This is a genomic window from Streptomyces flavovariabilis (assembly GCF_000725785.1).
GTDB lineage: Bacteria > Actinomycetota > Actinomycetes > Streptomycetales > Streptomycetaceae > Streptomyces > Streptomyces hawaiiensis.
Window position 1 is genome coordinate 343,810 of the sequence record NZ_JNXD01000006.1, and the last position, 57,671, is coordinate 401,480.

45 protein-coding genes and 11 pseudogenes (2 of these 56 only partly in view) are annotated in these 57,671 nt (G+C 69.7%); 27 read left to right on the plus strand and 29 right to left on the minus strand.

The window, feature by feature from the left end; all coding sequences use genetic code 11:
* Positions 1–573, plus strand: partial view of a helix-turn-helix domain-containing protein gene (locus IO24_RS0113720; RefSeq protein WP_045297237.1) — the 3' portion only. Its footprint begins 315 nt before the window's first position; the window shows 573 of its 888 coding nt (coding positions 316–888); the start codon falls outside the window, past its left edge; the stop codon is at positions 571–573.
* Positions 574–604: 31 nt separating this feature from the next.
* Here IO24_RS0113720 and IO24_RS0113725 read toward each other — a convergent pair whose 3' ends face one another.
* From IO24_RS0113725 to IO24_RS46335, 7 genes and pseudogenes are all read right to left on the minus strand, one after another.
* Positions 605–1,060, minus strand: a complete 456-nt coding sequence (locus tag IO24_RS0113725; protein ID WP_031135461.1) for a molybdenum cofactor biosynthesis protein MoaE — start codon at positions 1,058–1,060, stop codon at positions 605–607.
* A 4-nt stretch (positions 1,061–1,064) separates the two neighbouring features.
* Positions 1,065–2,053: pseudogene (gene moaA / locus IO24_RS40630) on the minus strand (GTP 3',8-cyclase MoaA).
* Between the two features lie 74 nt (positions 2,054–2,127).
* Positions 2,128–3,282: an XdhC family protein gene (locus tag IO24_RS0113735; RefSeq protein WP_031135462.1), complete on the minus strand. Its 1,155-nt coding sequence runs from the start codon at positions 3,280–3,282 to the stop codon at positions 2,128–2,130.
* A 136-nt stretch (positions 3,283–3,418) separates the two neighbouring features.
* Complete coding sequence (locus tag IO24_RS0113740) at positions 3,419–5,632, minus strand: xanthine dehydrogenase family protein molybdopterin-binding subunit (RefSeq protein WP_031135464.1); 2,214 nt, start codon at positions 5,630–5,632, stop codon at positions 3,419–3,421.
* Entirely contained in the window at positions 5,629–6,609 is a 981-nt protein-coding gene (locus IO24_RS0113745; RefSeq protein WP_031135466.1) for an FAD binding domain-containing protein, read from the minus strand. Before IO24_RS0113745 ends, IO24_RS0113740 begins: the two co-directional genes overlap by 4 nt.
* A gap of 13 nt (positions 6,610–6,622) precedes the next feature.
* Positions 6,623–7,276: a (2Fe-2S)-binding protein gene (locus IO24_RS0113750; RefSeq protein WP_031135468.1), complete on the minus strand. Its 654-nt coding sequence runs from the start codon at positions 7,274–7,276 to the stop codon at positions 6,623–6,625.
* Positions 7,277–7,423: 147 nt separating this feature from the next.
* Positions 7,424–7,920, minus strand: a pseudogene (locus tag IO24_RS46335) (flavodoxin).
* A 604-nt stretch (positions 7,921–8,524) separates the two neighbouring features.
* Here IO24_RS46335 and IO24_RS0113760 point away from each other — a divergent pair.
* Both IO24_RS0113760 and IO24_RS0113765 read left to right on the plus strand, forming a co-directional pair.
* Positions 8,525–9,019, plus strand: a complete 495-nt coding sequence (locus IO24_RS0113760) for a MarR family winged helix-turn-helix transcriptional regulator (RefSeq protein ID WP_031135470.1) — start codon at positions 8,525–8,527, stop codon at positions 9,017–9,019.
* Positions 9,020–9,197: 178 nt separating this feature from the next.
* Positions 9,198–10,337 carry an ABC transporter substrate-binding protein gene (locus IO24_RS0113765; protein ID WP_031135472.1) on the plus strand — a complete coding sequence of 380 codons (1,140 nt, stop codon included), beginning with the start codon at positions 9,198–9,200 and terminating at the stop codon, positions 10,335–10,337.
* A gap of 104 nt (positions 10,338–10,441) precedes the next feature.
* Here the strand turns inward: IO24_RS0113765 and IO24_RS46340 are convergent.
* The 8 genes and pseudogenes from IO24_RS46340 to IO24_RS0113800 all read right to left on the minus strand — a co-directional run.
* Positions 10,442–10,672, minus strand: a pseudogene (locus IO24_RS46340) (S-(hydroxymethyl)mycothiol dehydrogenase); the annotation flags it as partial.
* Positions 10,673–10,685: 13 nt separating this feature from the next.
* Entirely contained in the window at positions 10,686–11,573 is an 888-nt protein-coding gene (locus tag IO24_RS0113770; RefSeq protein WP_031135473.1) for a 3-hydroxybutyryl-CoA dehydrogenase, read from the minus strand.
* A pseudogene (locus IO24_RS40640) lies at positions 11,570–12,758 on the minus strand (acyl-CoA dehydrogenase family protein). The gene IO24_RS0113770 and the pseudogene IO24_RS40640 overlap by 4 nt, the downstream one beginning before the upstream one ends.
* Positions 12,759–12,886: 128 nt before the next feature.
* Complete coding sequence (locus IO24_RS0113780) at positions 12,887–14,005, minus strand: alcohol dehydrogenase catalytic domain-containing protein (protein WP_031135475.1); 1,119 nt, start codon at positions 14,003–14,005, stop codon at positions 12,887–12,889.
* A gap of 84 nt (positions 14,006–14,089) precedes the next feature.
* Positions 14,090–15,544 carry a class I adenylate-forming enzyme family protein gene (locus tag IO24_RS40645; RefSeq protein ID WP_037667829.1) on the minus strand — a complete coding sequence of 485 codons (1,455 nt, stop codon included), beginning with the start codon at positions 15,542–15,544 and terminating at the stop codon, positions 14,090–14,092.
* Positions 15,541–16,782: an NAD(P)/FAD-dependent oxidoreductase gene (locus tag IO24_RS0113790; RefSeq protein ID WP_031135479.1), complete on the minus strand. Its 1,242-nt coding sequence runs from the start codon at positions 16,780–16,782 to the stop codon at positions 15,541–15,543. The genes IO24_RS40645 and IO24_RS0113790 overlap by 4 nt, the downstream gene beginning before the upstream one ends.
* Positions 16,779–17,102: a 2Fe-2S iron-sulfur cluster-binding protein gene (locus tag IO24_RS0113795; RefSeq protein ID WP_031135482.1), complete on the minus strand. Its 324-nt coding sequence runs from the start codon at positions 17,100–17,102 to the stop codon at positions 16,779–16,781. Before IO24_RS0113795 ends, IO24_RS0113790 begins: the two co-directional genes overlap by 4 nt.
* Before the next feature lie 23 nt (positions 17,103–17,125).
* On the minus strand, positions 17,126–17,782 hold the full coding sequence (locus tag IO24_RS0113800; protein ID WP_051905900.1) for a cytochrome P450: 657 nt from the start codon (positions 17,780–17,782) through the stop codon (positions 17,126–17,128).
* A gap of 39 nt (positions 17,783–17,821) precedes the next feature.
* Here IO24_RS0113800 and IO24_RS0113805 point away from each other — a divergent pair, with 39 nt between their 5' ends.
* Complete coding sequence (locus IO24_RS0113805; protein WP_078965989.1) at positions 17,822–18,067, plus strand: hypothetical protein; 246 nt, start codon at positions 17,822–17,824, stop codon at positions 18,065–18,067.
* Complete coding sequence (locus IO24_RS40650) at positions 18,064–18,996, plus strand: DEAD/DEAH box helicase (RefSeq protein WP_234335385.1); 933 nt, start codon at positions 18,064–18,066, stop codon at positions 18,994–18,996. The genes IO24_RS0113805 and IO24_RS40650 overlap by 4 nt, the downstream gene beginning before the upstream one ends.
* 1,514 nt (positions 18,997–20,510) lie before the next feature.
* Here IO24_RS40650 and IO24_RS46345 read toward each other — a convergent pair.
* The 8 genes and pseudogenes from IO24_RS46345 to IO24_RS0113850 form a co-directional block, all read right to left on the minus strand.
* The gene (locus IO24_RS46345) at positions 20,511–20,720 is read right to left on the minus strand and encodes a polysaccharide deacetylase family protein (protein ID WP_051905901.1); all 210 of its coding nucleotides are present in this window, start codon (positions 20,718–20,720) and stop codon (positions 20,511–20,513) included.
* 27 nt (positions 20,721–20,747) lie between these two features.
* Positions 20,748–21,032: pseudogene (locus IO24_RS47575) on the minus strand (polysaccharide deacetylase family protein); the annotation flags it as partial.
* Between the two features lie 116 nt (positions 21,033–21,148).
* Positions 21,149–22,639 carry a glycoside hydrolase family 43 protein gene (locus IO24_RS0113825; protein ID WP_045297056.1) on the minus strand — a complete coding sequence of 497 codons (1,491 nt, stop codon included), beginning with the start codon at positions 22,637–22,639 and terminating at the stop codon, positions 21,149–21,151.
* A 14-nt stretch (positions 22,640–22,653) separates the two neighbouring features.
* Entirely contained in the window at positions 22,654–23,463 is an 810-nt protein-coding gene (locus IO24_RS0113830; protein ID WP_063768070.1) for a cupin domain-containing protein, read from the minus strand.
* Positions 23,460–24,383: a DUF6807 domain-containing protein gene (locus tag IO24_RS0113835; protein WP_199808886.1), complete on the minus strand. Its 924-nt coding sequence runs from the start codon at positions 24,381–24,383 to the stop codon at positions 23,460–23,462. The genes IO24_RS0113830 and IO24_RS0113835 overlap by 4 nt, the downstream gene beginning before the upstream one ends.
* On the minus strand, positions 24,376–25,503 hold the full coding sequence (locus IO24_RS0113840) for a Gfo/Idh/MocA family protein (protein WP_031135498.1): 1,128 nt from the start codon (positions 25,501–25,503) through the stop codon (positions 24,376–24,378). Before IO24_RS0113840 ends, IO24_RS0113835 begins: the two co-directional genes overlap by 8 nt.
* A 276-nt stretch (positions 25,504–25,779) precedes the next feature.
* Positions 25,780–27,495 carry a substrate-binding domain-containing protein gene (locus IO24_RS42915; RefSeq protein ID WP_078899507.1) on the minus strand — a complete coding sequence of 572 codons (1,716 nt, stop codon included), beginning with the start codon at positions 27,493–27,495 and terminating at the stop codon, positions 25,780–25,782.
* A gap of 87 nt (positions 27,496–27,582) precedes the next feature.
* A complete protein-coding gene (locus IO24_RS0113850; RefSeq protein WP_078899506.1) occupies positions 27,583–29,583 on the minus strand; it encodes an RICIN domain-containing protein in 2,001 nt (666 codons plus the stop codon).
* A 484-nt stretch (positions 29,584–30,067) separates the two neighbouring features.
* On the opposite strand from IO24_RS0113850, the gene IO24_RS0113855 reads away from it, so the two are divergent.
* The 12 genes and pseudogenes from IO24_RS0113855 to IO24_RS0113910 all read left to right on the plus strand — a co-directional run bounded on the left by IO24_RS0113855 (position 30,068) and on the right by IO24_RS0113910 (position 44,409).
* Positions 30,068–31,867, plus strand: a complete 1,800-nt coding sequence (locus IO24_RS0113855) for an RICIN domain-containing protein (RefSeq protein WP_031135505.1) — start codon at positions 30,068–30,070, stop codon at positions 31,865–31,867.
* Positions 31,868–32,140: 273 nt separating this feature from the next.
* On the plus strand, positions 32,141–33,169 hold the full coding sequence (locus IO24_RS0113860; protein WP_031135506.1) for a LacI family DNA-binding transcriptional regulator: 1,029 nt from the start codon (positions 32,141–32,143) through the stop codon (positions 33,167–33,169).
* Positions 33,170–33,722: 553 nt separating this feature from the next.
* Positions 33,723–35,036, plus strand: a complete 1,314-nt coding sequence (locus IO24_RS0113865; protein ID WP_045297054.1) for an ABC transporter substrate-binding protein — start codon at positions 33,723–33,725, stop codon at positions 35,034–35,036.
* 55 nt (positions 35,037–35,091) lie between these two features.
* Entirely contained in the window at positions 35,092–37,152 is a 2,061-nt protein-coding gene (locus IO24_RS0113870) for a beta-galactosidase (protein WP_051905908.1), read from the plus strand.
* A 119-nt stretch (positions 37,153–37,271) separates the two neighbouring features.
* On the plus strand, positions 37,272–38,096 hold the full coding sequence (locus tag IO24_RS0113875; protein WP_244310213.1) for a carbohydrate ABC transporter permease: 825 nt from the start codon (positions 37,272–37,274) through the stop codon (positions 38,094–38,096).
* A gap of 70 nt (positions 38,097–38,166) precedes the next feature.
* Positions 38,167–38,994, plus strand: coding sequence for a carbohydrate ABC transporter permease (locus tag IO24_RS0113880; RefSeq protein ID WP_234335358.1), 828 nt, complete (start codon positions 38,167–38,169; stop codon positions 38,992–38,994).
* Positions 38,995–39,144: 150 nt separating this feature from the next.
* Positions 39,145–39,282 (plus strand): hypothetical protein, encoded by a 138-nt coding sequence (locus IO24_RS46350; RefSeq protein WP_244310214.1) that lies wholly within the window; start codon positions 39,145–39,147, stop codon positions 39,280–39,282.
* A complete protein-coding gene (locus tag IO24_RS42920; protein ID WP_052686598.1) occupies positions 39,279–39,560 on the plus strand; it encodes an alpha-amylase family protein in 282 nt (93 codons plus the stop codon). Before IO24_RS46350 ends, IO24_RS42920 begins: the two co-directional genes overlap by 4 nt.
* A 247-nt stretch (positions 39,561–39,807) precedes the next feature.
* A pseudogene (locus IO24_RS42925) lies at positions 39,808–40,921 on the plus strand (alpha-N-arabinofuranosidase); the annotation flags it as partial.
* A gap of 341 nt (positions 40,922–41,262) precedes the next feature.
* Positions 41,263–42,501: pseudogene (locus tag IO24_RS0113895) on the plus strand (RICIN domain-containing protein); the annotation flags it as partial.
* A gap of 235 nt (positions 42,502–42,736) precedes the next feature.
* Complete coding sequence (locus IO24_RS46355; protein ID WP_031135519.1) at positions 42,737–43,474, plus strand: glycoside hydrolase family 97 N-terminal domain-containing protein; 738 nt, start codon at positions 42,737–42,739, stop codon at positions 43,472–43,474.
* A 422-nt stretch (positions 43,475–43,896) separates the two neighbouring features.
* The gene (locus IO24_RS0113910; RefSeq protein ID WP_031135521.1) at positions 43,897–44,409 is read left to right on the plus strand and encodes a carboxylesterase family protein; all 513 of its coding nucleotides are present in this window, start codon (positions 43,897–43,899) and stop codon (positions 44,407–44,409) included.
* Between the two features lie 37 nt (positions 44,410–44,446).
* Here the strand turns inward: IO24_RS0113910 and IO24_RS45955 are convergent.
* A pseudogene (locus IO24_RS45955) lies at positions 44,447–44,563 on the minus strand (transposase); the annotation flags it as partial.
* A gap of 74 nt (positions 44,564–44,637) precedes the next feature.
* Here IO24_RS45955 and IO24_RS0113915 point away from each other — a divergent pair.
* Both IO24_RS0113915 and IO24_RS0113920 read left to right on the plus strand, forming a co-directional pair.
* On the plus strand, positions 44,638–44,823 hold the full coding sequence (locus tag IO24_RS0113915; RefSeq protein ID WP_031135523.1) for a hypothetical protein: 186 nt from the start codon (positions 44,638–44,640) through the stop codon (positions 44,821–44,823).
* Between the two features lie 178 nt (positions 44,824–45,001).
* Entirely contained in the window at positions 45,002–45,484 is a 483-nt protein-coding gene (locus IO24_RS0113920; protein ID WP_031135525.1) for an amidohydrolase family protein, read from the plus strand.
* An 88-nt stretch (positions 45,485–45,572) separates the two neighbouring features.
* Here IO24_RS0113920 and IO24_RS42060 read toward each other — a convergent pair whose 3' ends face one another.
* From IO24_RS42060 to IO24_RS47150, 3 genes are read right to left on the minus strand one after another with little or no spacing between them, the layout of a single operon-like run.
* On the minus strand, positions 45,573–46,031 hold the full coding sequence (locus IO24_RS42060; protein ID WP_051905907.1) for a hypothetical protein: 459 nt from the start codon (positions 46,029–46,031) through the stop codon (positions 45,573–45,575).
* A 2-nt stretch (positions 46,032–46,033) separates the two neighbouring features.
* Positions 46,034–47,632: an acyl-CoA synthetase gene (locus tag IO24_RS0113930; protein WP_078899503.1), complete on the minus strand. Its 1,599-nt coding sequence runs from the start codon at positions 47,630–47,632 to the stop codon at positions 46,034–46,036.
* 50 nt (positions 47,633–47,682) lie between these two features.
* Positions 47,683–47,808 carry a hypothetical protein gene (locus tag IO24_RS47150; protein WP_267886829.1) on the minus strand — a complete coding sequence of 42 codons (126 nt, stop codon included), beginning with the start codon at positions 47,806–47,808 and terminating at the stop codon, positions 47,683–47,685.
* Positions 47,809–48,031: 223 nt separating this feature from the next.
* Here IO24_RS47150 and panD point away from each other — a divergent pair, with 223 nt between their 5' ends.
* A complete protein-coding gene (gene panD, locus IO24_RS0113940) occupies positions 48,032–48,451 on the plus strand; it encodes an aspartate 1-decarboxylase (protein ID WP_031135530.1) in 420 nt (139 codons plus the stop codon).
* A 24-nt stretch (positions 48,452–48,475) separates the two neighbouring features.
* Positions 48,476–48,820, plus strand: coding sequence for a GNAT family N-acetyltransferase (locus IO24_RS0113945; protein WP_031135532.1), 345 nt, complete (start codon positions 48,476–48,478; stop codon positions 48,818–48,820).
* A gap of 490 nt (positions 48,821–49,310) precedes the next feature.
* Here IO24_RS0113945 and gndA read toward each other — a convergent pair whose 3' ends face one another.
* On the minus strand, positions 49,311–50,750 hold the full coding sequence (gene gndA / locus IO24_RS0113955; protein WP_031135534.1) for an NADP-dependent phosphogluconate dehydrogenase: 1,440 nt from the start codon (positions 50,748–50,750) through the stop codon (positions 49,311–49,313).
* Positions 50,751–51,200: 450 nt separating this feature from the next.
* On the opposite strand from gndA, the pseudogene IO24_RS47580 reads away from it, so the two are divergent.
* Positions 51,201–51,392 (plus strand): annotated as a pseudogene (locus IO24_RS47580) (transglycosylase family protein); the annotation flags it as partial.
* Positions 51,393–51,539: 147 nt separating this feature from the next.
* Positions 51,540–52,325 (plus strand): annotated as a pseudogene (locus IO24_RS47845) (M23 family metallopeptidase); the annotation flags it as partial.
* Positions 52,326–52,938: 613 nt separating this feature from the next.
* On the opposite strand, the pseudogene IO24_RS46365 reads toward IO24_RS47845, so the two are convergent.
* A pseudogene (locus IO24_RS46365) lies at positions 52,939–54,009 on the minus strand (DMT family transporter); the annotation flags it as partial.
* A gap of 210 nt (positions 54,010–54,219) precedes the next feature.
* On the opposite strand from IO24_RS46365, the gene IO24_RS0113970 reads away from it, so the two are divergent.
* From IO24_RS0113970 to IO24_RS0113985, 4 genes are all read left to right on the plus strand, one after another.
* On the plus strand, positions 54,220–54,975 hold the full coding sequence (locus IO24_RS0113970; RefSeq protein WP_031135539.1) for a (2Fe-2S)-binding protein: 756 nt from the start codon (positions 54,220–54,222) through the stop codon (positions 54,973–54,975).
* A 39-nt stretch (positions 54,976–55,014) separates the two neighbouring features.
* A complete protein-coding gene (gene glgA / locus IO24_RS0113975; protein ID WP_031135541.1) occupies positions 55,015–56,166 on the plus strand; it encodes a glycogen synthase in 1,152 nt (383 codons plus the stop codon).
* A gap of 51 nt (positions 56,167–56,217) precedes the next feature.
* Positions 56,218–57,438 (plus strand): glucose-1-phosphate adenylyltransferase, encoded by a 1,221-nt coding sequence (gene glgC / locus IO24_RS0113980; RefSeq protein ID WP_031135543.1) that lies wholly within the window; start codon positions 56,218–56,220, stop codon positions 57,436–57,438.
* A gap of 100 nt (positions 57,439–57,538) precedes the next feature.
* A protein-coding gene (locus IO24_RS0113985; protein WP_031135545.1) for a glycoside hydrolase family 2 crosses the window boundary here: on the plus strand, positions 57,539–57,671 show its beginning. Its footprint extends 2,486 nt past the window's final position; the window shows 133 of its 2,619 coding nt (coding positions 1–133); it begins with the start codon at positions 57,539–57,541; its stop codon lies beyond the right edge, outside the window.

Here is a 57,671-nt window from a genome sequence, read left to right on the forward strand (position 1 = left end):
GAGCGGCAGAGCACGACGCGGGCCGCGCCCCCGCCGCAGCGACTGCGGCTCAGCGTTCAGCACCTGCTCGACACGCTCGGCGTGCCCGCCTACGTCGTCAGTCGGCGTATGGACATCCTGGGGTGGAACCGGCTCGCCGCCGCCCTCTTCGGGGACTGGGCCCAACTGCCGCCCGAGGAGCGCAACGTGGCCCGGCTGGCCTTCCTCTCGCCCGAGGCGCGCGACCGCTTCGCCGACCCCGAGCGCGTGGCGCTGAGTGTGGCCGGCGCTCTGCGCATGAACGCCGGCAAGAGCCCCGCGGATGCGCACCTCTCTTCCCTGATCCAGGAGTTGTCGCAGAAGAGCGAGGAGTTCCGCCGGCTGTGGGCACGGCACGAGGTGAGCTGCGGGACCGTCGGCGAGTCCGTGCGATTGCGGCACCCGCTGGTGGGAGAGTTCGACCTCGTCCACGAACCCATGGCGCTGCCCGGGGGCGCCCCGATGCGGCTGGTCACTTACCATGCCGAGCCGGGCTCCCGCTCGGAGGAGGCTCTGCGGATGCTGGCCAGTTGGGAGATGGAGCCGCTGCGCTGAGACGTGGAGCCGGCCGCAGCCGATGACGGGGCTACGCACCGACCCATTCATCTGTTCCGTCCGAGAACTTCTGGTGCTTCCAGATGGGTACTTCGTGCTTGAGGCCGTCGATCAGTTCCCTGCAGGCTTCGAAGGCATCTCCCCGATGCGGACACGCGACGGCGACCACGACCGCCGTGTCTCCCACCGCGAGTTCACCGACCCGGTGCACCGCGGCGAGGGCACGCACCGGGTGGTTCGCCACGACCTTCTCCGCGATCCACCGCATCTCGGCCTCGGCCGTCGGGTGACACGCATGCCCCAGTCCGTCCACGTCCGCGCCCGCGTCATGGTTCCGCACCGTGCCGACGAACAGCGCGATCCCGCCCGCCGCCTCGTCGCCGACCGCCTGGAACACCTCGTCCAGGCGGAGCGGTGTCCGTCGTATCGCGACCAGCCTGATCGGCTGCGGGTGCGCCTGCTCACCCGGGTGCTCGTGGGCTGCCACCGCGTCAACCCCCGATGGCCGACATCGGCCTCTCCGGCCGTACGAACGAGGGATCGTCCAGGCCCGAACCGGCCTTCTTGCCCCACATCGCGGCACGCCAGACCCGGGCGATCTCCGCGTCGGGAGCGCCTGAGCGGAGCGCGGCGCGCAGGTCGGTCTCCTCGCGGGCGAACAGGCAGGTGCGTATCCGGCCGTCGGCGGTGAGGCGGGTGCGGTCGCATGCCGCGCAGAAGGGGCGTGTGACCGAGGCGATCACGCCGACGCGGTGCGGGCCGCCGTTCACGAGCCGGCGCTCGGCCGGAGCGGAGCCGCGCTCCTCGTCGCCCTCGGGGGTGAGGTCGAAGCGGGTGCGCAGGGAGGCCAGTATGTCGCCGGCGGTGATCAGGCCCTCGCGCTTCCAGCCGTGCTGGGCGTCCAGGGGCATCTGCTCTATGAAGCGGAGCTCATAGTGGTGCCGTACGGACCAGGCGAGGAGGTCGGGGGCCTCGTCCTCGTTGAGCCCGGGTATCAGGACGGAGTTGACCTTGACGGGGTTCAGTCCCGCCGCGTGGGCGGCTGCGATGCCGTCGAGGACGTCCTGATGGCGGTCCCGGCGGGTGAGGGTCTTGAAGACGTCGGGGCGCAGGGTGTCCAGGGAGACGTTGACGCGGTCCAGGCCCGCGGCCTTCAGGGCCGTCGCGTGCGCCGCAGGCCGATACCGTTGGTGGAGAGGGACATCCGAGGCCGCGGGTCGAGGGCGGCGACCCGCTCGACGATGCCGACCAGGCCCGGGCGCAGCAGCGGCCCGCCACCGGTGAAACGGACCTCCGTGACGCCGAGGACACGGACCGCGATGCCGACGAGGCGGACGATCTCGTCATCGGTGAGCAGGTCGGGCCTGGCCAGCCACTGCAGGCCCTCCTCCGGCATGCAGTACGTGCAGCGCAGATTGCAGCGGTCGGTCAGTGAGACCCTCAGGTCGGTGGCTACCCGGCCGTAGGTGTCGAGGAGCACGTGGGGCCTCTCCTCAACGCGTGATCGGATCCTGGTGGCTCGTCAGCGAGCGCGCGACGACTCGGCGCGGGCCGTCATGCGGCCAGGAGCGCGGCTGGTGACGATGCTTGGGCCACACGGACGGAACCATGTATGGGACCGGGTACGCGCGACAGGGGCAGGCCGGTGCCGTTGTTGGTGTGGGCGATGATCTCGGCGGTGATGGAGATCGCTGTCTCTTCGGGTGTGTGGGCGCCGAGGTCGAGTCCGATCGGTGAGTGCAGGCGCGCGAGGTGCTCATCGGGCACGCCGGCCTCCCGCAGCCGGTCCAGGCGGTGTTCGTGGGTGCGGCGGGAGCCCATCGCGCCGATGTAACCGACCGGGAGGCCGAGGGCCAGACGCAGCAGGGGGATGTCGAACTTGGCGTCGTGGGTGAGGACGCAGATCGCGGTACGGGCGTCGACTTCCGTGGCCTCCAGGTAGCGGTGGGGCCAGTCGACGACGACCTCGTCGGCGTGCGGGAAGCGGGCGGCGGTGGCGAACACAGGGCGGGCGTCGCAGACGGTGACGTGGTAGCCGAGGAACCGTCCGGCCTGGCTGAGGGCGGCGGCGAAGTCGACGGCACCGAAAATCAGCATGCGGGGCGGGGCCGCGTGGGTGTGGACCAGGAGCGTCAGCCTGTCGGGGCAGGTCTCGGCGTCCCCGCCCACCTCGACGCGGGCGGTCCGGCCCGCGCGCAGCAGCGCGCGGACCTGGGTGGCCACGGCCCGGTCCTGCTGTCGGCTGCCGAGTGTCCCGTCGTACGCGCTGCCGTCCGCGAGAACGGACAGGGTACGGCCGAGAAGGTGCTGCGGCCCGTCCATGACATGTGCCACGGCGACGGGCAGGCCGGCCAGCGCCTGTTCCAGGGTGGTGGTGAGGTGGGGCTGGTCGGCCGGGTCGACCCGCTGCACCAGGACCTCCAGCTCACCGCCGCAGGTCAGGCCCACGGCGAAGGCGTCGTCGTCGGAGTAGCCGAACCGGGCCTGTACCGGGGGTTCACCCGACTCCAGAACCTGTTGGCACAGCTCGTAGACGGCACCCTCAACGCATCCTCCGGAGATGCTGCCGACCGCCTCGCCGCCGGTGTCCACGGCCAGTGCGGTGCCGGGTGGTAGGGGTGCGCTGCCGCTGACCCGGGTGACGGTGGCAAGGGCGAAGGGGCGGGCCTCGCGGCACCAGCGGTACAACGTGTCCGCGATGTTCAGCATGAGAGGTGTCCTTACGGGGGGTGGTCGGGGAGGCTCGCCGCCGCGGCGGCATGGGGGGAATGGCCGCGGCGGCGGGCCGACCGGGTCGGTCCCGGGGCTCCCCCGGGGGAGGGAGAGGGCCCCGGCCGCCCGGGGTTCAGAGGAGGGCTTCGGCGGTGATGGGCAGGTCGCGGACGCGACGGCCGGTGGCGTTGAAGACCGCGTTCGCGATGGCCGGCGCGACCCCGACCTTCACGATCTCGCCGAGGCCCTTGACGCCGATGGGGTCGGCGTGGAGGTCCTCCCCGTCCAGATAGATCGCCTTGATGTCGGGGATGTCGGCGTTGACGGGCACGAGGTAGTCGGCGAGGTTGGCGTTGACGATCCGGCCGTCGCGGTGGTCGGTGACCGTGTGCTCCAGCAGGGCCTGCCCGACGCCTCCCACCATGGCGCCGAGGGCCTGGCTGTCGGCCAGCTTGGGGCTGATGATCCGCCCGACGTCGTAGACGCCCAGCATGCGCCGCATCCGCACCAGACCCAGCCGCCGGTCGACGGCCACCTCGGCGAACACCGCGCTGTAGGCGTTCATGGAGTACCGGTCGTCGCCGCTCGGGGTGAACGTCCCGCGCGTCTCCAGGTGCGTACGGCTGTTGCGGGCCAGCAGTTGCCGGTAGGTCTCCCCGCGCGCGGGGGTGCCCTCGACGTGCAGCCGGCCGCCGCGGACCACGATGTCGTCGGCGTCGACGCCGTGCAGCGGTGACCGCTCGTCCTCGACGGCGAGTTTGATCGCCTCCTGTCGCAGCTTGTCGCAGCCGTCCTGGACGGCGGAGCCGACGCCGGCCATGGTCTGCGATCCGCCGTGCGGCGGGGCCGCCGGGAAGGTGGAGTCGCCGAGTTCGAAGCGGACCGTGCGCATGGTCAGGCCGAGGGCGTCGGCGGCGAGCTGGGTCATGGAGGTGTAGGTGCCGGGGCCCATGTCGCTGGTCGACGCCTGAACCAGGGCCGTGCCGTCGGCGTCCAGCCTGACCCGTGCCTCGGACCGCATGCGCAGGGTGTCGTAGATGCCGCTGGCCATGCCCATGCCGATCAGCCAGTCGCCGTCCCGCCGGGAGCGGGGCTTGGGGTTGCGCCGGTGCCAGCCGAACTCGCGGGCTCCGGTCCGCAGGCACTCGCTCAGGCGCCGGGTGGACCAGGGCAGCCCGTTGACAGGGTCCTCCTGCGGTTCGTTGCGCAGCCGCAGCTCGACCGGGTCGACGCCGGTCTTGTGGGCGAGTTCGTCCATGGCCGACTCGATGGCGAAGGCGGCGCTGGACCAGCCGGGGCCCCGCATGAACGTCGGTGTGTTCACGTCCAGCGGCACGGTCCGAAACGCCTGGCGGACGTGGGGCGTGGCGTAGAGCAGCTGCCCCGGGTTCATCACGCCCTCGGCGAAGTGCTCGTACGAGGACGTCTCGGCCCGTATCCGGTGGACCGCCGCGGTCAGGCGTCCGCCTCGGGTGCTGCCCAGACGCAGCCCGTACTCGTAGGCGGGCCGGTAGCCCACCCCGTAGTACAGCTGCTCGCGGGTCAGGACCAGTTTGACCGGGCGGCGGATCTGGCGGGCGGCGAGGGCGGCGATGGTGGTGTGCGGCCAGGTACGCAGCGCGTTGCCGAACGCGCCGCCGACGAACGGCGAGATGACGCGCACGTTCTCCGCCGACATGCCGAACACGGCGGCGAGTTCGTCCCGCGCGCCCACCACCCACTGGGTCTTGTCCCACACGGTGAGCTTGTCGCCGTCCCAGCGGGCGACGGTGGCGTGCGGCTCCAGCGCGTTGTGGTGGTTACGGGTGAGCCGGTAGGTGCCCTCCAGTTGGACCTCCGCCGACGCCAGTGCGTCTTCGGGGTTGCCTCGCGCGTAGTTCTGCGGCGGCAGGGGGTCGTTCTCCTGGACTCCGGGTGCCGCCATGTCGGTCGATGGCTGCTCGGCGTCGTAGGAGACCTTCACCAGGTCCGCGGCGTGCTGGGCGGCCTCCAGGGTGTGGGCGACGACCACGGCGACGGGCTGCCCCAGGAAGCGGACCTTGTCGTCCTGGAAGACGTGCAGCCGTTCGCCGACGAAGGGGTCCAACCAGGCACCGGGGTTGTCGCGGTAGGCCAGTGTGGGTTTGTCGAGGTGGCTGATGACGCCCAGGACGCCGGGTTGGGCGTCGGCGGCGCGGGTGTCGATGCCGGTGATCCGTCCGCGGCCGATGCTGCTGTCGACGATGACCGCGTGGACGGCTCCGTCGATGTCGTGGTCGGCGGCGTACTTGGCCTGGCCGGTGACCTTCAGCCGCCCGTCCACCCGGGACAGCGGCGCTCCGACGGCTGCCTGGGGCTGCCGGCTCACTTGCCACCTCCTACGATGCGCAGTTGGCGCTCGACGGTCCGTTTGAGCAACTCGACCTTGAAACGGTTGTGCTGCAGGGGCCGGGCCCCGTCCGCAGCCCGCTCGGCGGCCGTGGCCCACAGGGTGTCCGACGGTTGCTTGCCGATGAGTTCCCGCTCGACGGCGGGCAGCTTCCACGGCACGGTGCCCACGCCTCCGGCGGCCACCCTGGCCTGGCGGATCACTCCGCCGCTGATGTGCAGAGCGACGGCCGCCGAGGTGAGGGCGAACTCGTAGGACTGCCGGTCGCGCACCTTCAGGTAGCCCGACCTCAGCGGACGCGGAAGGGCCGGAATCTCAACCGCGGTGATCAACTCACCCCGACGGAGGGCCTGTTCGCGGTTGGGTGTGCTGCCCGGCTTGAGCAGGAAGTTCGCGAAGGGCACGGTCCGCTCGCCGTCCGGCCCCAGCAGGACCACGGTCGCCTCCAGGGCGGCGAAGGCCACGGCCACGTCGGAGGGATGGGTGGCCACGCAGTCGTCGGACGTGCCGAGGATCGCATGGGTGCGGTTGACGCCGTGCAGGGCCGCGCAGCCCGAACCCGGCTCGCGCTTGTTGCAGTCGGCGTTCACGTCGCGGAAGTACGTGCAGCGGGTGCGCTGCATGATGTTGCCGCCGATGGTCGCCATGTTCCGCAGCTGAGCCGACGCGCTCAGCTCCAGCGCCTCGGAGATGACCGGATACAGGGCGCGTACTCCCCGATGGGCGGCGACATCGGCCATCCGCACGAGCGCGCCGATGCGCAGCGCCCCGCGCTTGGCGACCGTGATCTCGCGCAGCGGCAGGGCGCTGATGTCGACCAGCGTGCGGGGGCGTTCGACGGTCTCGCGCATCAGGTCGACGAGTGTGGTGCCACCGGCGATGTAACGGCCGCCGTTACGGCCGGCGGTGAGGGCCTGCCGGGTGTCGGCGGCTTTGGTGTAGGAAAAGGGATACATGGGGGACCGGGCCTCATTTCCCGTGCGCGGTCTGCTCGACCGCCCGCACGATCTTCACGTAGCAGCCGCAGCGGCAGATGTTCCCGCTCATGAACTCCCGGATCTCCTCCGGCGAGCCGGTGTGGCCCTCCTTGATACAGCCGACGCCGGACATGATCTGGCCGGAGGTGCAGTAGCCGCACTGGAAGGCGTCCTGGTCGATGAACGCCTGCTGCAGCGGGTGCAGTCGGTCGCCCTTCGCCAGACCCTCGATGGTGGTGACCTCAGCGCTGTCCAGCCGGACCGCCAGCGTCAGGCAGGAGTTGACCCGGCGGCCGTCGACCAGGACGGTGCAGGCGCCGCAGGCACCGGCGTTGCAGCCCTTCTTCGAGCCGGTCAGTCCCAGGTGTTCGCGCAGCAGATCCAGCAGAGAGGTCCGGTTGTCGACGGTGACGGTGTGCCGGCTGCCGTTGATGGTCAGGGACACGCGGCTGCCGGGCGGCGCTTCGGCGGCGTTCGCGGGCTCGGCGCCGAACACGGACGGCCCCGCGACCAGACCGCCCGCCACGACAGCACCGCCGACGGCGGTGGTGGCGATGAACGTCCGCCGGGACGGGGCGGACGCAGATCCCTCGGACGCAGATCCCTCGGGGGGAGAAACAGTTGACTCGGGGGATTCGGTGGACATGACCACTCTCTCGGTCGACGGAAGACGGATGGCGGTGCCGGCCACCGTCATGTGCACGAATCGGAGTGAGTACGAGACATCACGGCCTCTTTCAGGGGGACGTGACAGCGCACATGCGGGTAGTGGCGTGGGAGCGCCGCAAGGCGGTCATGCGGCGGATTCCATGTCGGACTGGGGCCGTGTGCAGCCGCCCGGGCACCGGGCGGGCGGCGCGTCCTGGGCGAAGAACGTCTTCGCGTGCGCGCCGGCGCCTCCGTGTCCTTCAGGACGTCGCCCGGGGCGGTGCCGTTGCCGTGAAGGACGCCACCAAAGTTCATGGCCATGAAAGCGACCCCTTGTTGATGGTGCTGACGAGCGGTTGGGCGCGCCAGGGCAGGTCACCCGCGGAGGCGGTGACGCCCCGCAGGGTGCGTCCGGCCGTGGCCGCCCGGAAGTCGAGACCGCGGATGTACCTCCAGGACGCCCAGTGGTCCCAGTAGCGCTTGGTGGGGGAGGGCAGCGAGTAGCGGTACACGGGGGAGACGATCACCCCACTGCTGCTCGATGTCGGCGGGCAGGCGTGCGGTGGCCCGGCGCGCGAGCAACTCGGTGTTCCCGTTGCTGCTGCGGTGGCTGCCGAGGACGAAGGGGAACCGGCGGGACAATGGGGGGATCTCCTTGGTCGGAGCGTGGACGACTGCTGCGGGTGAGCAGTCCCGCCCGGGTGGCGTCGTGCTCTGCGTGCCCGGCGGTGCCGGTCGGGCCGGCGTCCGGGGACACGGTTCACGCCGCGGCGGATGAGGCGGGCCCTTGGCCCAGAAAGAGTGCGGCGGCCGGGCGTTGAACACGATCGACAACCGCCTCACCTGGGCCTCCGGTGCGGCACGGCATCCACTGTGCGGCACGCGGCGCGATACAACGAGCACAGATTTTTGGGACGACTCAGGTAAGTACCACTGCCGTTGGTACGTCTGGCAGTAGCAGCCAGAGCGGTCCGACCGTCGGCGGTGGTCGTCATGCCGTATGCGTGGGGAGGGTGCCACCTGGCCGGCGGGGGCAGGGGCCGGTGCACAGTTCGCAGCGAAGTGCGGTGACGCGTTCGGTGCGGAGTGCGGTGACGCGTTCGGTGAGGCCGGCGAGACCGAAGCCGCCGCCCCGCGCGGTCTTTGATCCCCACACGGATGACCACCTGAATGCCGGCGCCGTCAGACCCCCCGGAACCCCGCCGGAGGGACGGCCCTCGAAGGAGCTCTCACTAGAGTGCGGTCCATGGAACCCCGTTGGCTCTCCCCCGAGGAGCAGCGCGCCTGGCGCGCCTACCGTGACCTCAGTCTGGTTCTGGAGGACGCTCTCGACCAGCAGCTGCGGCACCAGGCCGACCTCAGCCACCTGCACTACTCGGTGATGGTGTTCCTCTCGGAGGCCCCCGAGCGACGGCTGCGCATGACAGACCTCGCCGAACAGCTGAAGATCGCCCGGACGCGGCTCTCCTACACCGTCAGCCGCATGGAGGAGCGCGGCTGGGTGCGCCGCGAGGACGCGCCGGGGGACGGGCGGGCCCAGCTCGCCGTGCTGACGGACGAGGGGCTGACCGCCCTTGAGCAGGCCGCTCCCAGCCACGTCGCCACCGTCCGGGCTGCCGTCTTCGACCGGCTGACGCCCGAGCAGGCGCGGGCCTTCGGTGAAGCGTGCGAGATCATCCTCGCCGGCCTCACGGGCTCGGACCGCCCGGTCTTCCCCGCTGACCTCCCTTGGCGCCGCTGACCTTCATTCAGAGGCAGCGCCCAGCCTGCCGAACTCCCACACCTCCCTTCCTGACTCAGCGTGAGAACCCAGGCACTCATGGCACTTTCTTGCAGATTTGCAATACCGATCCTAGAGTGAAGACAGATGCTTGAAGCATCAAGTTTCCCCTTCCTGCCCCACCATGAAGGAGCCGAGTGTGAAGTCCTCCCGCAGGGCATGGGCCGTCGCCGCCATCCTGAGCGTCCTGGCCGCGACCGGTGCCACCGTCGCCGCCGCCATCCCTTCCCCGAAGCCCGCCCCCAGGCACACAGGTGAAGAAGACCAGCTGCGGAAGCTGTACAAGGAGGCCGTGGCCGAGGGCGGCCGCCTGGTCGTCTACGCCGGCGGTGACAAGCCGGGCCAGGCGGACTACCTCAAGGACGCGTTCGTCAAGAAGTTCCCCAAGATGAAGGTCGACATCGTCGTCGACTTCAGCAAGAACCACGACGCCCGCGTCGACAACCAGATCGCCGAGCACCACGTGGTGGCCGACGTGGTCCACCTCCAGACCGTCGACGACTTCCCGCGCTGGAAGAAGGAAGGAGTGCTGCAGAAGTACAAGCCGGTCGGCTGGAACAAGGTCTTCGACCAGATCAAGGACAAGGACGGCTACTACACCGGCCTGTTCTTCTTCGCCTTCTCCAACGTCACGGCCACGAAGCTCGGCGACGACGCGCCCGTCGAGGCCAAGGACTTCCTCAAGCCCGAGTTCAAGAACAAGCTCGTCTTCACCTACCCGAACGACGACGACGCCGTCCTCTACTACTTCAAGCAGCTCACCGACAAGTACGGTTTCGACTACCTGAAGAAGCTGCTCGCCCAGAACCCGAAGTTCGTCCGCGGCACCCAGGACTCCGCCGACCTGGTCGGCTCCGGTGACTACGTGGCGAGCTTCGGCACATCCGGAGGCGCCCCTGGCGTCGCCGAGACCACCCTGCCGAAGAAGTCGCCGTGGGTCGCCTGGCCGCAGACCGGTGCCATCCTCAAGAACGCCCCGCACAAGGCCGCCGCCAAGCTCTACCTGAGCTGGCTGCTGTCCAAGGAAGCCCAACGCGACTCCATCGGCACCTGGAGCGCCCGCACCGACGTCGCCGCGCCGGCGGGCCGCAAGGGCATCTTCGACTACCAGAACATGAACCCGCTCGGTCTCGGCGAGTTCATGAGCGACCGCACCGCCCTCGACCGCTACAAGGCCCGCATCAACCTCTACGTCGGCGACGTCAAGGGCGTGAACCCCTCCGACCCGAAGGGCGTGCTCGGCCTGAACCCCGTCAACCAGGACGGCACCCAGGGCTGACGGCCCGTTTCCGTCCCCCCTCTGCCCCACCGGAGGGGGGGACGCTTGGCCCGGTGCCCGTTCTTCGAGCTGTGAGGTGTCCAAGACCTGGTCGTGTAGGTTTCGGTGCGGCCCACGAACCTGTCCAATGGAAGGCGCCCTTGCAGATACAGGTTGATCAGCATCGGGAAGTCCCGGCTAGGTAGGCAATCGCCGTACCAGGACGACTTCAGCGCCCCGCCCCGGCCGAACAGGTCCAGCAGCGGCAGCTCCAGCTTCATCTCCGGCGTTGGCACACCCACCAGCACGACCGTGCCGGCCAGATCGCGCGCGTAGAAGGCCTCGCCGCGTACTTCCTGCGCCATGGGGTCAGTTGGTCTTCTCGGAGTAGTCGTGGAAGCCGCGCCCGGACTTCCGGCCGAGCAGACCTGCCTCCACCATGCGCAGCAGCAGAGGAGGCGGGGCGTGCTGCGGGTCCTTGAAGTCCGCGTACATCGCCTCGGCGATGGCGGTGAGGGTGTCCAGGCCGATCAGGTCGGCCAGGCTCAGCGGGCCCATGGGGTGGGCGCAGCCGAGGACCATGCCGGTGTCGATGTCCTCCGCGCAGGCGTGGCCGGACTCCAGCATCCGGATCGCGCAGAGCAGGTAGGGCACCAGCAGGGCGTTCACCACGAACCCGGCCCGGTCCTGGGCACGGATGACCTTCTTACCCAGCACCTCCGTGACGAAGCCCTCTGCACGGGATTGTGCCTGAGGGGCTGTCAGCAGTGAGGGAACGATCTCCACGAGCTCCAGCACCGGCACGGGGTTGAAGAAGTGGACGCCGATCACCTGATGCGGGCGTGCGGTGGCCATGCCCAGTTTCATGATGGGGAGGGAGGAGGTGTTCGACGCGAGCAGCGCGTCCTCGCGGGTGACGATCCGGTCCAGCTCGGCGAACAGCTCGACCTTGACCTTCTCGTCCTCCGTCGCCGCCTCCACCACCAGGTCACGGTCGGCCAGTTCCGTCAGGTCCGTGGTGACCCGCACCCGGTCGAGGGCGGCGTCGCGTTCCGTCGCGGAGAGCTTGCCGCGCCGTATGCCGCGCTCCAGCGAAGCGGCGATCCGGGACCGGCCGGCCCCGGCCGCGCCCGCGTGCACCTCGTGCACCACCACGTCCAGCCCGGCCCGGGCGCAGACCTCGGCGATGCCCGCGCCCATCAGGCCGCAGCCGACGACCCCGACCCGGCGGATGCCTGGCCCTGGCACATCGCTCACCGGAACGCCGCCTGGCCCGTCAGCGCCTGCCCGATCATCAGGGTGTGCATCTCCACGGTGCCCTCGTACGTGAGGATCGACTCCAGGTTGTTGGCGTGCCGGATCACCGGATACTCCAGCGAGATGCCGTTGGCGCCGAGGATCGTCCGGGCGATGCGGCAGATCTCCAATGCGGAACGGGTGTTGTAGCTTGCCGTAGCTGACCTGCTCGGGGCGAAGCCCGCGGTCGTCCTTGATGCGGCCGAGGTGGAAGGCGAGCAGCGTGCCCTTGGCCAACTCCACGGACATGTCGGTGAGTTTGGCCTGGGTCAGCTGGAAGGAGCTGATCGGGCGGCCGAACTGGACCCGGTCGCCCGCGTAGGCCAGCGCCGCCCGGAAGGACGACCGTGCGGCTCCCATCGCCCCCCACGCGATGCCGTACCGCGCCTCGTTGAGGCAGGACAGCGGCCCGCGAAGACCCCGCACCTCCGGCAACACGGCGGATCCGGGCAGTCGTACCGAATCCAGCACGAGTTCGCTGGTCACCGAGGCCCTCAGGGACATCTTGTGCTTGATCGCGGGGGCCGAGAAGCCCGGGGTGTCGGTCGGGACGACGAAGCCGCGCACGCCGTCGTCCGTACGGGCCCAGACGACGGCCACATCGGCCACCGAGCCGTTGGTGATCCACAACTTGCGCCCGTCGAGGACCCAGTCGTCGCCGTCGCGGCGGGCCGCGGTGCGCATGCTGCCCGGGTCGGAGCCGGAGTCGGGCTCGGTGAGGCCGAAGCAGCCGATTGCGGTCCCTGCGGCGAGGCGGGGCAGCCACTCCTCCTTCTGCTCCTCCGAGCCGAAGGCGTGGATCGCGTACATGGCCAGCGAGCCCTGGACCGATACGAGGGAGCGCAGTCCGGAGTCGGTCGCCTCCAGTTCCAGGCAGGCGAGACCGTAGTCGACGGCGCTCATGCCCGCACAGCCGTAGCCCTCCAGGTGCATGCCCAGCAGGCCGAGTTCGCCGAGTTCCTTGGTCAGGCCGCGGATGTCCTCGATCGCGCCCTGCTCGAACCACTCGGCGATGTGGGGCTCCACGCGCCGGTCGCAGAACGTGCGGACGGCATCGCGGACGGCGCGCTCGTCCGGGGTCAGCAGGCTGTCGAGTTCGACGAGGTCCAGAGGGTCGGCCGGGCGTGGGGCGTGCTGGGCGTGCATCTGGTGTCTCCAGGGTTCGAGAGGTGACGAGGTGAGGAGAGGCCGCCGGTCAGGGGAGGACCGGCGACCTCCGCTGGTGGAAGGCCGCCGGGTCGTTCACGAGGCGGCAGCGGCCGGGTAGACGATGGTCACGCGGCGGCGGTCGGGCTGATGATGAAGTTGCTGAAGCCGCCGTTGCGCCGGGCGATGCCGCCGATGGCGTCGTTGACCTGTTCCAGCGGGAAGACCTGGTGCTCCAGCGGCCCGAGGTCCAGCAGACCGCCCTCCACCATGTCGGCCATGGCCTGGCCCTCGCCGGAGGTGAACCAGGCCGATCCGATCAGCCGCAGCTGCTGGTCCATCATCCGGTGGATGTCGACGGGCAGGTCGCCGGCGACCGCGCCGATGTTCACCGCGATGCCGCCGCGTGCCATCGCCCGCATGCCGGCCAGGAACGTCTCGTGCGGGGCACCCGGACCGAGCGCGTCGATGTAGATGTCGGCGCCGTAGCCGTCGGTCTCCTCGCGGACCCAGTCGTCGAGCGGGCCGTCGTCCAGGGCGTGCAGCCGCAGGCGTCCGTCGGCGAGCTTGCCGACCTGGTCGAGCAGGCCCCTGTCGCGACCGGTGCCATATACGTGGGTCAGGCCCAGGGCGGGGGCGAGGAGTGCGGCGCCGATACCGAGGGTGCCGCTGATGCCGTTGATCAGGATCGTCTTGCCCGGTCCGGCCCCGGCCTTGCGGAGGGCGGAGTACATCGTCCCGAGGTAGCCGAAGCGGGCCGCCGCGTTGAAGGACAGCGAGTCCGGCAGCTTCACCAGGGAGTACGCGGGCGCCACCATGTACTCGGCGAGGCCGCCCTGGTAGCGGTCCAACAGGTCCAGGGCGGTCGGTGAGAAGCCGAAGTATCCGGCGAAGGCGTAGCTGGCGCAGTTGATCGAGTCTTCGTTGCGGCAGGAGCGGCACGACCCGCAGGAACGGCCCGGGTTGACGTACACCCGGTCGCCCGGCTTGAACGCCTGGACACCTGGGCCGACGGACTCCACCACACCCGCCGGGTCGAGACCGAAGATGGCCGGCAGGGTCGGCAGGGGGCTGTGCGGGAACCAAGTGGTCCACATGTTCAGGATGTTGGCGAGGTTCGGAACGATGTTGACGGCGTGGACGGCCACGCGGACGTCACCGGGGCCGGGCTCGGGAACGGGGAGTTCCTCGATCTTCATGGGCTCGCCGACGGCGTGCATCCGCGCGGCTCGCATGGTCGCACTCATGGCGTCTCCTCGGGTTCGGCTTCGGGTACGGCTGGGGGAGACGGCGCCACGGTGGCGCGGTCTCTGGGTGTTGTGGAGGGTGGGTCAGTTGTCCAGCAGCGTCGTCAGCCGTGCGCGCTGCAGCTTTCCGGTGGCCCCGCGGGGCAGGGCGGGTACGACGCACAGCCGCCGGGGCCACTTGTGCCGGGCGAGCCTGCCGTCGAGGTGGGCGCGGATGTCGTCCAAGGTGGGGTTGCCGGAGTCGGTGACCAGGAAGGCGGTCACCAGCTCGCCCCAGACGGGGTCCGGCGCCCCGGAGACCGCGACTTCGACGACACCTGGGAAGTCGGCGAGCGCGTTCTCGACCTCGGCGGGATCGATGTTCTCCCCGCCGGTGATGATGGTGTCCTTGAGCCGCCCGACCACCGAGAGCCTGCCCTCCGCGTCGAACAGCCCCCGGTCCCCGGTGTGGAACCAGCCCTCGCGGTCGGTCGCGGCCGTCGGCCGGGCAGCGGTCCAGTAGTCGGTGGCCACCGACGGCCCGCGCACCCAGATCTCGCCGGGGGTGCCCGGCTGGGCGGGCGACCCGGCCGCGTCCACGCCCCTCAACCCGACCCGCGGGACGGGAGACCCGGTGGAGTCGGCCCGCTCGTCGGGCGCGGAGTACGTCACCCCGGCCGCGGTCTCGGTCAGGCCGTAGGAGTTGACGACACCGACCCCGCGGGCCCGGAACTGCTCGCGGGTGGCGGTCTGGGCGGGTGAGCCCCCCGACAGGATCCACCGCAGGGTGTCCAGGTCCTGGCTGCCGAACCGGGGGTGGCGGGCCAGCAGGGCGGACATGGCCGGTACGGCGAAGACGCAGGTCACCTTGTGGTCGCGTACCAGGTCGACGAACAGATCCGGTTCGAAGCGCGGGGCCAGGATCACCGTGCCGCGCCTCGCCCATGTGCACTGCGGAAGCCCGCCCAGTACGGCGACATGCGCCAGCGGGGTGGAGACGAGCGCGGTGTCGTCCGCGCCGAAGGGCAGCCGCGCCAGCCCGCCCACCATGCTCCAGTACAGGTTGTCGTGGGTCAGTGCGACGCCCTTGGGACGGCCGGAGGTGCCGGACGTGAACGCGATGATCGCGATGTCGGAGCCGACCGGGGTGGCGTGCGCGACCGCCTCGGGTTCGTCGTCGCCCTCGGGATGCAGTTCCTCCCAGGCCAGGCGGAGACCCGAGCCCGCGGGAAACGTCTCGTCGGCGACCAGGGCCGTCGGGCCCGTCTCCTCGTACACGACGGCGAGTTCGCCCTCGGTCGCCTGCGGGTGCAGCGGTACGAGCACCGCCCCCATCCGCGTCACCGCGAACAGCGCGATCAACGCCTCGGGCCGGGCCGCCCCCTGCATCACCACCCGATCGCCCTTGCGCACCCCGACCTCGTCGAGCCGGGCGACGGTGCGCCGTACCGCTAGGTCGAATTCGGCGTAGGTCCAGGTCCGGTCCTCGAAGACGAGAGCGGTCCGATGGCCGGCCTCGGCCGCGCTGACGGCGAGGTGTGCGCCGAAGATGCTGGTCATGCCCTCACCTCCGCGGTGCGTCTGGCGCGGGCGAGCGCGCGGAGAGTCGTCCCCGCCAGGTCGGCGGCCGACACCGGCGTGTGCCGCTCCAGCAGCCGCCGGGCGGCCAGGTGTTCGGCGGGCCAGTTCAGCGTCTCGACAGCCACCAGCCGGCCCGCGCGGAAGGCGTACGCGGCCAGCCGCTCCGGGGATTCGCCCGGCACCAGCAGAACTTCGTCGGACGCCGAACGCAGCCCCGCCATCTGCAACTTGACGTCGCCCTGGTCGCTCCAGAACCACGGCAGGCTCTCGTACGCGGCAGGTGACCCCGCGATACGACGGCCCACCAATGCCCCCTGGTCGATGGCGTTCTGCACGGACTCAAGCCGCACCAGCCCCTCCGCGTGCGGATGCGGATGCCGGGCGCAGTCGCCGACGGCGGAGACCCGCGGGTCGGTGACCGAGCGCAACTGCTCGTCCACGACCACGCCGTCGGCCACCTCCAGCCCGGCCTCCCGGGCGAGTTCGTCCCTGGGTACGGCGCCGATGCGGTAGACCACGAGGTCGGCGGGCAGAACGCCGTGAGAGGTGACGACCCGGTCGACCCGTCCCGCGCCTTCCAGGGCCTGTACGGCAGTCCCGGTGAGGACCCGGACACCGGCGCGCTCGTGCCGTTCCCGCAGTCGCGGTTCCAGCTCCGGTGACACGGCCCGGCTCAGCAGCCGGTCGGCCAGTTCCACGACGGTCACGCGGGCGCCGCGGGCCAGGGCGACCCGGGCCAGCTCCAGCCCGATGAACCCGCCGCCGACGACCACCACGTCACGGGCGGTCTCCAGCGCCCGGCCGATCGTCAGGGCGTCGTCGAGGGGGCGCAGGGCGTGGACACCGGCCAACTCGGCGCCGGGGACGGGCAACCGGCGGTTGTTGGCGCCCGTCGCCAGCACCAGGTGGTCGTAGGAAAGACGGGTGCCGGCCCGGGTGAGGACCGTACGGGCGGCGGTGTCGAGGGCGACCACATCGTCCCCGAGGCGGAGGTCGATGTCCCGCTCGCCGTAGAAGGACTCCGGCACCAGTTCGACGCGCAGGCCGTCCGGCTCGGTGTGTGCCTTCTTCGACAACGGCGGCCGCTGGTACGGCAGATGGGGTTCCGCGGCGAACACGGTGACGGGACCGCTGTAGCCGGATGCGCGCAGCATCGAGACGACGCTGAACCCGGCCTGCCCGCCGCCGACGACGACCACACCCGCTGGACTCGTCATACCTGCTCCTCGGGCACGTGGACGACCAGTCCGTCCAGGGCGTCGGAAAGCTGGATCTGGCAGCTGAGCCGACTGGTGGGCCGGCGTTCGGCGGCGGTGAAGTCCAGCATCTCGTCCTCGACGTCACCCGGCGGGCCCACCAGCTCGGACCGGTCCTCGGCAACGTAGACATGGCAGGTGGCGCAGGAGGCGTTGCCTCCGCACTCGGCGACGATGCCCTCGACGCCGTTGGAGACGGCCGCCTGCATGAGGACGGTCCCCGACTCGGCGGTGACCTTGCGTTCGGTCCCGTCGGGCGACCGGAAGATGACGGTGGGCATGAAGTTCTCCCGATGGGGACGGCTCAGGGGGTTTGCCAGGTGACGTGCAGCGAGGTGAGACCGCGGAACACCCAGCCGTCCATGCGGTTGTCTGCGCCTTCGACGAGGCGCAGTCCCTTCAGACGGCTGAAGACGAGGGGCCAGGCGACCGCGCTGACCTCGTGGCGCGCGACCCACGCGCCCATGCAGAAGTGGGGTCCGCCGCCGAAGGCGAGATGGGGGCGGTGCGGGCGGTCGAGGTCGAACTCGTCGGCCCGCTCGAAGACCGACTCGTCCCGGTTGCCGGAGGCGATGACGAGGGCGACGCGGCTGCCGGCGGGCAGGGTGACGCCGGCGATCTCGTGGTCCTCGGTCAGCTGGCGGGGGTACATGCCGATCGGTGAGATCCAGCGGGCCGTCTCCTCGAAGACCCGCTTCCAGCACGCCGGGTCCTTCAGCGCCCGCTCCAGCGCCTCGGGGCGTTGCAGCAGCGCCCAGGCGCCCACGCCGAAGACGTCACGCGGCTCGTTGACGCCTCCGCCGATGATGACCTTGACGTTGTTCTGGATCTCGGCGACTTCCACGGGCTCGGCCGCGTGGACCATGGAGGAGATCACCGAGCCGTCGGGCTCGCGGCGCACGGCCTCGTCGTCTACACCGCCGCGGGAGACGCCGAAGGCACCCTCGGCGGGCTCGTGCATCAGGGCGAGCCGCCACGCCTCGCCGAGACCCTGCTGCGCATGACCGAAGCCGCCGCCTGGTGCTCCGCCGACCCCCTCTGCGCCGAACATACCGGCCAGGGCTTCGGCAACCTCAACCGCGCGGCCTGCCACGCCTGCGCCCTGCTGCCCGAGACGAGCTGCGAAACCGGCAGCACCCTCCTCGACCGCGCTCTCGTCGTCGGCGGCGAACAGGTGCCCGGCTTCCTGGAGTCGATCGTCACGGCCGCCCGGAGCGCCGCGGTGGATGCCCTGGAGGAGATGTGACCCTCACCTACCTCGACCTCGTACCGGAACAGCGCTCCTGCCTCGACGGCCTCCCCTTCGACGGCAATCACCTGATCAGCGGTCCGCCCGGCAGCGGCAAGAGCCTCCTGGCGGTCCAACGAGCCATCATGCTCGCCCTCACCGGAACCCCGGCAGTCCTGTTGACCCGGTCCAACCTGCTCCGCCAGTCACTGGCCGCGACCGCACACGCGTGGCTCACCGAGTGGTACGGCGGACAGCCCCCACGCGGCACGGACGGCTGGTTCGACTGGCCCGCCTTCTACGACCGTGCCGTGGAGACCGGCCCGGTGCCCGGACTCACCCTGGTCGTCGACGAAGGCCAGGACCTGCCCCCGGAGTTCTATCGCCTCTGCCGTCTGCTCGGAGCGCGAACGACGGTCCTCGCGGACGAGTGCCAGCGGCTGACCGACGCCAACTCCACGCTTGCTGAGATCGCCGAGCGGTTGGGCCGCTGCACATGTCTCGCACTTGACGGCAACCATCGCAACACACGCCAGATCGCGTCCTTCGCCGCACACTTCCACACGGGGACCGGTCTGCCTGTCCTCCCGGAACGCGAAGGCCCGCCCCCGCGCCTGCACCGTCTGCCGAACGGCGGCGCAGCCGACCTGCTGATCCTTCTGGCGCAGAGGCACCCGCAGCAGCGCATCGGCGTGATCGTGAACTCCACCGACACCCAGTTCTCACTGCTCGGCAGTCTGGAGCGCAGAGCACCCCGGCTCAAACCACAGCTGTACACCTCCCGGGCCCGAGCGGCACAAGGCCGTTACCGCAAGCTGGACCTCGGTCGCCCGGGGATCGTGCTCATCCACCGGGCGAGTGCCAAAGGGCTCGGCTTCGACACCGTCGTCATCCCCGACACGCATACGGACGCGGCGGTCGATCCCACTTCGGCTGCCTGCGCATGACGTATTACGTGCTGGCGACCCGGGCACGACGTGAACTCCATTTGGCATACGAAGGAAAGGCCGAGCCACCTCTGTGCGCCCAGGTGGGGCCCGGTGACCTGTGGCGCGGATGACGAAGGTTGGAGGCGTTGGCATCGGCACATGCGTCTCCGTTGCGGCCATGACGGGGTTGAGGACTTGCCTCGCGACCCTGCTATGCGTTGGGAAGAGCGGCAAGGGCGAGTGTGAGCCCTGAAACACCTGAGGACAGCTGACCAGACATGCCAATCGTTGTACTCTCCGAAGACCGCCCTTGACCTGCACAAAGCAGGCAGGGAGCAGACAATTCGGGAGCCACTCCATGTTCCGTACCATGTTCAAGTCCAAGATCTAGCGTTTGCGTGTTTCTGCAGTTCAAGTCCCTGATCGCCGCCTCCAGGTCAGCAAATGGTCAGCATCAGGTCGGACGGTGTCCGGCTTGCTGACCTGCACCCGCGGCAGGGACCTGCTGCCCCGCCCGACGCCTGCTCGGAAGGCTTGATATGTGGCTCGACAGCTCACCCGTGGGATGGGGTCCTTCTTCAAGGAGTGCGGTTGTTCCAGGCCGATCCGCTGCCCGCACCCGTACACAACGCGGATCCGGGACGCTCTCGGTAAACAGCGTGAAGAGGCCGGCCACGAAACGCAGGACGACCGAACGAGCGCCTGACGCAGATCCACGCGGAGAGAAAGGCAGACGGCGCCATCCGTTGCCGAGGCCCGCCGGGAACTCGATCAGCAGACGGTCGCGGAGTACGCGAAGCAGTGGCGACCCCGGCAGCGCAGGATGACGGAGCACTCCACGGACTGGCACGTGGACAGCTCCATCAACGTGCACATCGTCCCCGCCTCGGATCGAGGAAGCTGAACCCCGTTCACGCCGATCGTGCTCAGTTTCCTGGACGAGTTGGAGGTCGATGACGTGGGTCGCGGCAATCAGGTGAACATCTTTCGGACCCTGAAAGGCCATCCTGCGGGACGCCTATGGCACGGGGGCCACGGCGGACGATCCTGTGAAGTGGGTCCAGAGTTTCCAGCGCTTGAGATCGTCATGATGGTGGGCTGTGGCGTGCGCAATGGCTAGGCCCGGGCGGTGAACCTCGACAATGTCGTGGGGGATGACGTCTACCGGGTTCACAAGCAGATCCACTCCAACACGCACAAGCCGGCGAAGCTGAAGCATCGCAGGGTGGGCGAGTTCCGGGAGGTTCCTCTGCCGCGCTCCGTACAGCACACATCCTCGATGCGCACTCTGGGATGCTGCCTGAACGAGGTCGCCGCGGAGACCGTCCCGGGTTGGCAATCCAATACGCGACCATGGTGGCACCACAGGCACAGGTTGCAGGGACCGTCCAACGGCGTCCAGTCAATCCAAGAGCGAGTGCGACGACGAGTCCGCGGGCAGAGCGCTGTTTCTGACTGTCTTCGGTCTGACCTCGCTCTCCTGGCCGTCCTCGATCCGGCCCGGCAAGTCCTCCCTGGCGTCCCCCTCCGCCTCACAGCGTGGCCCGCAGGTGGCTGACGGTCACGAAGTGGTAGCCGCGGGCGGTGAGGGCGCGCAGGATCTGGGGGACGGCGGCGACGGAGGTGGCGTGGATGTCGTGCATGAGGACGACGTCGTTGCGCTGGGTCTTGTCGATGACGGTCTGGGCGACCTTGGCGGGGAAGCGGTACTTCCAGTCCTCGGTGTCGACGTCCCACAGCACCGGCGAGAGGGTGGTGGCGGCCTTGACGGTGCGGTTGATGGCGCCGTAGGGCGGCCGGAAGACGGTGGGGGTCTTGCCCGTGGCGGCCTTGATGGCGGCGCTGGTGCGGTTGAGCTGGGAGGCGATCTGCTGGGGGGTGAGCCCGGTGAGGTCGGGGTGGTTCCAGGAGTGGTTGCCGCGCCGCGACCCTGCCCCCGCTGGTCGGGGCTGGTTGCCCAGACGCAGCCGGCCGATGGAGCAAAACCCGGCGGGCCGCTGACGGTGCGCCAGGATCCGCTCGGGGCGTCGCTGAGCCTGCGGTCGGCTGAACAGGTTCTCCGGGGCGACAGGTCAGGAGGCCCGCGGTCCGGTCCAGCCCATGCACGACCCGCGGCGCACCTCGTGAGGCAGAGTCCGGGTCAAGGGAGTACGTCCGTGACGCGGCGGAGTCAGGCGCGCTGTTCGGCGAACCGGACCCGGCGGACAAGGACCTCCCGCGACTCGGCCCACACACCGACCAGGCGCCCGGTGAACCCGCCCGCCACTTCGGTGGAGAGATAGCGTCCGTCCAGGCGGACGAGAGCATCGGCGCCGCTTCCGTCACCGATGCCCAGTTCGATGTCGTCCGGCCCGTTCCAGGTCGGCTCCGTGGACCGGATGCGGAGGGTGACAGGGGCGTCGGGCAGCGGGCGGGAGTCGAGAACTGTCTGGATCTGTCCGATACGTGCGATGGCCGTGACTTCGCCGTCGGCGACGCGCAGCCCGTACCAATGAGCACCATCAAGCCGTAGGGCGACGGTGAAGGCGCCCTCCCCAGGATCGACGAGGAAGTCGGTCTCCCAGTGGTCTCCGCCGACCCGGGTGAACAGGCCCGAGGGCTCACCGTTCTCGCTCGGTGCGTGACCCACGACCATCCCGTCCGGCGCGCGGCGGACGAAGCGGTCGGGACGCTCGCCGGGCGAGACCCACCTGAGATGCAGTTGGGGCGCGGAGAAGTCGTCCTCGAAGTCCCGCTGCCCGGTGGGGACGCGCACGCTCGCCGACGCGAAGTGTGGCCAGTCGTCCACCCAGGAGACGGCGGCGAGAAACGTCTCACGCCCGTTCACATGGAAGCGGGGACTACGGCCTCGGGGCCGTGTGCCGAGATACACCGCCGCCCACGTCCCGTCGGGGCGCTCGACGAGATCGGCATGACCGACGTTCTGGACGGCATGCGCCGTGCTGCGGTGGGTGAGGACCGGATTGTGCGCGGCAGTCTCGAACGGCCCTCGCGGGCTGCGGGAGCGCGCGACCGACACCACGTGGCCCCGGTCGGTGCCGCCTTCGGCGATGACCAGGTACCACCAGCCGTCGCGCCGGTACAGATGTGGTCCTTCGGAATGGGCGAGGCCGGTACCGTGCCAGATCCACCGCGGCTGCTCGAGGGCCACACCCCGCTCCAGATCGACCGCGACCTGCCTGATGCCGATCTCGGTCTCCGACCACGAGCAATAGGTGACCAGGCACGTTCCCTCGTCGTCCCAGACCAGGTCCGGGTCGATGCCGTCGAGTTCGGTCAGGCACACCGGCGCGGACCACGGCCCGGCCGGGTCGCTCGCGTGGTAGATCTGATGACCCCCGCGAGCATCGTCGATGTTTGTGGTGATCAGCCAGAGTCGGCCCTCGTGGTGGCGCAGGGTCGGGGCGTAGACGCCGCGGCTCGACGGCGACCGGCCCGCGGGGAACTGATCCTCCCGCGTCAGGGCGTTGCCGATCTGACGCCAGGACACCAGGTCCCGGGAATGCCAGATCGGGATGCCGGGACTGTACTCGAACGATGAATTCGCCAGAAAGAAGTCCCCTCCGACCCGGCACACCGATGGATCGGGGTACATCCCCGACAAGATCGGGGTGGTCGCAGCATCTGCGCTGCTACCGTCCTCAGGCAGTATCGAACTCATTCGAAACGCTTTCCTCAGCTCAACCCGGGAAGATCAGCACCCGGTCGGACACATTCTTCAGCATCGGCCGCGAACAGGCCTGACTTCCGCCCGGCCGATGTGCCGGCCCGGCGGGCCGGGTCGTAGGCGTGGAGGAAACCGCACATGCCCAGCGTCTGTCGGGAAGGCTGGGCGATACGCGAGATCTCCGCGCTGAACAAGTGGTTGAAGCGGCACTGCCGCAGTGCGTCGATCTGCCGCAATGCCGTGTGCGCGGCGGCCAGTGCCCCGTCGCTGACCGTCTTCTCCCAGGTGTCCAGAAGGGGTTGGACGAGCCGCACCGCTGCCGCGCAGAAGTCCTCGTACGCCGAGCGGTTTCCTCGCCGCCACTGCCGCTTCAGTTCGGTGAAGCCGGTGATGGCCAGGTCCCTGCGAGCCTGCGCGCGCTCGTGGCTGGGGCTGCCGTCGGCGTCGAGGAGTGAGGCCGCTCCCGGGTAGGTCTCGGGGGACAGGTACTCGGGCGGGAACGTCATGACCGCGTCGCCTGCCTCGGGGAGGCCGCTGTTCTGCATGACGACGATCACGCGCAGGTCCCCGTCGTTGATGGCTCGGTGGATCGTGCCGGGGGTGAACCAGACGACGTCTCCGGGATGCAGCTCGGTCGTCGTGAGCCCCTTGTAGTTGAGGGTCTCCAGGCGGCCGCGGCCGCTGACGACGAGGTAGCACTCCGCGCAGGTGAGGTGCATGTGCGGCGAGCCGCCGTGTTCCTCGTCCGCCGTGGGCCAGGGGTATACCGCGAGCTGGCTGAGCCCCACGGCTCCGGGGAAGTCGGGGTGTGAGGTCACAGCGCGAACTCCTCTGCGATCGGTTCGAGTTCGCGGCGATCCACCATGCGGTCGAGGAACACGAAGCGGTGGTTCAGGCGCAGCGTCTCACCGGGTTCCAGCTTGATCTCCGTGTCGAAGGCCGGCGAGGGGTTGAGGCAGGCGAAGGCGCTGGTGCGGGCGAACCACGTCAGTGGGGTGGAGGCGCTGGTGGTGCCGGCGTAGGCGAGGACCGTGGCGCCGCCGTCGAGTTCGTCGTGCTCACCGGCGATGGCCGCCCAGGCGCCCCGGGTACCCATGACGGCGTCGCCCTCGTGGCCCCCGTCGGCGATGACGTCCGCACCGGTCCAGGCCCGGGGCCCGCGCCAGAACAGTCCCGTATAGCCGGCGTTGGGGCGGCCGTGCGTGGAGGGGCTGCCCATCTCCAGTGGTTCGCGGTGCACGTTGGTCAGGGCGGTGGTGAAGTCCAGTGCCCAGACACCGCCGGCGGTGTCGGCGCTGTGGAAGCGGAGCGTGCGGGTCTCGTCGATCCACACCTCGTCCCGGGAGGAGATCCAGTCCAGGCCCTGGACGACGGACACCTCGCTGCCGCCGAGGTCCTGCGGCTCGAAGGCGCGGTGCACCTGTCGGCCGTGGTTCTCCTGCCAGACGTAGCCGTGGCCGGGCGCGCCCTGCTGGAAGGTCGGGCCGCCCCAGAAGTTGTCGCCGGACAGATGTGACCAGGTCATCTGCAGGCCCTTGTGCCAGCGGTGGTCCCAGGGCCGGTAGACGCCCACGGGCGCGCCGGAGAGGGTTCTCAGCGGATAGAGGTAGGGCTTGGGGGACTCTTCGAGGGGGGTGACCGGCCGGTACACGTACGTGGCGAGGTCCGTGCCCGCGGCCGAGACCACGAACTGGTTTCCGGCGGCGTCGTGGTCGATGCGGAAGTGGGTGTCAGACACCGGTCTTCTCCTTGGCGGCGTTGTCCCGGGCGGCGCCGGGGCGACCGCTCATGGAGTGGTAGACGGGGCTGGCCGGGCTGATCATGTCCGGGGTGACGGGGCGTCCGGTCCGCGCCGACTCGTACAGGGCGGCGATGAAGGCCAGGGCGCGGCGGCCGTCGTCGCCACTGGCCTCGGGGCGTTCCCCCGCGCGCAGCGACCGCAGCAGCACGCGCAGTTGCGCGGCGTGCGAACTGGCTTCGTCGTCGAGCGGCGCTCCGAGCTCCACGACCGTGGCGCCGGCCCGGTGAGGTGCGGGGGTCCACGTCCAGTGGGAGTTGTCGTAGCCGTACAGGTGGGACAACTCGACCGTGGCCTCGGGGAAGTCGAAGCGCAGGTAGCTGGTCTCGCGGGGGGAGAGGAGGCTGTTCACCATGGACACCATGGCGCCGCCGGCGAAGCGGACCATCGCCATGGAGACGTCCTCGGTCTCCACGTCGCGGGCCAACGTGCCCATGGCGGCGCGGACTTCGGTCCACTCGCCCATCAGGGACAGCATGAGGTCCATCTGGTGGATGCCATGGCCCATGGTGGGGCCACCGCCCTCGGTCTCCCACTTGCCGCGCCAGGGAACCTCGAAGTAGGCGTCGTCCCGGTACCACAGGGTGTGGCAGACGCCGACCAGGGGAGCGCCGAGGCTGCCGGTGCGGATGTGCTCCCGCAAGGCCCGGGCGGCGGACCCGAACCGGTGCTGGAACACATAGGAGACATACGGGCCGCCCTCGCGCTCGTGGGCGGCGACGGCGTCGTACTCGGCCACCGAGAGGGTGGGAGGCTTCTCGCACCACACCCACGCGCCGGCGTCCAGACAGGCGGTGATGGCCTCGCCGTGGGCGATCGGGGGCGTGCAGACGATGACCAGGTCCGGGCGCTGCTCCTGGAGCATCCGGTCGAGGCCGTCGTAGGCGGCGGGAATGCCCCAGCGGGCGGCGAAGGCCTCGGCGCGCTGCAGGTCGACGTCGACGACGGCGATGACGGTCGCCTCGCCGTCCTGGGCCTGGACAGCGGGCATGTGGCAGCCTTCGGCGATGTTTCCGGCGCCGACGATCGCCACCCGCGCGGGCTGGCTGTACTCAGTCATGTGGCTCTTTCGTGGAAGCTCGGGCGCTGCCTGGGCGCGGCACTGGGGGTCGTCGAACCGCTGACGAAGAAGGTCGGTTCGAGCTGCTCAGCCCAGGGCGTGCACGCATGGCCGTGCGGTCGAGGGGAACGGTTCTGTCGGACGAACTCGGCTCTCTCGCCGATGTGAACGCGGCGGCAGAATGAACGTAGTGAACGGTCACCTTGACGGTCAAGAGTTGCGCAGTGATCGTTCACTTTTTCGCGTGTGACGTCCCGGCAGGGACACCGGAGGGACTCAGCGAGGGGCCGGGCCGCTCGACCCACGCGGCACGAGGTGGAACAGATCTGTGACCTCGGCCTCCGGCTCGGGCTCGCCACGCAGAAGAGCGAGCAGCGACAGCATCGACTGGCGGCCGACCTCTTCCTTGTTGATGTGCACCGTCGAGATGCTCGGCGAGAAGTACCGGGTGAACTCCTCGTCGTCCCATCCGAAGACGCTCATCTCCTCGGGCACCCGCGTACCGCGGTCCTGGAAACCGCGGAGTACCCCAAGGGCGACGTAGTCGTTGGCGGCCAGCACGGCCGTCACGCCGGAATCTGCGGGCAGGTCCCGCGCGGCCTCGTAGCCGGAGCGCACGGACCAGTCGCCGTCGACGACGCCATAGGACGTAAGGCCCAGGCGCTCGACCGCCTCCACGTAGACCGCCCGCCGGTTGCGCGCCGAGGCCCAGTCCTGCGAGCCGGCGACGTGGAGGAACCGGCGGTGTCCCTGGTCGGCGAGGTGGCGCAGGATCTCCTCGGCGGGCCGTCCGTCGGCCAGCCGTCCCCGGGACTGGAGGTTGTCGTCGTACTCGCCCAGCACCACCACGGGCTGCTGCCCGACGCCCTGGCCGCCGGCGAGGTCCCCGAGCGGCACCAGGGACAGCACCCCGTCCGCCTGCCGGGTCTCCAGCAGGGACAGCACACTGCGGGCGCGCCGCGACTCGCCGCCCTCCAGCCCGACGACGTCGGTCATGTACCCGGCCTCGTGCGCCGCGGCCGAGGCGCCCCTCAGCAGAGGGATCGGGACGAAGCCGCTCAACTCGGGCAGTACGATGGTGATCCGGTGGGACCGCTGCGTGCGCATCGACCGCGCCATGAGGTTGGGCCGGTAGTCCAGCTCGGCGACGGCCCGCTCGATCCTCGCTCGCGTCGCCGGCTTCATGCCGCTGTCGTTCTTCAGGAACCGGGACACGGTCTGGTGCGACACGCCGGCCCGCTTGGCGACCTCCCATATGGTCGGCCGCTTCCTCTCCGGGCTGGCGGCCGCCCCCGGGCCGGCGGACTTCCCGGCGGGCCGACCGGCCTTCCGTGCCGGCAGAGGACGCCTCGCCTGCTCGCACAGAAACTCCAGCAGCTCCGTGCCGGACGCCTCCGCGGGCAGCCCGTAGGCACCGGCGAAGGCCGCGACCCGTGGCGCGAGGTCGTCGACGCGCACCAGGTTTCGGGCGGCGGCTTCGGCGACGAACGCGCCCGTACGGGCCGCGTCGGCACGGTCTTCCAGCAGGTCGACGACGGTGCGCGGCACGGTGGTGACGGGCAGCCCGTCGACGACGGTGATGTCCTCGGCGTCCGTGCGCCTCCGGTGCAGCACGACGGTCTCGTCACGAGTGGTACGGCGTGAGGAGACCGTCAGCTCCACAGGGTCGGTGGGCCGGCCGCCCAGGCCGTGCACCGCACACGCGGAGGTGTGGGAGACGACGCCCCCCCCGGGGCCGTCGGTGCGGCGGTCCCGCGCCGGGGTCCCGGGGTCCAGCCGCAGCCACGCGACCTTGATCCTGAGGTGCTCCGGCGGGGGAGAGGCGGCCAGGCGGTACACCCCGTGGCCGACACTCTCCAGCGCCCCGGACCGCTCCAGCCGCAGGAGCTGGACGCCCTGCACGCCGTCCAGCTTCGCCTGGGCGGTGGTCACCAGACCCCACTGGCCGGCGGCCCTGGCGTCCAGAGCCCGCAACACGTCGGCCTGACTCATTCGGCAATCATTACACAGGCGCCCTGCGCCGTCCTTACCTGTTGTCCTGCCTTCCGGCCTCGCGAGGGAGGGGCGGCGGGAGGGCGGCTACTTGGGCTGGAACTCCCAGACCGTGCTCGCGTCCTGCGTTCCCGTGTTCCACTTCGCCTCACCCGCGGCGTTCCCGTACAGGTAGGCCCTTCCCGTGTGGGTGTTCCTGACGCGGAGCCCTCCTGCCGCGACCCCTTCCAGGTTCCAGAGCGAGGCGTCCGAAACAGTGCCGGTGTTCCATATGACGTTGTTGGCGCCGGCGCTGGTCTCCAGATAGAAGCGTCCCGTCCGCGCGTTCTTGACAGTCCAGGATCCGGACGAGTCCTTGGCGACGATCCAGTCCTGGTCGTCGTAGGTGGTCGCGGCCGAGAGGATGACCGCACCGTTCGCATCGGTGTCGAGGTACTTGCCCGAGGACGTGTTCCTCAGCTTGTACCGCGCGCCGCTGACAAGGTAGGAGACCCGCACGCATTCCTCGGCCGCCAGGGTGATTTCGGTGTTCCCGGACACGGTGCTGTACGCCTTGGTGCCGGACTTCACCCAGTTGTCGTTCGCGTCGTACTGTCCGGTTTCGACGGACCGTACGACGCCGATGGTTCCCGGCAGCGTGAACGTGGCCTGGGTCGTGGTGGTGAAAGCGAACTCGGCCGGACCGCGCCTGACGCCGAATGCCTGCGCACCGCTGGATGTCGTAAACGTGATGTTGACGCCGCCCACGGTCTTCGTGGTCGTGGTGCTTGCGGTCGCAGCCCGGTTGAACGTCTGCAGGTTGGTTCCGCCGCGTTCCACCGGAGTCCTGCTGGCGAGGTCCCGGTGGATCTTGTTCAGCGCGTGATTGAGCCGGGCGACCTTGTCCGAGACGGCCTGGCGGGTGACGACCTTGGTGGTGGGGTTGAAGTCGTACAGGCCGTGGTCGCTGCTGCCCGTGCTGGAGTCCGGGTCCAGGGCGGCGTACAGATTGTGGGCGGTGTTGCCGGCGATGGCGTTGAACTTCTCGACGTCCGCTGCCGGGGTTCCGCCGAAGTTCTCCATGATCATGGGGAAGTTCTTCCCCTGGGCCCAGGTGGCGTCCCTGCCGTAGTTGTAGAGCGTGTCGAGGCCCGTGGTGTACGGGTCCTTCCCGAAGAAGTCGATGGTCGCCGTCCCCTGGGCCCTGAGGGCCTCGTTCTCGGCGACCGGAACCGTGTCCCCGCTGCCGGCGATGTTGGTCCGGGTGTACACCGAGTGGTCCGACTGCTTGATCACCTGTCCCAGCTGGGTCAGGTAGTTCAGCAGCACGTCCTTGCGGAACTTCGTCGCGTCGGTGTATCCGCCGCTGTTCCACAGGTTGGTGCTGTAGGTGCTGTAGCTCCGGTCGATGGACTGGCCGCCCTGCTGCTTCGACACGTTCGGTTCGTTCAGCACCTGGACGCCGATGAGGGTGTGAGCGGTGTCGACGGACGCGATGTGGGCCATGAGCTGACCGAGCACATGCTTCTCCCTGGCGAGCATGTTCGGATCGGTCTTGTCCAGGAGAGGGTTGCCGTTCAGGGTCAGCTTGGTGCCGTCGGACCTCACCACGGCCTGGTAGTCGTTCATCACGTAGGCCGGCATCCGGGCCGCCAGGGATGAACCGGTCGATTCGTGGCTGAACCACAGGATTTCCAGCTTGAGGCCGTACTCCCCGCACCAGGCCAGGTACTTGTCGATGTCGGTGAAGTCGAAAACATCCTTCGAGGTCTCCACCTTGGACCACCAGATCGGGATGTTCACGACGGTGAACCCGTCGTCGCGGATCATCCCGAGCACCGGCTTCAACTGGGCGTCCGTCCAGCCGAACGTGTACTTGTGCTTCTCGTACCGGAACTGGACGCCACTGTGGAAGAAGGGCTTCCCGTCGACCATCAGGGCGATCTTGTCGTACGTGGACCTCGATGTGTCGACGTGGGACACCACACCGCCGGCCGCGGCTGCCCGCGGGAGGCCGCCGACGAGGTTCAGCGCCATGCCCCCGAGGGCTGCCGCCCCGCTCGTGGCGAGGAATCTGCGGCGCGACCAAGTGCCGGTGTTCGACTTCATTGCACTACCTCCGTGTCAGGTGAGAACTTCAGCCGGATAGTGAACGATCACGATTTGGGGTTCGATGGCGCCCGTAGGAAACCTTCGAGGCAGGGATGTCGGGCGCAGCGCGATCGAGCCGACAGGCGATGGCGGGGCCCTGGCGATCGGAGGTTGACTGAAACCAACGATGGCGCACATAAGACTGTCTGAAACGCTTGCGTGTCAATGGTGTGAACGGGGAGAGTTTCGTCGCAGTCCAGGGCGGGTGGGCTCCGGTCGTGCCGGTGGGACTCCCGCGAAGTGAACGATCACCCGCAGACCTCTTGACCGCCAAGGTGAACGATCACTACGTTGCCCCTGCTGTTGTCGGACACCTCATCACTCCCGGTACTTCGTGGCTTTTCTGTGCGCCCTCGGGCCGAGCCACGGCCGGGCCCCCTTCCTCCTCCGCCGGGCACCGGTCGGTATCACCAGACCAAGGGAGATCAACGTGTATACGGTCATGCGCAGAACGGGCCCTCGGCCCCGAAGATGGGCCGGCTCCCTGGCCGCCGGCATCCTGCTCCTCGCCCCCTTCCTCGCAGCTCCGGCCGCCTCCGCCGCCGAAACGCCGGGCGCGACGTTGATCAACGAGGCGTTCGACGCTCAGACGACCCCCGCGAACTTCGGTTTCCCGGTCGGGGCCGCCGTCGGCAACGGCGTACTGGAGGTCACGAAGGGCATGGGCAACTACACGACGTCCGTGCGGCCCTTCGCGTCGTCGATCACCCAGGAGAAGACACTCGACCTGCGGTTCGACTGGAAGACCGCTATCAGCAGCACCGGGATGAAGACCGGTCTGGAACTGCGCGACAGTGCCGGACGCCTCGTCTTCGGCATCGCCGCGACCGGCGCGGAATTCCGCTACGCCGCGACGGGCCCCGACTCGGACTCCACTTCCGCCCCGGACTCACTCAATCCCACCTGGACCAAGATCAGCTTCGACCGGACCAAGTGGTACACGGTCGATCTGCACATGGACTTCACTCTCGGCAAGGTCCAGTACACGGTCACCAGCAAGGAAGCCGCGCCGAAGGTGCTGGTCTCCGCCACGAAGAGCATCACGGGACAGAACCTGGCGAAGCTCGTCGCCTGCAACTACTACGGCACCGGCGTGCAGTCGATCGACAACTTCCGCCTGACCCGCCCCGCGAACCCCGCCTACGGATCCCTCGCCGGCTCGTCCGTCTACGCCTTCGGTGACAGCATCGTCTACGGGCACCAGTACGCGCGCAGCTTCGTGAACTTCGTCGCCGAACGTGAGGGCATGACGCTGACGAAGTACGCGCGCAACGGCGCGACCGTGGGCCCGGCGCCCACCGCCACCGGTGGACAGATCCTGAACCAGGTGAAGTCGGCGAGCTCGCAGGCGCCCGACTTCGTCGTCTTCGACGGCGGCACGAACGACGCGATGGAGATCCACGACTCGCACACCTACGAGGTCGGCACCGTCAGCGGCTCCCAGGACCCCGCCACCCTCGACCCCGGCACCTACGCCGGGGCACTCGAAACCACCATCTACACGATGCGGCAGAAGTGGCCGACCGCCCAGCTGGTCTACGTGGCCGCCCACAAGATGGGCTCGCGCGACTGGGACACCCAGCTCGCCCTGCGCCAGGTGCAGTTGCAGGCCGCCCAGAAGTGGGGCGTCGCGGTGGCCGACGTCTTCGGGGACGCGACGCTCGACACGCGCGTCGACGCCCAGCGGGTGGCGTACACCTTCGACGGACTCGTGGGCGGCTACCCGGGCAGTGGCGGCAGCGGCACGCATCCGAACATCGCCGGGATCACCGACTTCTACGTCCCCGTGCTCTCGTCGGAACTGTCCCAGCTGGCCGACACGACGACGCTCAAGGCGCGGCACTCGGCCAAGTGCGCCGAGGCGGTCGGCTCCTCGACCACGGCCGGGGCCGCGATCGAACAGGCCGGTTGCTCGGGCGGCGACGACCAGCGGTGGCAGCTGCACGAAGTCGGCGGGGGCTACTACCAGATCCTCTCCCGGCACTCGGGACTGTGCCTCGACGTGACCGGCTCCTCCACGGCGAACTCGGCCGCGATCGTCCAGCAGACCTGCGACGGCCGCACCAGCCAGCAGTGGCGGCTGAGCGACACCGGCACCGGCTACGTCGAGATCATCGCCCGGCACTCCGGCAAGTGCCTCGACGTGGACCGGGCCTTGACGACGGACGGGGCGCGGCTGCTGCAGTACACCTGCTGGAACGACGAGCAGCACACGAACCAGCACTGGACTCTGCAGGTCTGACATGAGGAACGCGTGCCGCCCGGTGACGGCGGACTCGGCGGCCGGCCGCACGTCCCGGACAGGGATCATGCGGCCGGCCGGGCCGGACGATCCGCAGGGCAGCCGGGCAGGACCGGCCGATGCGGTCGGCTCCGGAGAGACAGCAACAGTCAAGGGCCCGGCCTGCCATGGAGAACTGGGCAGTACAGTACCGATGGGCGTGCGGGGCGCGGAGATGCGGCGGGGGGCGGCACGGTGGACGCGGACACGGGACCGGAGAGATCGGAGCGGGACGTGAAACGGCCGAACCCGCCGTCCAGGAAGCGTCCCACGATTCTCGACGTCGCGGCGCACGCGGGAGTGTCGCATCAGACCGTCTCGCGCTTTCTGCGGGGCAACGGGGGCATGAAGCCGCAGACGGTGGCCCGCATCGAGCAGGCCGTGGCCGACCTCGACTACCGGCCCAACCTGGTGGCGCGGTCGATGCGCACCCGCAAGTCCAACCGCGTCACCGTGGTCCTGCCGGCCATGACGACCTTCGTGCCCTCGCAGATCCTGCGGGGAGCGTCCGCCGAGGCACAGGCGGCCGGCTACCAGCTGGACATCGTCGGCCTGGAAGGCGACGAACGGGTCAGGGGGGACCGTGTCCGTGCTCTCCTCGACTCCGGTCAGGCAGACGGAGTGCTGACCTTCACCCCCATCGGCGACCTGGAGAAGCTGGGGCTGGACCACACTCCGACCGTCGTCATAGGTGAGTACGACGACCAGATGCGGTCGCACGGGATCACGGCTGACGGCGAGCCCGCCGCCATGATCATCGATCACCTCGTCTCCCTGGGCCATCGGCGTTTCGTGCATGTTGCCGGCAGTACGGACTGGATGTCGGCACGAAAACGACGCGAGGTCTATCTGCGGACGGTCGCCGAGCGGGGCCTGGAGAACTACGCCGTCATCGACGGTGACTGGTCCGTGCGGTCCGGATACGACGCGGCCCAGGGCCTGTCGGCTGACTCCGGTGTCACCGCAGTTCTCGCCGCCAACGACGACGTCGCCATGGGCGTCATCCGTGGCTTCCAGGACCGCGGGTGGCGGGTCCCCGAGGACGTGAGTGTCTTCGGCTGGGACAACCAGGAGTTCACCGCGTACTTCAATCCGTCCATCTCCACCGTGGATCTCGACCGCGAGGCCATGGGCCGGCGGGCCATGCAGGCCCTGCTCGCCCGCATCCGCGAGGAGACCGAGCCGGAACTGCATCTGGACCTCGACTGCAGCCTCGTGCTGCGCGAGTCGTCCGGACCGGCGAGGACGAACCACACCCTGTAGCCCGTCGGCCCCACCAACCAGCCGTCGCGCAACGGGCGTTCGGGCGGATCGGAGCACCCGGACGCCTCGTCCACAGCCGGCGGGACGCGCCGACCCGGCATGTTCCCGCGCGGTCCGTGCCGCTCCCGTACCGGCCCGGAACCAGTGAAGTCTCACTAAGCACCCAAGTGTTACCTACAGAACCCTTGACCGAGATGTGGTCGATTACTACGCTCGCCGCGTGAACGTTCACTATTGCTGACGCACACAGCCCCGCAACTCGGTGCGATGCTCGCGGTCAACCCCGCGGATCAGCTCGGCACACCGACCCAAGGCTCCAGCGTACGGTCACAAAACCCCCTGTCAGAGCCGCTGCAGCCCACCCGGGATCCCGATGAGCCGGGCCGGCTGCCAGCACCCGGACCGCAGGTAACTTTCGCGGCCCGCAAAGCAGCCGAGTTGTGCAGTCCGCCGCCACGCGGCGAGACGGGCCGGCGCGCACGTCGGCTTCTTGAGACGAAGTTTCCCCCCGTCTGGGCGCACCGCCCAGTGATGGCAGCAGAGGAGCCCCAACATGAACCACTCGTCCCGTCTGAGCAGACGCTCTCGACTCCGGGCGGTCGGGCTGACCTGTTCGGTCTTCGCCCTGGCCCTGACCGCGGGCTGCGCCGGAGACTCCTCCGGGAGCAACGGCGGCAAGACCGTCATCCGGTTCAACTGGTGGGGATCGGACTCCCGGCACGAGATGACCAAGCAGATGATCGCGGTGTTCGAGAAGGAGCACCCGAACATCGACGTCCAGCCCGAGTACTCCAACTGGGACGACTACTGGAAGAAGCTGTCGACCAGCGCGGCCGCCAGTGACATGCCCGACGTCCTGCAGATCACCGACCCGTTCATGTACTCCTACATCGACAACGGGCAGCTGATGGACCTGAAGAAGGTCAAGGACGTGCTGCACACGGACAAGCTGCCCGCGAACTCGATGGCCATGACGACCGTGAAGGGCGGCCTCTACGGTGTTCCGGCCGGCGACAGCGCGTTCGGCATCGCCGCGGACCCGGCGGTGTTCAAGAAAGCCGGTGTGCCCATGCCCGACGACACCAAGTGGTCGTGGGACGACTACGTGAAGGTCTCGAAGGCCGTCTCCAAGACGAAGGGTCTGGTCGGCACGGTGATGCCGCTCTACCCCAACGACCTGGGGCCGTGGCTGCGGCAGCACGGCGAGGACTACTGGACCGAGGACGGCAGCCAGATCGGTTTCACCGAGGGGACCATGGCCGCCTACTGGAAATGGGTCGTCAAGCTGCGTGACAGCGGTGGCACGACCAGTGCGGACGCGGCGGTCGAGGCACTGTCGTCGGGAGCCGGTGTCGAGCAGAGCCTGGTCGCCCAGCACAAGGCGGCCATGACCGACGTGTCCGTGACCCAGCTCGGTGCGCTCGAGGGCGCCAGCGGACGCGAGGCGAAGCTGCTCCTCTTCCCCGGAGAGAAGGGGGCTTCCCAGGTCGGCGCCTACACCAAGCCCGGCATCTTCTTCGGCGCCTCAGCGCGGACCGAGCACCCCAAGGAGGCCGCGGAGCTGCTCGACTTCCTGGTCAACTCGCCCGAGGCGGCCGAGATCCAGAAGTTCGACCGCGGCGTTCCCAACAACCCCGACGTGCTCAAGGCGATCACGCCGGAGCTGTCCCCCGCGGAAAAGCGGATCGCCGACTACCTGGGCCGTGTCAACGCCCTGAAGCCGACCGCTCTGCACATCCCCAACGCGAAGGCCGGTCCCGCTGTCCCCGAGATATTCCAGCGACTCAACGAGGACGTGCTGTTCAACCGTCTGTCGCCGAAGGCGGCGGCCAAGAAGTTCATCTCCGAGATCAAGTCCCAGCTCTGAGCAGTCACGCGTAGCAGCACTTTCGAAAGGAGTCCCCGCTGTGTCCGATCCGCGCATGAACACCTTTCACCGTCGACTGCCGGGAGTCGTCTACGGCGGGGACTACAACCCGGAGCAGTGGCCGAGGGAGGTGTGGCAGGAGGACGTCCGGCTCATGCGGGCCGCAGGAGTGCGGCTCGTGAGCCTGGGCGTCTTCTCCTGGTCCGTGCTGGAGCCGGCCGACGGCCGGTTCGACTTCTCCTGGCTCGACGAGATCATGGACCTGCTGTGGGCGAACGGCATCCACGTCAACCTCGCGACCCCGAACGCCGCACCGCCGCCGTGGCTGGCCACGGACTTCCCCGAGATCCTGTCGGTCGACCGGCAGGGGGTGCGGCACGCCATCGGAAGTCGGGGGCACTTCTGCCCGTCCTCCCCGGTCTACCGGGACCGCAGTCGGCGCATCGCCACCGAGCTTGCCGAGCGGTACCGGAAGCATCCTGGTCTGGCCATGTGGCACATCGGCAACGAGTACCACTCCGACTGCTTCTGCGACCGGTGCGACGACCGCTTCCGTGCGTGGCTGCGGCAGCGGTACGGCACGCTGGTCGAGCTCAATCGCCGGTGGGGCACGGCATTCTGGAGCCAGCGCTACAGCGACTGGTCCCAGGTGCACCTGCCCCAGCCGGTGCGCGGCTGGGTCAACCCCTCCCGTGAGCTGGACTTCTCCCGCTTCACCTCCGACAACCTGCTGGAACTCGTCACGCAGGAGCGTGACCTGCTCCACGCGATCACCCCCGATGTGCCGGTGACCACCAACTTCTTCGGCTGCCGGCTGACCGACAGCCACCGGTGGGCGAAGGAACTCGACGTCGTCGCCTTCGACTGCTACCCCGACCCGGGCAAGCCCCACTCGATGGCCGTCGCCGCCTTCCAGTACGACCTGATGCGCTCGCTCGGCAATGGCCGGCCCTGGATGCTGATGGAACAGGCGGCCGGCGCGGTGAGCCAGTGGAAGACCAACCAGGTCAAGCAGCCCGGCCGGATGCGCCTGGGCTCCTATCAGGCCGTCGCGCACGGCTCCGACGCGGTCATGTTCTTCCAGTGGCGGGCCTCGCCCCAGGGCCAGGAGAAGTTCCATTCAGCGATGCTTCCGCACGGAGGTGAGAAGACCCGTACCTGGCAGGAGGTCAAGGCGCTCGGCAACGAGTTGCGGGCCATCGACGAGGTCGCCACGGCACACACCGGCGCGCAGGTCGCGATCGTGTGGGACTGGCAGAACTGGTGGGCCGTGGAAGGCTGCGCCCACCCCGACAACGCCTTCGACTACCGGGACACCGTGGCCCGGCACTACCGGGCCCTGTGGAACAGTCAGGTCGCCGTCGACGTCGTCACCCTCGACGACGACCTGTCGCCCTACCGCGTCCTGGTCGTCCCCAACCAGTACCTGATGACACGTCGGCAAAGCACGGCGGTACGGAAGTTCGTGGAGGACGGCGGCCATCTCGTCGTCTCGTACTTCTCCGGGATCGTCGACGAGGACGACCGGATCCACGAGGGCGGATACCCGGGCGCCCTGCGCGAGATCGTCGGCGCGCACGTCCAGGAGTTCTCTCCGCTGCCCGCCGAGGCCGCGGTGCCGGTCCAGGCGCCAGGCGAGAAGACCGTGCTGAACGGATTCTTCGCGACCGCCTCGGTGTGGCAGGACGACCTCGAAACGGAAACCGCCCGACCGCTCGCCGTCTACCGCAAGGGCCATCTCGCCGGCAAGGCGGCGGTGACCGAGCACGAACTCGGCCGGGGCCGCGCCGTGTACATCGGCACACGTCTGGACGACGACGCCTTGGAGGCGCTGGTGCAGCACGTCCTGGACCTGGCCGGGGTGCGACCGGTGCACGCCGCACCGCGGGGTGTCGAGGTCACCGAGCGACGAACTCGGACGAGCGTGTACCTGTTCCTGCTGAACCACCGGCAGGACAAGGCAACCGTAACCCTCGACCGCTCCGGCACCGATCTGATCACCGGACGCCGCGTCGAGGCCGGGGAAACGCTCGTCCTCGACGCGGCGGACGTCGCCGTCGTGCGCAGCTCACCGGCTACGTCGCTTCCCTCCGAGCCGCCGTCGGGCGACTCCTGATTCCCGCACCCGCTCCAAAGAACCCGAGGACGATGACTGTGCTTCGCAGACCCCTGAGCCGGGCGGCCAGAAAAGAAGAACGGACCGCATGGGTCTTCCTGTTGCCGTGGTTCGTCGGCATGGCCGGCGTCACGCTCGGTCCGATGATCGCCTCGCTGTACTTCTCGATGACGGACTACAACCTGCTGAGCTCTCCGAAGTGGGTGGGCTTCGAGAACTACAGCAAGATGCTCGACGACCCCCGGTTGCGCCAGTCCCTGAGCGTCACCTTCATCTACGTCGCCCTCAGCGTGCCGCTGCTGCTCGCGGTCGCCCTCGCCCTGGCGATGGTCCTCAACCGGGGGATCAAGGGACTGGCCTTCTACCGGTCCGTCTACTACCTGCCCTCGCTCCTCGGCGCCTCGGTCGCGGTGGGCATCCTGTGGCGGCAGGTCTTCGGCACCGACGGCCTGGTGAACAAGTTCCTCGGACTGTTCGGAGTCCACGGGCCCGGCTGGATCTCCAACCCGGACACCGCGCTGTACAGCCTCGTCGTCCTGCACGTGTGGACCTTCGGTTCCTCCATGGTGATCTTCCTGGCCGGCCTGCGGCAGATCCCCGAGCAGTACTACGAAGCCGCCGCCCTCGACGGCGCCGGCCGCCTGCACCAGTTCCGGCACGTCACCCTGCCGCTGCTCACCCCGATCATCTTCTTCAACCTCGTTCTCCAGGTCATCAGCTCCTTCCAGTCCTTCACCCAGGCGTTCGTCGTCAGCGGCGGGACGGGAGGCCCCTCGGACTCGACCCTCTTCTACTCGCTGTACCTGTACGACGAGGGCTTCGGCCGGCTTCACATGGGCTACGCCTCGGCCATGGCATGGCTGCTCGTGGTCATCGTCGGCTTCCTGACCGCGATCAACTTCTACTTCAGCAAGAGATGGGTGTTCTACGGTGACGGTAAGTGAGATGACACCCTTGAAGGCGGATGCCGCCCCTTCGCCCGCTCCGGCGCCTGCCGCGGTCCGACACAGGCGGGTGGCCCGTATACGCGCCAGGCTCAAGCACGTCGTGCTGATCGCCTTCGGGCTTGTGATGGTCTACCCGCTGTTGTGGATGATCGCCAGCTCGATCAAACCCGACGCCCTGATCTTCCGTGACCCCTCGCTGCTGCCCACGAAGACCGACTTCAGCCACTACGCCGACGGCTGGAACGCGCTCTCGCACCCGTTCGGGCTGTACCTGCTGAACTCGGCGATCGTCGTGCTGGGTGCGCTGCTCGGCAACCTGGTCAGCTGCTCCATGGCGGCCTACGCCTTCGCGCGGCTGAAGTTCCGCGGGCGGGCGTTCTTCTTCGGCATGATGATGCTGACCCTGATGGTGCCGGTCTACGTACTCATCATTCCGCAGTACGTGATGTTCTCGAAGATCGAGTGGGTCAACACGTTCCTCCCGCTCATCGTCCCCAAGTTCCTGGCTACGGACGCCTTCTTCATCTTCCTCATGGTCCAGTTCTTCCGGGGTCTTCCCACCGAGCTCGACGAGGCGGCCAAGATCGACGGAGCCGGGTACTGGCGCATCTACTTCCGCATCCTGCTGCCGATCTCGCTGCCCGCCCTGGCCACCACCGCCATCTTCACCTTCATCTGGACGTGGAACGACTTCCTGAGCCAGTTGATCTACCTGACCAAACCCGAACTGCAGACGGCGCCCGTGGCCCTGCGCAACTACGTCGACGCCACCAGCGGAGCTTCATGGGGATCACTGTTCGCGATGTCCGTCGTCACCCTGATCCCGGTCTTCATCGTCTTCCTCGTCGGCCAGCGCTACCTGGTCAAGGGGATCGCGACCACGGGAATGAAGTAGCCGCAGCGCGCACGACCCGGGGCGGCTTACCGCCCTCAGGGACTCTTAGCCCGCGCCTCTCCCTCAACGAAGAACGACACGACCATCGACCGCCCAGGCCGACCACGCTGCCGCGAGTCCCGACCATTTCCCCTCCTCTTGGAGTGCCGCGTGTTCCGCAGCGTTGCACGAAGATGGACCAGGCTCATCACCGCCCAACTCATCGCCGCCGGACTCACCGTCACCGGCGTGGCGTCCCTCGACCGCAGGAGCCCTCGGCACTCCTGTCCGTCGAACCGGCCGCTGTGAGCACCAGTCAGATGGGCGTCGCCCCAACGCCGATGGGCTGGGCGTCCTGGAACAGCTTCTTCAGCAACATCGACCACAACGTGATCAAGCAGCAGGCCCACGCCCTGGTCTCCTCCGGCATGGCGGCGGCCGGCTACAAGTACGTCAATCTCGACGACGGCTGGTGGCCAGGCCGGCGCGACGCGAAAGGCAACATCGTCGTGGGCGAGACCCTGTGGCCCTGCGGTATGAAGGCGATCGCCGACTACATCCACAGCAAGGGCATGAGGCCGGCATGACTGCTGGGCGGCGGTGTTCGGCCCCACGCCGTAGGCGGCGCGAAGACCGGGGTGAGGGTGGTGACGGGATCGGCGGCAGGCCGAAGGCGGGACGGGGCTGTGACGCGCTCGTCGCGGGCCGGACTGCGCCTCTCATGCCACAGGGTCGATCGCCGTCCCGCATGCTCAGCCCCCCTTTGCGGAGATGCGGGACCCGGCACGCCCGGGGGTTCTGTCCTCAAACTGGAGCTGCTCACAGCAGGAGTGTCAGGCACTCGACCTCCTGGAGTACACCAACCACCCCGTCGGCACGGCCTTCTCCGAGCTGCGCCGCTCGCACGGCGTGGACAAGCCGCACGGCATCCGGCTGTGGTGCCTGGGCAACGAGATGGACGGCCCCTGGCAGCTCGGCCACAAGAGCGCCGACGAATACGGCCGTCTCGCCGCCGTCACCGCCAAGGCCATGCGCGACGTCGACCCCGGCCTGGAACTGGTCGCCTGCGGAAGCTCCAACCGCTCCATGCCGACCTTCGGCGCCTGGGAGGCGACGGTCCTGGAGCACACGTACGACCTCGTCGACTTCATCTCCTGCCACGCCTACTACGAGGAGAGCGACGGCGACGTCGACAGCTTCCTCGCCTCGGTCGCCGACATGGAGGCCTTCATCGACGGGGTGGTCGCCACCGCCGACCACATCGGGGCCAAGCGCCGCTCCGGCAAGCGGATCAACCTCTCCTTCGACGAGTGGAACGTCTGGTACCAGAGCCGGCCGGTCAACAACACCGACACCCCGGACTGGAGCGTGGCCCCGCGCCAGCTCGAGGACGTCTACACCGTCACCGACGCCGTCGTGGTCGGCAGCCTGCTGATCACCCTGCTGCGCCACTGCGACCGCGTGACCGCGGCCTGCCTCGCCCAGCTCGTGAACGTCATCGCCCCCATCATGACCGAGCCCGGCGGCCCGGCCTGGCGCCAGACCATCTTCCACCCCTTCGCCGACGCGGCCCCGCCACGGCCGCGGCCAGGTGCTCCGGCTCGCCCTGGACAGCCCCGTCCACGACACCGCCCGCTACGGCGAGGTGCCCCTGCTGCACGCGACCGCCGTCCAGCAGGAGGACGGGACGCTCACCGTCTTCGCCGTCAACCGGGACACCACGAGACCGCTCGAACTCACCGCCGACCTGCGGGCGTTCAGTCCGGTGGCCGGGCAGGTGACGCACACCGCCCTGGCGGACCCCGACCGCCACGCCACCAACACGCTCCAGCATCAGGACCGCGTGACGCCGAAGCCGGTGACCGGCACCGTCACGGACGGCGGACGGCTGAGCGCCCTGCTGCCACCGATGTCCTGGAACACCATCACCATCCCGCTCGCCCCCTGAGCGGCCCCAGGATCCCACCGCTGGACCCGCACCCCCCCCGCACCATCCCCGAACCTCGACGGAGAGGTGACACCATGTCCGACACCACATCACACCGCACACCGCCACCGCGCGCCCGATGGCGGACCACCATGGCCGCGTTCCTGACCCTGCTGGGCAGCCTCGCCGCCCTGCTCGTGCCCGCCACGCAGGCACACGCGGCCACGGTGACCTTCACGACGGGCGCCGCACGAACCGACCAGAACGGCAACGCCCTGCAGTTGCATGGGCTCGGCATCGTCAAGGTCGGCGACACCTGGTACGGCTTCGGCGAGGACAAGACCGGCAAGACGTCGGCGGACACGTCGTTCGAGGACATCACCTGCTACACCTCGACCGACCTGGCGAACTGGAGCTACCGGGGCCAGGCCCTGAGCAGGCAGAGCAGCGGGGATCTGGGACCGAGCCGGATCGTGGAGCGGCCGAAGGTCATCTACAACAAGTCGACCAGCATGTACGTGATGTACATGCACATCGACAGTACGAACTACTCCGACGCAAGGGTCGGTGTGGCCACGAGCAGCACACCGTGCGGCCCGTACACCTACCGGGGCAGCTTCCGGCCGATGGGCAACCTGAGCCGTGACATCGGCCTGTTCCAGGACACCGACGGCACCGGCTACCTGCTGAGCGAGGACCGCAACAACGGTCTGCGCGTCTACAAGCTGTCCGCCGACTATTTCTCCGTCGACAGCGTGGTGACGACCCTGGGCAGCGGCGGCAGCAGCGGCAGCGTCGAGTCGCCCGCCATGGTGAAGATCGGCGGCATGTACTACGTCTTCGGCTCCCACCTGACCGGCTGGAGCCTGAACGACAACATCTACGCCACCGCCACGTCACTGAGCGGCCCCTGGTCGGCGTTCCGGAACTTCGCCGCTCCCGGCACCAAGACCTACGGCAGTCAGACGGCGAACGTCATCACGGTCCAGGGCACCTCCGGCACCACGTACATCTACGCCGGTGACCGCTGGGACACCTCCAACCTGGGCGCGTCGAAGCTGATCTGGCTGCCGCTGACCATCCGGGGCACGACGGTGAACCTCGGCCAGTACCCGACCTGGTCCCTCGACGTGGACGCGGGCACATGGACGGCCGGCAGCGGGATCCCGTCGGAGGGGGTCCACACGCTGAAGAACGTCGGCAGCTCGATGCTGATGGACGTCGCCAGCGGCTCCACCGCGACCGGCGCCAAGATCATCCAGTGGTCGTCCACCGGCGGTACCAACCAGCAGTGGACCCTCACCCGGGTGGCGGACAACATCTACACGCTCAAGAGCGTCAAGAGCGGGCTGTGCCTGGACGTCCCGAGCCGGTCGACCACCGCCGGCGTCCAGTTGCAGCAGTGGACCTGCAACGGCGGGACGAACCAGCAGTGGGCCCTGGACCTGACCGGCAGCTACACCGGCAGCAACTACATGCTGGTGAACATCGGCAGCGGCCTGCACATCGGCGTCGCGGGCTCGACCACCCAGGGGGCGGCGGTGAACCAGGAGCTCGGCGGCAGCGCGAGCGTCAACAGCGAGACCTGGACCTTCTCCTGACCGCGTGCCCCGGCGGCCCCGCCATCGAACGGGCCGCCGGGGCGCTGCCCCTACACCGAAGTGATGCGGCGCCATTCGTGACAGGCAACGGGTGGGCAGTGGGTCGCCACGGGGTCGCCCGTTACGACCCGCGACAGCCGGCCCCGCCGGATACGAAGGCGCGGCCCGATTCGGACACCCCTACTACTTTCCCGACACCTTCAAACGTCTACGACCGGTTGGTTCTATTCGATGTGTGGTCCGCCGCAACGGGACGACCCTCGGCAGCAACGTGACGGTGACCCAGAACCAGCACTGGACCACCAACACCACCTGGAATCCGGTCTACGGCCGCAACTCGACCGTCACCGACCACTACCAGGAGCAGCGCTGGAACCTCCAGGACACCGTCTCCGGGGTCCGCTTCAGCGTCCAGGCCCGCGCCTACAACGCCGGCGTCGCCCTCCGCTACGTCCTGCTCGGCGCCGGCACCGCCACCATCTCCGACGAGCTGACGACGTTCACCTTCCCGGACAAGACGCTGGTCTACAGCGCCCGTTACGAGGCCGACTACATCCCGCTCGCCCCCGGTTCCATCCCGGTCACCGGCACCTCCGGCACGGACAACGGCCCCCTGACCGACCTGCCGCTGACCGCGACTCTGCCCAGTGGGGTCATCGCGTGCGTCTGCGAGTTCCCCCGCCGCTCTCGGCCTCGGGAGCGTCCGCGGCGCACGGAAGGCCGCCGAACGGTTTCTCACCCGGCTCGGCGCAGACCCGCGTACCGTCCCCGTCGCCGATGTCCTGGACGCCCAGACCGCGCTCGCGCGCGAGGCGGCAGGCAGGCTCGGGCTCCGTGCGGTCCCCTTGTTCAGGCCGGTCGCCGGAGTCGGCCCGCTCCCGGACGCAACACGCTGGGCCGCATGCCTGGCAGGCCGCGCTCCCGGTCTGGACGTCATCATCGGCACCGCCGGCCGGGAGACTGTGTTCGGTGACTGCGGACGCTGCGGAGCGGGCCGCGGGTGCGGCGCTCTTCGACCGTCCCGCCCGCCGACTGGCTGCCCAGCTGAGCGAGGCGGGCGCCCGCGTGTAGACCTACCGGTTCGACTACGCCGCCCCCGCCTCCCCCTTCGGCGCCACCCACTGCATCGAACTGCCCTTCCTGTTCGGCACCGATGCCGACTGGACCACCGCCCCGATGCTCGCCGGCGCCGACCCGCACGACATCGACACCCTGGGTCGAGTCCTACGCACTGCCTGGCTCAGCTTCATCCGAACCGGCACCCCGACCACCGACACCCCCTGGCCGCCGCTTACGGCAGCCGCACCCGCCGTACAACACTGGCACCCCTGAGAGCACCAGGCAGCGCGGTCGGAATGCAGGACCGCTCAACCAGGGGGCTCCCCGTCAAAGGTAGTGGTCACCGGAGCCGAACAGTTCGCCGTGCGCGACGCCGGCGATGCTGCCTCTGCGAAGCTTCTCAACGCCTACCGGAGCCGCATCGCTGACCCCGAGGACCTGTCAGACCTGCGCGGTGCCTTCCTCACCGACGCCCTCTACCGGATCCCGGCCACGCGTCTGGCCCGGGCCCAGGCAGGGGCGGGAGGCCGCGCCTACCACTACCTCCTCGTCGACGAACCGTGCGGACCGGCCATGGGCGCCTTCCACGGCGCCGACCTGCTCCACGTCTTCGACAAACTGTCCCTCGTCGGCGCCGACACGCCCGAACACCTCACCGCCCGCGACGTCGGCGCCTGGGCCGCCTTCGCCGCCACCGGCTCCCCGGGCTGGCCGGCGTATGCCCCGGAAGCCGCGGGCAACTCCCGGGCCATCGGCGGCTCCCCAGCCGACGCCCGCCGCATGATCACCGAACCCCCAGCCGACGACGTCACCACGCTCTGGCCTGTGGAAATGCCCTGGGAAGCCTGACGGCCGATGTCACGTAACGCGCGGAAGCTGTCTGCCGTCCCGAAGACAGCTTCCACAAGATGCCGTTGAGGACCTGACGACGGTCCCGCACCCGCCGCCCCATCCGATGCGGAGCGAGCAACGGCTCGATCACCGCCCACGCCTGATCAGTCAGCTCATGACCAACGCGCCATCCACTTTGCGGACACGTCCTACGCCTTCGATCCCGAGCTGGCCCATGTTGTCCACGTGATCAACGATCTGCCGTTCACCGACATCGCCGCCGCCCGTGCGGGCGAGAAGGAGATGACGGCGAACCTGCCCATGTGCGAGCCGGCCCGGCCGGTCGATGTTCGAGACAGCCTTGTCCCTGGGCAGAGCGGATTCCAGTCCGGCCAGGAGCGGCATCGCCTCTGCTCGGCGCCGGTGCCCTGACTCGGTGAGGCGGACGAGTCTGGACCACGCGGAGGAGGGGTGGGGTCCGACGGTCACGACGTCGAGGGCGGCCAGCTCATGGACCCACCTGGTGCGCGGTCGGGGAGCTGACGCCCAGTCGGCGGACCAGTCCGGCGATGCTCGCGCCCTGCGTCGGGAGTTGGCTGAGCAGCGTCAGATGAGCCGAGCTGATCCCGGCCGGACCGTCAATCCGCGCTTCGCCCTCCCCGTCTGGACCGAACTCAGCCGGCAGCGCGCGACCGTGCTCGTACACCCCTCCCCCTTCAGCAGACCGGTCCTGTACCTGCCCACCGCCTTGTTCGAGGTCGGCTTCGACACCGCGCGGGTTGGCAACACCCAGCAGGTCACCGCCGCGCAGATCGAACAGGCTGCCTCCCGGTTCTGGTACGACACCGCCATGTCCGGTTCCCTGCCGACCCTGTCCGCACTGCTGGCCGTGACCTCACCCGACCACGTCCTCTACGGGTCCGACTTCGGCGCACCCTGCGCCGGCGAGGACGTGCTGCAGCACAACGCCCGCCTGCTGCGCACCAGCCCCCTTCTCTCACCAGCCGAGCGCGACGGGCTGGGACGCCACGGCGCCGAACTCTTCCCCCACGCCTTCGCCCGGATGGAGAGCCCTGCCACCATCCAGGGCTGAGGAGGATCGGGCGACGAGGTGATCCGTCCGCACGGGGAACAGCCGCTCAACTGCGGAATCTGCCGATGCCGAGCCAAGTCCCGGCTCGTCAGGTTCCCGGGACGTGATCCAGGTCCATGTCCGTGACGGTGACCCAGTCGGGTTCGGCCACCAGCAGGCTCAGCTGCTCGTCCTGAAGATCGACGTCGACGGCGCACCGGAAGCCGGTCGCCTCAGCGGCCTCGACACCAGCCCGGTAGCCCTCGGTCACGGCATAGACCACCCGGCGGCAGCCGGGATCCGCCGCCCGGACGGCACGTACCAGCGGCCGGAGGATTTCCGGCAGGGTCTCGGCCCGCAGGCCGGTGTGGATCAGCAGTTCCACGTCTCGGGCACCGACCGGATAGGCGTCGCGGAGCCGGCCGGCCGCGCAGCGTTCCACTGCGACGACGGCCTCGCCGCTCGGCCCGCGCAGGCGCAGACTGCCCGTGAAGCGCGTCCACGACTCCACGGTGGTCTGCCAGGGGCCGGGGACGTCGAGCGCGGGCAGGGCCGGCACGGTGAGCATAGTCAGTTCCCCTCGTCGGCCAGCCGCCGGACGCCGGCCTTGTCTCGCTTTCCCGAGGCGTTCCTGGGGACAGCCGGCACGATCTTCAGGCGTCGGGGCAGCTTGTAGCGGGCGAGCTGTCCGGCCGCGTACTCGTGTACGGCCTCGAGGGTGATCGCCGCCGTGTCGTCCACGCTCACGACGGCTTGTACGGTCTCGCCCCACTGTTCGTCGGGAATCCCCACGACGGCGACATCGACCACACCCGGCATGGAGGCCAGCACCCGCTCGACCTCCGCCGGGTAGACGTTCTCACCTCCGCTGATGATCATGTCCTTGAGCCGGTCGACGATGTACAGGTAACCGTCCTCGTCGAGGTAACCGATGTCGCCCGAGTGGAACCAGCCCTCCTCGTCGAAGGCCGCGCGGTTCGCCTCCGGGGTGTTCCAGTAGCCGGCGGTGACGTTGGGGCCGCGGACGACGATCTCTCCCGGCTCCCCGGGCCGGAGGGGCGTGTTGGTGGCCGGGTCGACAACCCGGACTTCGGTGAACGGCATGGGGATGCCCGCGGAACCGATCTTGTCCAGGGTGCGTTCGATGGGCAGATGCGTGGCGAAGGGTGCCGTCTCGGTCAGGCCCCAGGCCTGCTGGAGCAGCACGCCGTGCTTGGCGTAGAGCTCGATGAGTGAGGGCGGCACCGGCGCGCCCGCGACCACGATCGACCGTGGGTGGCTCAGGTCCTCGTCGAACAGGCCGGGTTGTCTCGCCAGGGCGGCGAACATCTGGGCGACGCCGAACACGGAGTTGACCCGGTGGGTGACCAGGTCTTCGAGACACGTCTGCGGGTCGAACCCGCGTCTGATCACCACGGTGCCCCCACGCACCAGCGTGCGAAGCACGAAGCTGTTCAGGGCGCCGATGTGGAACAGCGGAGCGGCGGCATAGGTGACGTCGCCACGACGTGTGTCGAGACGGAGCTCGACATTCACGGAGTTCCACCAGAGGTTTCCATGGGTGAGGACGACACCCTTGGGCGTGCCGGTGGTGCCGGAGGTGAACATCAGGATCGCCGGGCCGTCGGCACCCTTGACGGCGATGGAAGCTGTGGGAGCAGCGACTGCGATGCGGGGTGCCCATGGGTCCCAGCCCGATGCGCCCGCGGTCGGCACCTCGCAGTCGTCGTCCACCAGGAGGAAGCGCGCGAGGGCGGTCCTGTCGCGCACGTTGTCGACGCTTTCCCGGTGTCCCTCCTCGCAGACGAGGGCGGTGGCGCCGCTGCGGACGAGCATCGCCTCCAACTCGGCCTCGGCGAGCCGGAAGTTGATTGGGACGAAGCCGGCCCCCAGCCGGTGCGCGGCGAGCAGCGTGACGAGAAAGGAGCTGCTGTTGAGGCCGAGGTGGGCGACCCGGTCTCCGTCGCCGATGCCGCCGTCTGCGAGGACGGTGGCCAGGCGGGCGGCCTTGTCGTCGAGCTGGGCGTAGGTGAGGTCGCCGCCCGGATAGCGGATGGCGATGGAGCCGCCCTGGAAGCGGGCGTTGCACGCGACGGCGGCGGCCGGGTTGAGGCCGACGTGCAGGCCCGAGTTACGTGGGTGCGGTGTCGTGGCTGATGGCGGAATCACGAGCGGCTCCTCGTTGAGCGTCGGAAATCGAGAGCGCAGGAGAACAGGCGTCAGAGGTGGTCGCCGCCGGCGGCACTGGCGAATCCGCGTACGCCTATGCCACCGTCGACGTTGATCGCGTGTCCGGTGATCGGACCGCTCTGCCCCTCCTGATGCGGCATCAGGTAAGTCAGCATCTGATCAGCATCAGGCCCCGAACATTCCGAGACGACTGTCGAGCAGACGCCTGTTCGACCGCGTCGTAACAGCCTGATGCGTGTGAAAGTGCACGCAGGGAGCCTTCTGCCAGAGTGAAGCGATGTTCCTCACAATCTTCGAGTCAGGCGCGTGCCAGTTGTAGAGTGATACCGCCTTTGACCTGCAGAAAGCAGGCAGGGAGCCGTCTTCCAGGAGTCCAAAGTGCTGCGTACTCTGTTTAAGTCCAAGATCCATCGAGCCACCGTCACCCAGGCCGACCTGCACTACGTGGGGTCCGTGACCATCGACGCCGACCTGCTCGACGCCGCCGATCTGCTGCCCGGCGAGCTCGTGCACATCGTGGACATCACCAACGGGGCCCGGCTGGAGACGTACGTCATCGAGGGCGAGCGCGGATCCGGGGTGGTCGGGATCAACGGGGCCGCCGCGCATCTCGTCCATCCCGGCGATCTCGTGATCATCATCAGCTACGCCCAGGTGACGGACGCCGAGGCGCGGGCACTCACCCCCCGGGTCGTGCACGTGGACCGCGACAACCGGATCGTGGCCCTGGGCGCGGACCCGTCCGAGCCGGTGCCCGGCTCGGACCAGGAGCGCAGCCCTCAGGCCGTCAGGGCCTGACCGGAGCAGATGAGGAGTGTGGCGATGAGCGACCCGGAGATCCGCGACGATCGGGAGGCGGGCCGGCTGGAGGCCGTGGCCGACGGCCAAGTCGTCGGCCGCATCGAGTACTTCGTGCTCGAAAGCCCCGAGCGCGCACTCGTGCCCGTCCACACGATCGTCGAGCCGGCCCACGAGGGCCAGGGCATCGCGGGTTCACTCGCCCGCGAGCTCTACGCTCTGGCCGGCCGCGAGGACAGCGCGGTCGCCTCGCTCTGCCCCTACGTCACCAAGTGGGCCGAACGCCACCCGGACGAGGCGAAGCCGGCGGACCAGGCCCTCCTCGCGGCGGCGAAGGACTGGCTGAGGGCTCACCCGGGCCGTTTCTGAGGGCCGTTCCCGCCACCTCGGCCCCGTTACCGCCACCTGGTCCCCTCCCGTCCTGCGGGGGAGTGACTGGCGAGGCGGGTGCCGGGTAGGCGGGGGAGTAGTCCAGAGCCGGAGTCGTCCCACTGGCTGGAGGACCTGATGACGAACCCGATTCCCGACCCCGTGCCGCCGGCACCGACACCGGGCCCGGATCCCCAGCACCCGGAGCCGCCGCGCCCCGATCCGGTGCCGAACCCGCAGCCCCCGCCGGGCCCGGAGCCGACCCCGCCTCCGCCGGCGCCCACGCCGCCACCGGGCCCGACCCCGCCGGCACCCCCGGGCCCCGGCCGCCCCGTGCCGGGCCCCGACCCGTCCCCGATTCCTCCGGGGCCGGATCCCGTGCCGAACCCGGAGCCGGGTCCTCCACTGTCCTGACCCCGGTAGGCGAACGGGGCGGTGGACGGCATCTCCTGCCGTCCACCGCCCCGCGCACGTCTCTCAGCGGCAGCGCCTACGCGGACGTCTCCGACCGGTCCTGGCCCCACAGCGTGTGGAACGACCCGTCCCGGTCCACCCTGCGGTAGGTGTGCGCACCGAAGTAGTCCCGCTGCCCCTGCGTCAGCGCCGCCGGCAGCCGCTCCGCGCGCAGGGCGTCGTAGTAGGCGAGAGCAGCCGCGAAACCGGGCGTCGGCACACCCTGGCGGGTCGCGGCGACCAGCACCTCACGCCAGTCGTCCTGGGCGTCCGCGATCTCCTGTGCGAACGTCGCGTCCGACAGCAGGCTCGGCAGGTCGGGCCGGGCGTCGTACGCGGCGCGGATCCGGTCCAGGAACGCCGCGCGGATGATGCAGCCGCCCCGCCACAGCGCGGACACCGCACCGAGGTCGATGTCCCAGCCGTACTCCCCGCGCGCGGCGTCGATCTCGTGGAAGCCCTGCGTGTACGACACGATCTTCGACGCGTACAGCGCCTGCTCCACGCGGTCCGCGAACGTCCGGGCCTCCGCCTCGCTCAGCGGCTGCGCCTTCGGGCCGGACAGCCCGCGCGAGGCCTCCCGCAGCGCCGCGTGGCCCGACAGCGAGCGCGCGAACACCGCCTCGGCGATACCCGACACCGGCACACCCAGGTCCAGCGCGATCTGCACGGTCCAGCGGCCGGTGCCCTTCTGCTCGGCCTGGTCCACCACCACGTCCACGAACGGCTTGCCCGTCTCCGCGTCCACGTGCGACAGCACCTCGGCCGTGATCTCGATCAGGTACGAGTCGAGACGACCCCGGTTCCAGGTCCGGAAGATCTCCGCGATCTCGGCGGGGGAGTACCCGGCGACGTCCCGCAGCAGCTGGTACGCCTCACCGATGAGCTGCATGTCCGCGTACTCGATGCCGTTGTGCACCATCTTCACGAAGTGACCGGCACCGTCCGGGCCCACATGGGAGACGCAGGGCGAGCCGTCCGCCGCCTTCGCCGAGATCTTCTCCAGCATCGGGCCCAGCGAGTCGTAGGACTCCTTCGGGCCGCCCGGCATGATGCTCGGGCCGTTCAGCGCGCCCTCCTCACCCCCGGAGACGCCCATGCCCACGAAGTGGATGCCCTGCTCGCGCAGGTCGCGCTCCCGGCGCCGGGTGTCGGCGAAGTGCGCGTTGCCACCGTCGATGATCATGTCGCCGGGCTCCAGCAGCGGCGCGAACTCCTGGATCACCGCGTCCGTCGGCTCACCGGCCTTCACCATCACGACCAGACGCCGCGGCCGCTCCAGCGCCGCCACGAAGTCCTTCGCGCTCTCGCACGCGACGAACTCCCCCTCGCCGCCGAACTCCTCCACCAGCGCGTGCATGCGCGCGGGCGTCCGGTTGTGCACCGCGACCGTGTAGCCGTTGCGGGCGAAGTTGCGGGCGAGGTTGCGGCCCATGACCGCGAGACCCGTGACGCCGATCTGCGCTGTACTGCTCATTCGGTTCGCTCCTAAAGACCTCGGTATCGGTGCTGCCGGTGGGGGGCGCCCACGAGCATCCCCCGTCGACCATCCTGACGTGCCGCTACTTCGTCCGCACGCGCGGGTCGCACGGCGTGGCGCAGGCTGATACGGACGAGAGCCCCGTCGCACTCAGCCGACGTACGCGTCCCCGCGCACGGCGCACCCGCGCACGGGGTGCCGCACACGGTGCACCGCCGTGGCGCACGTCGCGCAACAGGGGCCTCATACCGGCCATTTAGACTTCCGGGCGGCCGATAGCCGTCTTGTTCTGGCCGGTTCGCAGCGCTTACTTTTGCCCCTCCTGACGCATGTCTAGGGGGGCTTTCGATGGCCGCAAGCGGCCGGCACCGCCGGTATCAGCCGAACAGGATCAACCGCGCCTCGCTCACCGTCACGGCAGGCGGCGCCGGCATGGCGCTGCCCTTCATGGGCACCGGCGCCGCCCAGGCGGCGGACGTGGACACCTGGAACAAGGTCGCCGCCTGCGAGTCCACCAGCAACTGGAGCATCAACACCGGCAACGGCTTCTACGGCGGACTGCAGTTCACCCAGTCCACCTGGGAGGCCTACGGCGGCCGGGCCTACGCGGCCCGCGCGGACCTGGCGAGCAAGGACCAGCAGATCACCGTCGCGGAGAAGGTCCTCGACGGGCAGGGACCGGGCGCCTGGCCGGTCTGCTCCAAGCGGGCCGGACTGACCAGGGTCGGGGGCGAGCCCGACATCCGGCCCGCCGCCGGGCGCACCGGGCAGAAGGACGCGAAGAAGAAGACCTCCATCGAGGACGTACGGCCGCAGTCCACGCCGCAGTCCCGGGCGGGCAACGCCGAGATGTACACCGTCGTCCGCGGAGACACCCTCTCCCGCATCGCGGACGACCAGGACGTCCGGGGCGGCTGGCGGGGCCTGTATGCCGCCAACCGCTCGGCCATAGGGTCCGACCCCGATCTGATCGTGCCCGGCCAGCGTCTCGCGCTGCGCGGCGAGGGCGGCACGAAGACCCGGCCCGAGCACAGGCCGGCGCCGTCGGCGAAGCCCTCGACGAAGAAGCCGGTCCAGGACCGCGCGAAGGAGCGGCCGAAGGAGCGGCAGAAGGAGCGGTCCAAGGACGAGAGCAGGGAGCGCGCGGACCGGTCCACGGCCACCCGGCAGGGCTTCGTCGCCCCCGTCAACGCCTCACTCGGGACGCCCTACCGCAAGGCGGGCTCCGCCTGGTCGAAGGGCTATCACACCGGCATCGACTTCCCCGTACCCACGGGCACAACGGTCAAGTCGGTCGCGTCGGGCAGCGTCGTCAGCGCGGGATGGGGCGGCTCGTACGGCTACCAGGTCGTGGTCCGGCACGCCGACGGCCGCTACAGCCAGTACGCCCACCTGTCCGCGATCTCCGTCAGGGACGGTCAGTCGGTGAGCGCCGGCCAGCGCATCGGCCGCTCCGGCTCCACCGGCAACAGCTCGGGCCCGCATCTGCACTTCGAGGTGCGGACGGGGCCCGGGTTCGGCTCGGACGTCGACCCGGTGGCGTACCTCCGGTCCGGCGGCGTCAGGATCTGACACGTACGCGGTGCCGGTCGACCGTGGGCAACGAGATGTACGGGATGCCGAAGAAGGGCACGTAGGGGAGCGGGCGTTCGTCGTCGGAGGCCACCGCCACCGACGGCTCCCCGCTCTTGTACGAGGCATCCTGCCCGGCACGCCCCGCCGCCGCGAGCTCCGGCACGAGCGCCGCGCCCGCTTCGTCCGGCCGTGGTACGAGCACTCCGGCCGGCGCGTCCGGCCCGGGTATGAGCACCGCGGCTGGTGTGCCTTGCTCCGGCATGAGCACGGCGGCCGCTTCCTCGGGCCCCGGTACGAGAACCGCTTCCTCCGGCCTGGGTACCAGCACTGCGGCAGGCGTGTCCGGCACGGGTATGACCACCCCGGCTGGTGTGCCCTGCCCTGGCACGAGCACCGCGGCTGCTTCCACCGGCCTTGGTACGAGCACTGCGGCAGGCGTGTCCGGCCCGGGTATGAGCACCGCGGTCGGTGTGTCCGGCCCCGGCACGAGCACCGCCGCTGTGACCACCGGCTCCGGTATGCGAGCCGTCACCGCGTCCCCCGGCTCTGGCACGAGCACCGCCGCCGTGGCCACCGGCTCCGGCACGCGCACCGTCGCCGCGACCCCCGGTGCGGGGACGAGCACGTCCTCCGTGAGGAGCCGCCCGCCGGCGGGCCCGGCATCCGCCCCGACGGGGGCCGGCTCGGGAACGCTGCCCGGGCTCTCCGGTTCACCCACCGGCTCGGGCAGGACGCCCGGTCCGACCCTCTCCGGCACTCGAGGCAGGCCCGCGGCCGCGGCCGCGGCCGGCAGGTCCCGCGCGCCCACCCCGCTCGGCTGCGGCGCGGGTCCGGGCACGGTGTCCGGCTGCCCGTGCGCCAGCCGCTCCGTCGTCAGCAGGATCAGACCGCCCGCCGCCACCACACCGCAGCTCAGCGCGAGTGCCGTGCCCGTCGTGCCGTAGCGGAAGGTTTCTCCGAACATCGTGATGCCCACCGCGGCCGCCACCACCGGGTTCACGACCGTCAGCGTGGCCAGCGGGGCCGCGAGGCCGGCGCCCCGGTAGGAGGCCTGCGACAGCAGCATGCCGGCCGTGGCGAGGACACCGATCACGGCGAGGGACGGCGCGTCCCCCGCCGTCACGCCACCGGTCCAGTCGACCGCCACGGTCTTGGTGAACACCGAGGACATGCCGAAGGCGATACCGGAAGCGGTCGCCAGCAGCATGCTGCGGACCGCCGGGTGCCGGTGCGCCGCCCGGGCGGCGATCATCAGCGCCACGACCACCCCGGCCGTGACGACGGCGACGGCCACCCGCTCCGCCGCGTTCAGCGACTGCGCGTCGGACGCGGCGACCAGGGACAGCAGACCGGCGAGCCCCACCGTCGCCATGATCGCGCCCCGCCAGGCCGTGGCACCGGCCTTGCGGCCGACGAACAGCGCCGCCATGGGCAGGGCCACCACGATGGTCAGCGCGCCGAGCGGCTGCACCAGGCTCAGCGGCCCGTAGGCGAGCGCCACCACGTGCAGCAGTCCACCGAGGCCGTTCAGCGCGACCGCAGCCCACCAGCCCGGCCGCCGCAGCGGCGCGTACTGCTCGCCCGGCGAGGACTCCGCCACCCGCTCCTGCACGATCGCCCCGCCCGCGTAGGCGAACGCGGACACGAGGGACAGCAGGACGGACAACGCGAGGGCGCTCATCGGCTGCTCCTCTGCGTCAGGCGGGGGCGCTCGGCCCGGCGCGGCGAAAGGTGGGCTTTCATGACCAACACCCTGCCGTGTCCAGGTCTTCCCGTCGTCGTCCCTGAGCACTCATTGGGTCCTACTGCCGATGGAGTACGAGGGGAGCACCGTCATCCCCAGGGTGGGCGCCTCCGGTCGGGGGCCACCGGGTCGCATCCCCTAGGGGCCTTGGTACTACTGCTGTCCGTGGACCTCGACCCCGACCTTGCCGCGCTCCGCCCGCTCGCCGGCTTCTTCGTGCTGCGCACGGAAAGAGCATCGGCCGGGTCTCTTCCCACTCTCGCACAGACCTATGCCGCCACGTCGCCGGATGTGTCAGGAAATCCCCTGATTTTCCGTGTCCAGAAGGTCGCGACCGCCCTGCGCGTCCCGGAGTCGCGCGTCGCCGCCTCCGTGACTCACCAGGGACTCGCGGCCCGGCTCTGGTCGATCGCCCTCGGCTGTGCCGCACTGTACGGCTCCGTCCCCGACCTCGGCGCCCGGCTGCTGCGCTGGGACCCCGACGGCAGCGCCCCCGACGACCTGTGGCTCCCGGAGGTGACGCCGCTCCCCGGGGACGCGGCGACCCTCGCGGACGTCGTCCTGCACGGCCACCTCGTCCCGCTGTCGGCGGCCCTGCGCGCCCACCACCGCCTCGCCCCGGGCCTGCTGCGGGGAAACGCCGCCTCCGCGCTGGCCGGCGCCGGCCGGGAACTGGAGCACCGGGCCCGGCGGCACGGCCGTACGGACGCCGCCGCCCGGGCCCGCTCCCTGACCACGGAACTCCTCGCCCACCCCCTGCTCACGGGCGCCGGAACCCTCTCTGGTGCCGCCTTCCGGCGCCGCAGCTGCTGCCTGTACTACCGAGTGCCCGGCGGGGGCGTGTGCGGGGACTGTTGCTTCACACGGGCGCCTCGCTCTTCCCCACACGCGTCATCTGGGTGACCATGAAAGGGAACGACCGCTGAGAGCAGGGAGTTGCGGGTGCGAGTGGGACTGCTGACCCGGGAGTACCCGCCGGATGTGTACGGCGGTGCAGGCGTCCATGTGGAGTTCCTCGCCCGCGAGCTCAGACCGCTCGTCGACCTGGACGTGCACTGCTGGGGCGAGGGCCGTGCCGACGGTGTGCTGCGCCACCGGCCCTGGTCCGCCCTCGACGGCGCCAACGACGCGCTGCGCACCTTCTCCGTCGACCTCGCGATGGCCGCCGCCCTCGACGGCCGCGAACTGGTTCACTCCCACACCTGGTACGCCAACCTGGGCGGCCACCTCGCCAAGCTCCTGTACGGCATCCCGCACGTGATGACCGCGCATTCCCTGGAGCCGCTGCGCCCCTGGAAGGCCGAGCAGCTCGGCGGCGGCTACGAGCTGTCCGGCTGGGCCGAGCGCACCGCGATCGAGGCCGCCGACGCGGTGATCGCGGTCTCCGGGGCCATGCGCGAGGACATTCTCGGCTGCTACCCGGCGCTGGACCCCGGGAAGGTCCACGTCGTGCACAACGGCATCGACACGAGCCTGTACCGGCCCGACCTCGGCACGGACGCGCTGGACCGGATCGGCCTCGACCGCTCCCGCCCGTACGTGCTGTTCGTCGGCCGGATCACCCGCCAGAAGGGCGTGCCCCACCTGCTGCGCGCGGTGCGGGACATCGACCCGGCCGCGCAGGTGGTGCTGTGCGCGGGAGCCCCGGACACGCCGGAGATCGACCAGGAGTTCCGCGAGCTCTTCGGGGAGCTGAGCGGGGTCCGCGACGGTGTGTTCTGGATACCGAAGATGCTGCCGCGCCCGGAGGTGATCCAGCTTCTGACGCATGCCGCGCTGTTCGTCTGCCCCTCGGTGTACGAGCCGCTCGGCATCGTGAACCTGGAGGCGATGGCCTGCGGCACGCCGGTGGTGGCCTCGGCGGTCGGCGGCATTCCCGAGGTCGTGGACGACGGCAGGACCGGCCTGCTCGTCCAGGCCGGTGACGACTTCGAGGCGGATCTCGCCCGGGCGATGGACACCGTCCTGGGCGATCCGGCGGCCGCCCGGCGGATGGGTGAGGCCGGGCGGGAGCGGGCGGTCGGCGAGTTCGGCTGGGACGCCGTGGCCCGCCGCACGGTCCGGCTCTACGAGGAGATCGTCAAACAGGCATAGCCCGTCCTGCTCAGGGGCAGGCATCGGGAAATCGGCGTGAGGGGAGCGGCCATGCGTGGTGGTGGTCCTTCGGTCCTGGGGATCGTGCTGGCGGGCGGTGAGGGCAAGCGGCTGATGCCCCTGACCGCGGACCGTGCCAAACCGGCGGTGACCTTCGGCGGCACGTACCGTCTGGTCGACTTCGTCCTGTCCAACCTGGTCAACGCCGACGTGCTGCGCATCTGCGTCCTGACGCAGTACAAGTCGCACTCGCTGGACCGGCACATCACCATGACCTGGCGGATGTCCAACCTGCTCGGGAACTACGTCACGCCCGTGCCCGCCCAGCAGCGCCTCGGCCCGCGCTGGTACCTGGGCAGCGCCGACGCGATCCTGCAGTCGCTGAACTTGATCTACGACGAGCGCCCCGAGTACGTCGCCGTGTTCGGCGCCGACCACGTGTACCGCATGGACCCGCGTCAGATGCTCGCCCAGCACATCGAGAGCGGGGCGGGCGTGACGGTGGCCGGGATCCGGGTGCCGCGCACGGAGTCCTCGTCCTTCGGGGTGATCACGCCGGGTTCGGACGGGCTGACGGTGGACCGTTTCCTGGAGAAGCCGGCCGACCCGCCGGGGCTCGCGGACGACCCCGCCTGTGTCTTCGCTTCGATGGGCAACTACATCTTCACCACCAAGGCCCTGATCGAGGCGCTCAGGCGGGACGCCGAGGACGAGTCCTCCGTGCACGACATGGGCGGTTCGATCCTGCCCCAGCTCACCGAGCGGGGCGAGGCCGCGCTGTACGACTTCAGCGCCAACCACGTGCCCGGCGAGACCACCCGTGACCAGGGCTACTGGCGTGATGTCGGGACGCTGGACGCCTACTACGAGGCCCACATGGACCTGATCGCCGAGCGCCCCGCCTTCAACCTGTACAACCGCAGCTGGCCGATCTACACGCACTCGTACCAGCTCTCGCCGGCCCGCTTCAACGCGGGCGGTATCGCCAGTGAGTCCATCATCAGCGCGGGCTGCCTGGTGCGCGGGCAGGTCTCGCGGTCGGTGCTGTCGCCGGGTGTGGTGGTCGACCCGGGTGCCGTGGTGCAGGGTTCGGTGCTGCACGACAACGTGCACATCGGCCGGGGCGCGGTGGTGCGCGGCGCCGTCCTCGACAAGAACGTCGAGGTGCCGCCGGGCGCGACCATCGGCGTCAATCCGGAGCGGGACGCGGAGTTGTACACGGTGTCCAAGGGCGGGGTCATCGCGCTCGGGAAGGGCCAGCTGGTCACCTGAGGCGGTCCGGCCGCGCGACTTTGTCCTGCCTCTGGACGAAGAGCGGAATCCGTGTTGTCATGCCACTTCCTGTACATGACAACGTTGTTACGGAGGTTCCGTGCGTACCGGACGCCTCAGAAACCGGCTCGCGTTACTGCTCGCCGCGCTCCTCGCCCTCACCGGCCTGACCGCGGCCCCCGCCCTCGCGGACGACCCCGCCCCGATCCACGGCCTCAAGGGCGAGTACTACA

Excerpts from the sequence above, each read along its gene's own strand:
- IO24_RS0113760 (WP_031135470.1), top strand. The coding sequence starts at position 8,525 with ATGGAACCCCGTTGGCTCTCCCCCGAGGAGCAGCGCGCCTGGCGCGCC.
- IO24_RS0113865 (WP_045297054.1), top strand. The coding sequence starts at position 33,723 with ATGAACCACTCGTCCCGTCTGAGCAGACGCTCTCGACTCCGGGCGGTC.
- IO24_RS0113735 (WP_031135462.1), bottom strand. The coding sequence starts at position 3,282 with ATGCTGAACATCGCGGACACGTTGTACCGCTGGTGCCGCGAGGCCCGC.
- IO24_RS42060 (WP_051905907.1), bottom strand. The coding sequence starts at position 46,031 with ATGCTCACCGTGCCGGCCCTGCCCGCGCTCGACGTCCCCGGCCCCTGG.
- IO24_RS47150 (WP_267886829.1), bottom strand. The coding sequence starts at position 47,808 with ATGCTGACTTACCTGATGCCGCATCAGGAGGGGCAGAGCGGTCCGATC.
- IO24_RS0113790 (WP_031135479.1), bottom strand. The coding sequence starts at position 16,782 with ATGACGAGTCCAGCGGGTGTGGTCGTCGTCGGCGGCGGGCAGGCCGGG.
- gndA (WP_031135534.1), bottom strand. The coding sequence starts at position 50,750 with ATGAGCAGTACAGCGCAGATCGGCGTCACGGGTCTCGCGGTCATGGGC.
- IO24_RS0113750 (WP_031135468.1), bottom strand. The coding sequence starts at position 7,276 with ATGTCCACCGAATCCCCCGAGTCAACTGTTTCTCCCCCCGAGGGATCT.
- IO24_RS0113795 (WP_031135482.1), bottom strand. The coding sequence starts at position 17,102 with ATGCCCACCGTCATCTTCCGGTCGCCCGACGGGACCGAACGCAAGGTC.
- IO24_RS0113920 (WP_031135525.1), top strand. The coding sequence starts at position 45,002 with ATGAGCCGAGCTGATCCCGGCCGGACCGTCAATCCGCGCTTCGCCCTC.
- glgC (WP_031135543.1), top strand. The coding sequence starts at position 56,218 with ATGCGTGGTGGTGGTCCTTCGGTCCTGGGGATCGTGCTGGCGGGCGGT.
- IO24_RS42915 (WP_078899507.1), bottom strand. The coding sequence starts at position 27,495 with ATGAGTCAGGCCGACGTGTTGCGGGCTCTGGACGCCAGGGCCGCCGGC.
- IO24_RS0113850 (WP_078899506.1), bottom strand. The coding sequence starts at position 29,583 with ATGAAGTCGAACACCGGCACTTGGTCGCGCCGCAGATTCCTCGCCACG.
- IO24_RS0113800 (WP_051905900.1), bottom strand. The coding sequence starts at position 17,782 with ATGCACGAGCCCGCCGAGGGTGCCTTCGGCGTCTCCCGCGGCGGTGTA.
- IO24_RS0113745 (WP_031135466.1), bottom strand. The coding sequence starts at position 6,609 with ATGTATCCCTTTTCCTACACCAAAGCCGCCGACACCCGGCAGGCCCTC.
- IO24_RS0113870 (WP_051905908.1), top strand. The coding sequence starts at position 35,092 with ATGAACACCTTTCACCGTCGACTGCCGGGAGTCGTCTACGGCGGGGAC.
- IO24_RS0113780 (WP_031135475.1), bottom strand. The coding sequence starts at position 14,005 with ATGAGTGCGACCATGCGAGCCGCGCGGATGCACGCCGTCGGCGAGCCC.
- IO24_RS0113855 (WP_031135505.1), top strand. The coding sequence starts at position 30,068 with ATGCGCAGAACGGGCCCTCGGCCCCGAAGATGGGCCGGCTCCCTGGCC.
- IO24_RS0113805 (WP_078965989.1), top strand. The coding sequence starts at position 17,822 with ATGACCGAAGCCGCCGCCTGGTGCTCCGCCGACCCCCTCTGCGCCGAA.
- IO24_RS0113945 (WP_031135532.1), top strand. The coding sequence starts at position 48,476 with ATGAGCGACCCGGAGATCCGCGACGATCGGGAGGCGGGCCGGCTGGAG.
- IO24_RS0113825 (WP_045297056.1), bottom strand. The coding sequence starts at position 22,639 with ATGAGTTCGATACTGCCTGAGGACGGTAGCAGCGCAGATGCTGCGACC.
- IO24_RS0113840 (WP_031135498.1), bottom strand. The coding sequence starts at position 25,503 with ATGACTGAGTACAGCCAGCCCGCGCGGGTGGCGATCGTCGGCGCCGGA.
- IO24_RS40645 (WP_037667829.1), bottom strand. The coding sequence starts at position 15,544 with ATGACCAGCATCTTCGGCGCACACCTCGCCGTCAGCGCGGCCGAGGCC.
- IO24_RS0113875 (WP_244310213.1), top strand. The coding sequence starts at position 37,272 with ATGGCCGGCGTCACGCTCGGTCCGATGATCGCCTCGCTGTACTTCTCG.